General features: G+C 60.9%; 46 protein-coding genes and 1 tRNA gene (1 of these 47 running past the window's edge). 27 read left to right on the top strand and 20 right to left on the bottom strand.

What is annotated here, in order from left to right:
- The 4 genes in view from fmt to WMO46_RS12520 are tightly spaced (at most 3 nt apart) and all read right to left on the bottom strand, a layout consistent with a single transcriptional unit that may run on beyond the window.
- Positions 1 to 203 carry the start of a methionyl-tRNA formyltransferase gene (gene fmt / locus WMO46_RS12535; RefSeq protein WP_349094446.1) on the bottom strand. 769 nt of this gene lie to the left of the window's left edge, so 203 of the gene's 972 nt are visible here — the first part of the coding sequence; the start codon lies at positions 201 to 203; the stop codon falls past the left edge of the window.
- 3 nt (positions 204 to 206) lie between these two features.
- Positions 207 to 1,430: a bifunctional 3,4-dihydroxy-2-butanone-4-phosphate synthase/GTP cyclohydrolase II gene (locus WMO46_RS12530; RefSeq protein WP_019150158.1), complete on the bottom strand. Its 1,224-nt coding sequence runs from the start codon at positions 1,428 to 1,430 to the stop codon at positions 207 to 209.
- Entirely contained in the window at positions 1,405 to 2,907 is a 1,503-nt protein-coding gene (locus tag WMO46_RS12525; protein ID WP_349094445.1) for an LptF/LptG family permease, read from the bottom strand. Before WMO46_RS12525 ends, WMO46_RS12530 begins: the two co-directional genes overlap by 26 nt.
- Entirely contained in the window at positions 2,904 to 3,737 is an 834-nt protein-coding gene (locus tag WMO46_RS12520) for a metal ABC transporter permease (protein ID WP_019150160.1), read from the bottom strand. The genes WMO46_RS12525 and WMO46_RS12520 overlap by 4 nt, the downstream gene beginning before the upstream one ends.
- A gap of 99 nt (positions 3,738 to 3,836) precedes the next feature.
- Between WMO46_RS12520 and mtaB the strand changes: the two genes are divergently transcribed.
- The 7 genes from mtaB (at position 3,837) to WMO46_RS12485 (ending at position 11,385) form a co-directional block, all read left to right on the top strand.
- Positions 3,837 to 5,135 (top strand): tRNA (N(6)-L-threonylcarbamoyladenosine(37)-C(2))-methylthiotransferase MtaB, encoded by a 1,299-nt coding sequence (gene mtaB, locus WMO46_RS12515; protein WP_349094444.1) that lies wholly within the window; start codon positions 3,837 to 3,839, stop codon positions 5,133 to 5,135.
- 57 nt (positions 5,136 to 5,192) lie between these two features.
- Positions 5,193 to 5,996, top strand: coding sequence for a hypothetical protein (locus tag WMO46_RS12510; RefSeq protein ID WP_349094443.1), 804 nt, complete (start codon positions 5,193 to 5,195; stop codon positions 5,994 to 5,996).
- A 4-nt stretch (positions 5,997 to 6,000) separates the two neighbouring features.
- A complete protein-coding gene (locus tag WMO46_RS12505) occupies positions 6,001 to 7,446 on the top strand; it encodes a TrkH family potassium uptake protein (RefSeq protein WP_026076399.1) in 1,446 nt (481 codons plus the stop codon).
- Between the two features lie 8 nt (positions 7,447 to 7,454).
- Complete coding sequence (locus tag WMO46_RS12500; RefSeq protein WP_349094467.1) at positions 7,455 to 9,002, top strand: SPOR domain-containing protein; 1,548 nt, start codon at positions 7,455 to 7,457, stop codon at positions 9,000 to 9,002.
- 42 nt (positions 9,003 to 9,044) lie between these two features.
- A complete protein-coding gene (locus WMO46_RS12495; RefSeq protein WP_019150165.1) occupies positions 9,045 to 9,515 on the top strand; it encodes an NfeD family protein in 471 nt (156 codons plus the stop codon).
- A 12-nt stretch (positions 9,516 to 9,527) separates the two neighbouring features.
- Positions 9,528 to 10,499 carry a flotillin-like protein FloA gene (floA, locus tag WMO46_RS12490; protein WP_165357726.1) on the top strand — a complete coding sequence of 324 codons (972 nt, stop codon included), beginning with the start codon at positions 9,528 to 9,530 and terminating at the stop codon, positions 10,497 to 10,499.
- A gap of 67 nt (positions 10,500 to 10,566) precedes the next feature.
- Complete coding sequence (locus tag WMO46_RS12485; RefSeq protein ID WP_276759665.1) at positions 10,567 to 11,385, top strand: alpha/beta hydrolase; 819 nt, start codon at positions 10,567 to 10,569, stop codon at positions 11,383 to 11,385.
- 37 nt (positions 11,386 to 11,422) lie between these two features.
- Here the strand turns inward: WMO46_RS12485 and WMO46_RS12480 are convergent, their stop codons facing one another.
- Positions 11,423 to 12,190 carry a CDGSH iron-sulfur domain-containing protein gene (locus tag WMO46_RS12480; RefSeq protein WP_195497757.1) on the bottom strand — a complete coding sequence of 256 codons (768 nt, stop codon included), beginning with the start codon at positions 12,188 to 12,190 and terminating at the stop codon, positions 11,423 to 11,425.
- Positions 12,191 to 12,433: 243 nt separating this feature from the next.
- Between WMO46_RS12480 and WMO46_RS12475 the strand changes: the two genes are divergently transcribed.
- The 4 genes from WMO46_RS12475 (at position 12,434) to WMO46_RS12460 (ending at position 16,978) form a co-directional block, all read left to right on the top strand.
- The gene (locus WMO46_RS12475) at positions 12,434 to 13,864 is read left to right on the top strand and encodes a hypothetical protein (protein WP_349094442.1); all 1,431 of its coding nucleotides are present in this window, start codon (positions 12,434 to 12,436) and stop codon (positions 13,862 to 13,864) included.
- Between the two features lie 99 nt (positions 13,865 to 13,963).
- Positions 13,964 to 15,166 (top strand): MFS transporter, encoded by a 1,203-nt coding sequence (locus WMO46_RS12470; RefSeq protein WP_349094441.1) that lies wholly within the window; start codon positions 13,964 to 13,966, stop codon positions 15,164 to 15,166.
- Between the two features lie 175 nt (positions 15,167 to 15,341).
- Positions 15,342 to 15,415: transfer RNA gene (locus WMO46_RS12465), tRNA-Asp, on the top strand.
- Between the two features lie 246 nt (positions 15,416 to 15,661).
- Positions 15,662 to 16,978: a fimbrillin family protein gene (locus WMO46_RS12460; RefSeq protein WP_349094440.1), complete on the top strand. Its 1,317-nt coding sequence runs from the start codon at positions 15,662 to 15,664 to the stop codon at positions 16,976 to 16,978.
- Between the two features lie 40 nt (positions 16,979 to 17,018).
- Here the strand turns inward: WMO46_RS12460 and WMO46_RS12455 are convergent, their stop codons facing one another.
- The 7 genes from WMO46_RS12455 to WMO46_RS12425 form a co-directional block, all read right to left on the bottom strand.
- Positions 17,019 to 18,227 carry a homoserine dehydrogenase gene (locus WMO46_RS12455; RefSeq protein WP_349094439.1) on the bottom strand — a complete coding sequence of 403 codons (1,209 nt, stop codon included), beginning with the start codon at positions 18,225 to 18,227 and terminating at the stop codon, positions 17,019 to 17,021.
- A 166-nt stretch (positions 18,228 to 18,393) separates the two neighbouring features.
- Complete coding sequence (locus tag WMO46_RS12450; RefSeq protein WP_276759658.1) at positions 18,394 to 19,428, bottom strand: homoserine O-acetyltransferase family protein; 1,035 nt, start codon at positions 19,426 to 19,428, stop codon at positions 18,394 to 18,396.
- Positions 19,428 to 20,714 carry an O-acetylhomoserine aminocarboxypropyltransferase/cysteine synthase family protein gene (locus WMO46_RS12445; protein WP_129649966.1) on the bottom strand — a complete coding sequence of 429 codons (1,287 nt, stop codon included), beginning with the start codon at positions 20,712 to 20,714 and terminating at the stop codon, positions 19,428 to 19,430. The genes WMO46_RS12450 and WMO46_RS12445 overlap by 1 nt, the downstream gene beginning before the upstream one ends.
- Positions 20,715 to 21,070: 356 nt before the next feature.
- The gene (locus WMO46_RS12440; protein ID WP_019150175.1) at positions 21,071 to 21,649 is read right to left on the bottom strand and encodes a TetR/AcrR family transcriptional regulator; all 579 of its coding nucleotides are present in this window, start codon (positions 21,647 to 21,649) and stop codon (positions 21,071 to 21,073) included.
- Positions 21,649 to 23,019, bottom strand: a complete 1,371-nt coding sequence (locus WMO46_RS12435; protein ID WP_129649962.1) for an efflux transporter outer membrane subunit — start codon at positions 23,017 to 23,019, stop codon at positions 21,649 to 21,651. Before WMO46_RS12435 ends, WMO46_RS12440 begins: the two co-directional genes overlap by 1 nt.
- A gap of 3 nt (positions 23,020 to 23,022) precedes the next feature.
- Positions 23,023 to 26,208 (bottom strand): efflux RND transporter permease subunit, encoded by a 3,186-nt coding sequence (locus tag WMO46_RS12430; RefSeq protein ID WP_349094438.1) that lies wholly within the window; start codon positions 26,206 to 26,208, stop codon positions 23,023 to 23,025.
- Positions 26,209 to 26,211: 3 nt separating this feature from the next.
- The gene (locus WMO46_RS12425; protein WP_349094437.1) at positions 26,212 to 27,396 is read right to left on the bottom strand and encodes an efflux RND transporter periplasmic adaptor subunit; all 1,185 of its coding nucleotides are present in this window, start codon (positions 27,394 to 27,396) and stop codon (positions 26,212 to 26,214) included.
- 165 nt (positions 27,397 to 27,561) lie between these two features.
- On the opposite strand from WMO46_RS12425, the gene WMO46_RS12420 reads away from it, so the two are divergent.
- The 11 genes from WMO46_RS12420 (at position 27,562) to WMO46_RS12370 (ending at position 40,176) form a co-directional block, all read left to right on the top strand.
- On the top strand, positions 27,562 to 28,410 hold the full coding sequence (locus WMO46_RS12420) for a helix-turn-helix domain-containing protein (RefSeq protein ID WP_349094436.1): 849 nt from the start codon (positions 27,562 to 27,564) through the stop codon (positions 28,408 to 28,410).
- 77 nt (positions 28,411 to 28,487) lie between these two features.
- A complete protein-coding gene (locus tag WMO46_RS12415; RefSeq protein WP_019150180.1) occupies positions 28,488 to 29,540 on the top strand; it encodes a class I fructose-bisphosphate aldolase in 1,053 nt (350 codons plus the stop codon).
- Positions 29,541 to 29,588: 48 nt separating this feature from the next.
- Positions 29,589 to 30,608 (top strand): 2-hydroxyacid dehydrogenase, encoded by a 1,020-nt coding sequence (locus WMO46_RS12410; protein ID WP_129649952.1) that lies wholly within the window; start codon positions 29,589 to 29,591, stop codon positions 30,606 to 30,608.
- A gap of 2 nt (positions 30,609 to 30,610) precedes the next feature.
- A complete protein-coding gene (gene gpmA, locus WMO46_RS12405; RefSeq protein ID WP_129649950.1) occupies positions 30,611 to 31,354 on the top strand; it encodes a 2,3-diphosphoglycerate-dependent phosphoglycerate mutase in 744 nt (247 codons plus the stop codon).
- 248 nt (positions 31,355 to 31,602) lie between these two features.
- Positions 31,603 to 33,360 (top strand): 1-deoxy-D-xylulose-5-phosphate synthase, encoded by a 1,758-nt coding sequence (locus WMO46_RS12400; protein WP_349094435.1) that lies wholly within the window; start codon positions 31,603 to 31,605, stop codon positions 33,358 to 33,360.
- Positions 33,361 to 33,363: 3 nt separating this feature from the next.
- Positions 33,364 to 34,590 (top strand): cupin domain-containing carboxymuconolactone decarboxylase family protein, encoded by a 1,227-nt coding sequence (locus WMO46_RS12395; protein WP_349094434.1) that lies wholly within the window; start codon positions 33,364 to 33,366, stop codon positions 34,588 to 34,590.
- 30 nt (positions 34,591 to 34,620) lie between these two features.
- A complete protein-coding gene (locus tag WMO46_RS12390) occupies positions 34,621 to 35,160 on the top strand; it encodes a flavodoxin family protein (RefSeq protein WP_026076405.1) in 540 nt (179 codons plus the stop codon).
- 28 nt (positions 35,161 to 35,188) lie between these two features.
- Positions 35,189 to 36,670, top strand: coding sequence for a 4Fe-4S binding protein (locus WMO46_RS12385; RefSeq protein ID WP_349094433.1), 1,482 nt, complete (start codon positions 35,189 to 35,191; stop codon positions 36,668 to 36,670).
- Positions 36,671 to 36,681: 11 nt separating this feature from the next.
- Positions 36,682 to 38,061, top strand: a complete 1,380-nt coding sequence (locus tag WMO46_RS12380) for an aldo/keto reductase (protein ID WP_349094432.1) — start codon at positions 36,682 to 36,684, stop codon at positions 38,059 to 38,061.
- 102 nt (positions 38,062 to 38,163) lie between these two features.
- Positions 38,164 to 39,516, top strand: a complete 1,353-nt coding sequence (locus WMO46_RS12375) for an MATE family efflux transporter (RefSeq protein ID WP_129649940.1) — start codon at positions 38,164 to 38,166, stop codon at positions 39,514 to 39,516.
- Positions 39,517 to 39,597: 81 nt separating this feature from the next.
- Positions 39,598 to 40,176 carry a Crp/Fnr family transcriptional regulator gene (locus WMO46_RS12370; RefSeq protein ID WP_349094431.1) on the top strand — a complete coding sequence of 193 codons (579 nt, stop codon included), beginning with the start codon at positions 39,598 to 39,600 and terminating at the stop codon, positions 40,174 to 40,176.
- A 9-nt stretch (positions 40,177 to 40,185) separates the two neighbouring features.
- On the opposite strand, the gene WMO46_RS12365 is transcribed toward WMO46_RS12370, so the two are convergent.
- From WMO46_RS12365 to WMO46_RS12355, 3 genes are read right to left on the bottom strand one after another with little or no spacing between them, the layout of a single operon-like run.
- On the bottom strand, positions 40,186 to 41,583 hold the full coding sequence (locus WMO46_RS12365) for an efflux transporter outer membrane subunit (protein WP_129649938.1): 1,398 nt from the start codon (positions 41,581 to 41,583) through the stop codon (positions 40,186 to 40,188).
- Positions 41,580 to 44,678, bottom strand: coding sequence for an efflux RND transporter permease subunit (locus WMO46_RS12360; RefSeq protein ID WP_129649936.1), 3,099 nt, complete (start codon positions 44,676 to 44,678; stop codon positions 41,580 to 41,582). The genes WMO46_RS12365 and WMO46_RS12360 overlap by 4 nt, the downstream gene beginning before the upstream one ends.
- A 6-nt stretch (positions 44,679 to 44,684) precedes the next feature.
- A complete protein-coding gene (locus WMO46_RS12355; RefSeq protein ID WP_129649934.1) occupies positions 44,685 to 45,950 on the bottom strand; it encodes an efflux RND transporter periplasmic adaptor subunit in 1,266 nt (421 codons plus the stop codon).
- Between the two features lie 233 nt (positions 45,951 to 46,183).
- Between WMO46_RS12355 and WMO46_RS12350 the strand changes: the two genes are divergently transcribed.
- Positions 46,184 to 47,260 carry an MBL fold metallo-hydrolase gene (locus WMO46_RS12350; RefSeq protein ID WP_349094429.1) on the top strand — a complete coding sequence of 359 codons (1,077 nt, stop codon included), beginning with the start codon at positions 46,184 to 46,186 and terminating at the stop codon, positions 47,258 to 47,260.
- Positions 47,261 to 47,304: 44 nt separating this feature from the next.
- Here WMO46_RS12350 and WMO46_RS12345 read toward each other — a convergent pair whose 3' ends face one another.
- The 4 genes from WMO46_RS12345 to WMO46_RS12330 all read right to left on the bottom strand — a co-directional run bounded on the left by WMO46_RS12345 (position 47,305) and on the right by WMO46_RS12330 (position 52,522).
- The gene (locus WMO46_RS12345) at positions 47,305 to 47,661 is read right to left on the bottom strand and encodes a DUF2023 family protein (RefSeq protein ID WP_019150194.1); all 357 of its coding nucleotides are present in this window, start codon (positions 47,659 to 47,661) and stop codon (positions 47,305 to 47,307) included.
- Between the two features lie 2 nt (positions 47,662 to 47,663).
- Positions 47,664 to 48,155, bottom strand: coding sequence for a flavodoxin (locus WMO46_RS12340; protein WP_349094428.1), 492 nt, complete (start codon positions 48,153 to 48,155; stop codon positions 47,664 to 47,666).
- A gap of 131 nt (positions 48,156 to 48,286) precedes the next feature.
- Entirely contained in the window at positions 48,287 to 50,284 is a 1,998-nt protein-coding gene (locus WMO46_RS12335) for a glycoside hydrolase family 97 protein (RefSeq protein ID WP_349094427.1), read from the bottom strand.
- A 12-nt stretch (positions 50,285 to 50,296) separates the two neighbouring features.
- Entirely contained in the window at positions 50,297 to 52,522 is a 2,226-nt protein-coding gene (locus WMO46_RS12330) for a glycoside hydrolase family 3 N-terminal domain-containing protein (protein WP_129649928.1), read from the bottom strand.
- Between the two features lie 174 nt (positions 52,523 to 52,696).
- On the opposite strand from WMO46_RS12330, the gene WMO46_RS12325 reads away from it, so the two are divergent.
- A complete protein-coding gene (locus tag WMO46_RS12325) occupies positions 52,697 to 53,551 on the top strand; it encodes a phosphodiester glycosidase family protein (RefSeq protein WP_129649926.1) in 855 nt (284 codons plus the stop codon).
- Between the two features lie 93 nt (positions 53,552 to 53,644).
- Here WMO46_RS12325 and WMO46_RS12320 read toward each other — a convergent pair whose 3' ends face one another.
- Entirely contained in the window at positions 53,645 to 54,544 is a 900-nt protein-coding gene (locus WMO46_RS12320) for a helix-turn-helix domain-containing protein (RefSeq protein WP_019150199.1), read from the bottom strand.
- A gap of 286 nt (positions 54,545 to 54,830) precedes the next feature.
- Here WMO46_RS12320 and WMO46_RS12315 point away from each other — a divergent pair, with 286 nt between their 5' ends.
- Genes WMO46_RS12315 through WMO46_RS12305 form a run of 3 tightly spaced genes read left to right on the top strand, consistent with a single transcriptional unit; the run spans position 54,831 to position 57,668 of the window.
- A complete protein-coding gene (locus WMO46_RS12315) occupies positions 54,831 to 56,507 on the top strand; it encodes an alpha/beta fold hydrolase (protein ID WP_129649924.1) in 1,677 nt (558 codons plus the stop codon).
- A 9-nt stretch (positions 56,508 to 56,516) separates the two neighbouring features.
- On the top strand, positions 56,517 to 56,981 hold the full coding sequence (locus WMO46_RS12310; protein ID WP_207209323.1) for a cupin domain-containing protein: 465 nt from the start codon (positions 56,517 to 56,519) through the stop codon (positions 56,979 to 56,981).
- 42 nt (positions 56,982 to 57,023) lie between these two features.
- The gene (locus tag WMO46_RS12305) at positions 57,024 to 57,668 is read left to right on the top strand and encodes a flavodoxin (protein ID WP_129649922.1); all 645 of its coding nucleotides are present in this window, start codon (positions 57,024 to 57,026) and stop codon (positions 57,666 to 57,668) included.
- The last annotated feature ends 3 nt before the right edge of the window (positions 57,669 to 57,671 follow it).

Genomic DNA, 57,671 nt, shown 5'->3' with positions numbered 1-57,671 from the left:
TCGGGTTGCAGGACCGGAAGTCCCAGCTCCAGCGCGGCGGTCTTGACTTCGCTCTGACGGAGTTTCTGTCCCCGTCCGGCGGGTTTGTCGGGCGCGGTCACCACACCCACGACGTTGTAGCCGCCGGCGACGAGCGCCCGTAGCGAAGGCACGGCGAATTCGGGCGTGCCCATGAATACGATGCGTATTTCTTTCGGATTCATCATCTATTTTTTCTCCAGTCCCAGCGTGTGGTGCATACGCTCCTGCTTGGTCTCCAGATAGTGTTCGTTGTAGGGGTTCGGGGCGATCACGATGGGCACGATCTCGTCGATGCAGAGTCCGTAGCCCTCCAGTCCGGCCCGTTTGAGCGGGTTGTTGGTCATCAGGCGCATATGGCGGATGCCCAGCTCGCGGATGATGCTCGCACCCACGCCGTAGTCGCGTTCGTCGGCCTTGAAACCCAGCCGGAGGTTGGCGTCTACGGTGTCCAGACCCTCGTCCTGCAATTTGTAGGCGTGGATCTTGTTGCAGAGCCCGATGCCGCGCCCCTCCTGGTTGAGATAGATGACGGCGCCCTTGCCCTCCTTCTCGATCATCTGCATCGCGCGGTGCAGCTGCTCGCCGCAGTCGCAGCGGTACGAACCGAAGATGTCGCCTGTGACGCACGACGAGTGTACGCGCACCAGCACGGGTTCGTCCTCCGCCCACTCCCCTTTCGTCAGGGCCACGTGCTCCACGCCGTTCGACTTCTGACGGAACGGCGTAATGCGGAAATCGCCCCACTCCGTCGGCAGGGGCACGGTCACGCCCTTCTCGATGATCGACTCCTCTTTGAGGCGGTAGGCGATCAGCGAGGCGATCGAGATGATTTTCAGGTCGAATTTTTTGGCGATCTCCACCAGTTGCGGCAGGCGGGCCATCGTGCCGTCGTCGTTCATGATCTCGATCAGCGCGCCTGCGGGCTGCAATCCGGCCAGACGGGCCAGGTCTACGGCCGCCTCGGTGTGTCCCGGACGGCGCAGTACGCCTTTGTCGCGGGCGCGCAGGGGGTTGATGTGCCCCGGGCGGCCCAGGTCGGTGGGCTTCGTCGCAGGGTCGGCCAGCGCGCGGATCGTCGCGGCGCGGTCGTGGATCGAGACGCCCGTGGTGCAACCGTTGCCCAGCAGGTCCACCGTCACGGTGAAGGGCGTGCCCAGCAGCGAGGTGTTGTTCTCCTCCATCATGTTGAGGCCCAGCTCGGCGCAGCGTTTCTCCGACAGCGGAGCGCACAGTACGCCGCGGCCCTCTTTGAGCATGAAATTCACGATCTCGGGGGTGATCTTCTCCGCGGCGACGATGAAGTCGCCCTCGTTTTCGCGGTCCTCGTCATCGACGACGATCACCGGCTTGCCGTTGCGGAAGTCTTCGATAACCTCCTCTACACTATTCAGAATCGTGTTTTTTGCCATTTCGTTTGAATTTTATCGCGTTCATCGTTTTTTTGATTCCCGGGGTCAGTCTGTCCTTCAGCGCCTTGATCTTTCCGGCGTACCAGTCCGTGTCGAGCAGCGCCGAGTCGTTGGTGGCCTTGTATGTAAGGTATATGGCGATCGGCATGAGGATGAAGGTCGAGAGCCACATGCCGTAAACGGCGTCCCAGTTGCCCTCCTTGGCCAGTTTCTCGCCCGACAGGCTGATGATGTAGTAGATCACGAAGAAGATCACCGACACCACCACCGGCAGTCCCAGACCGCCGCGGCGGATGATGGCGCCCAGCGGCGCACCGATCAGGAAGAAGATCAGGATCGACACCGGAAGCGATATTTTCTTGTGCCACTCGACCTTCGAGCGGTAGAGCTGGTTGAGCGCCTCCTTGGCGGCCGATTCGTCGAACGCGAACATGTTGCGCGAATTCTTGGCCAGCGTCCGGGCCTGATCCCAGATGCGTTCCTTGTCGCGCATCGGCAGTCCGACGATCGAGTCCTGCGCCAGCATGTCGCGGAAATGGCGCTTGTCGATCTGCAAGCTGTCGGGCAGCGGCAGCACGGTGTTGTCGCGTGCGAAGATCTGCTCTTTGAGCAGCGGTTCGTAGGAGCTCGTCGTGGCGGCGTTGACCTTGATTTCCAGCGAGTCGATGTCGTGCTGCAACTCCCGGATGTTCTTGGTCTGGCTGTTCGAGAAAAGGTCGGCGTCGGTGCGTCCCTGGGCGAATCCCTCCATCGGGATCACCTGCTTTTGCAGGTCGAAGGTGTGGTGGCGCAGGGCGCTCTTGGTGAACCACTGGCTGTTGCGCGTCTGTTCGTAGGTCTCGCCGTGGAAAAGGTCCACCAGCAGGTATTTCTTGTCGTCCGAGAGGCGGATGTATCCCGAATCGGCGACGATGGTGTTCATGTTGCCGTTGGCGGCGCGGTTGTCGTAGATCAGCACGTCGTGGAGCAGGTGCGTGTCGGGCTCCTGCCGGCTGACGCGGATCGACATGTTCTCGATGCCGTTGAAGAAGAGCCCGTCCTGGAATTCGAGGGCCTGTTTCTGCTGGCGGATGTCGTAGAGCGTGCTGTACAGCTTCTTATTGGCGTTCGGGACGAGGTTGTTGCCGATGAAGAAGCTGCCGACGGAGACGAACGCCACCAGTATGATGAGCGGTTTGGTGATCTGGACCAGCGACATGCCGGCCGACTTCATGGCCAGCAGTTCGTAGTTCTCGCCCAGGTTGCCCATGGTCATGATCGCCGCCAGCAGCATCGACAGCGGCAGGCCCATCGGGATCATGTTGGCCATGAAATAGGTCATCAGCTCGATGATGATTCCGGCGCTGAGGCCCTTGCCCACCAGTTCGTCGATGTAGCGCCATACGATGTTCATCATCAGCACGAACATGACGATGAAAAACGTGAGGACCATCGGGCCCAGGTAGGATTTCAGAACGAGTTTATGGATGGTCTTCATGCGGCTGCTCGCTGTTTTTTGCTACGCAAAGATACAAGTTTTACCAGTATAAGCGTAAGGGTGAGTGTAAATATTATGGCGGCGCCGGGCGGAACCTCGAAATTGTAGCTGGCGACGAGCCCCGCGGCGTTGCCTGCGACGGCCACGAGGGGCGCTGCGAGGGCGATGGTGCGGTACGAGCGCGAAAGCGTGTTGACGATCACCACGGGCATCGTCACGAGCGAGATCAGCAGCACGATGCCCATGATGCGGATCGAGAGGACGATCGTCACGGCGACCAGCGCGGCCATCAGGTAGGAGATCACGCGCGTCGGGATGCCCCGGCTGCGGGCGAAGTCGCGGTCGAAGGCGACGTACATCACGGGCCGCAGCCACACGAGGGCTCCGATGACGATCACGGCCGTCAGCACGGCCAGCGACGCGACATCGCTGTCGGTCACGGTCACGATGCTGCCGAAGAGGTAGGCCGACAGGTCGCCCGAGGTGTAGCCCGGGCGCAGGCTCATGAAGAGCGCCCCGACGGCCATGCCGACGGACCAGATGATGCCGATGGCCGAGTCCTCGCGGATGCGCCCGCGACTGCCGGCCCATTCGATGCCCAGCGCCGAGAGTACGGCGAAGATCATCGCCCCGGCGATGGGGTTCGCTCCCAGGTAGAAGGCGATGCCCAGTCCGCCGAACGAGGCGTGGGTGATGCCTCCGGCGAGGAACACCATGCGGCGGCAGACGACGTAGGTTCCTATCACCCCGCACGTTATGCCCGAAAGCACGCAGGCCGTGAGTGCGTTCGAGAGATAGCCGTATTGAACCAGGTCGCTGAAAAATTCCATACATCTTCTTTAATTGCGCGCAAATTTACGCTTTTTTATCGGAAACGCCTCCTCCTTTCGCACAGTTTTCGTAATTTCGTGCCGGAAAAACACGAATCTATGCAACCTCGCAGAGTCAATTTTCATACTTTGGGCTGCAAGCTCAATTTTTCGGAGTCCTCCACCCTCGCCCGTGAGTTCGAGCGCGGCGGCTTCGTCCGCGTGGCCCCTACGGCCGAAGCGGACATCTGCGTCATCAACAGCTGCTCGGTGACCGAGCACGCCGACAAGAAATGCCGCAACCTGATCCGCAAGCTCCACCGCCGCAACCCCGGGGCGATCATCGCCGTGACGGGGTGTTACGCGCAGCTGAAACCGCAGGAGATAGCCGCGATAGACGGCGTCGATATTGTGCTGAGTAATAACGATAAGGGCGAGTTATTCAAACGGGTGGTTGAACTGTCGGGAAAGGGGCGTGCGCAGGTGTACAGCTGCGACACCGATTCGCTCACGTCGTTCTTCGCGGCCTTTTCGAGCGGCGACCGCACGCGCGCCTTCCTCAAGGTGCAGGACGGGTGCGACTACTGCTGTTCCTACTGCACGATCCACTACGCCCGCGGTTCGAGCCGCAACATGCCCGTCGCCGACCTCGTGGACGAGGCGCGTCAGATCGCGGCGGCGGGTCAGAAGGAGATCGTACTGACGGGTGTCAACACGGGGGATTTCGGCCGCACGACGGGTGAGAAATTCATCGACCTGCTGCGGGCGCTGAACGAGGTCGAGGGGATCGGGCGCTACCGCATTTCGTCGATCGAACCGAATCTGCTAACCGACGAAATCATAGCCTTTTGCGCCGCGTCACCTAAATTCATGCATCACTTCCATATTCCGCTTCAGAGCGGTTCGGACCGGATACTCGGGCTGATGCGCCGCCGCTACACCACGGCGCGCTTCGCCGAGCGTATCGCGGCTGTCCGGCGGCTGATGCCCGACGCCTTTATCGGGATCGACGTGATCGTCGGGTTCCCGGGCGAGACCGATGCCGATTTCCGCACGACCTATGATTTTCTGGCGGGGTTGGAGCCCGCTTTCCTGCATATCTTTCCCTTTTCGGAGCGTCCCGGAACTCCGGCCGTCGATCTGCCCGGCAAGGTGCAGCCGTCGGTGGCTACGGCCCGCGTGGCCGAGCTGGAGGGCCTCTGCGACCGTCTGCACGGCGATTTCTGCGCCCGGGCCGTCGGAACGGAGGATACGGTACTCTTCGAAAGCACGCGCCGCGGAGGCATGATGTTCGGATTTACGGGCAACTACCGGCGGGTGAAAGCCCCCTACGACGCTGCGAAAGTCAACACCCTCTGCCGCGTGAAACTCGGTGCGATGGACGATTCTCACGACCTGATGGGGGAAATCCGGGATTAATCACTATATTTGCAGAATATAGGATGCGGTTTTGCCGATAAGTTAATTTTGAATGCTATGACAGGTATGCGCAAACGGGTGACGGTCGGGTTTCTGAGCATCGTCTGCCTGCTGTTTTTTTCGGGGATGGTCTCGTTTCTCGAACTGAGCCGCCTGAGCCGCGATACGGGGGAGATCCTCAAGGCCAACAAACGCAACATCGAACTGGCCAAGGAGATGCTCGACGCGGCCCACGAGCAGAACATTGCGTTCATCAGACTCTCGGTCTTCGGCGACCGGTCGTGCGACAGCCTTTGCCGCACCAGTATGGAGCGGCTCGAAAACACGCTGCTGGTGGCTCAGAGCGAGGCCCTCGAAAAATCGTTCCTCGATTCGCTGGCCTTCGCCACGACCGAACTGCGTCTGCTGACGGACAATTTCCTCGCTTTCGGAGGGGTCGGAAGCGCCGCTGCCCGGACGGCGGCTCCAGTGGACGCGAACTGCGCCGATTCGCTCGGCAGCAGGTGGTACAGCGACGAGTACCAGGTGCTCTACGGCCGCCTGACCGCCGCCATCAAAAGCTACATGACCTCGACGCAGAGTTCGCTGGTGCCGCGCGCCGAGCAGATGAAGAAGAACGCCTACCGGGCCGTTACGCCGGTGCTGATTTCGGTGGCTGTAATGATTGCTATCGTGCTGATGCTCTTCTACTTCATGTCGCTCTACTGTGTGACGCCCATCGAACGGATGAACAAGGGGCTGGGCGACTGGCTCGCGTTCCGCGTGCCGTTCGCCGTCAAGGGCGACTTCAAGGACGAAGTGCTGGAACTCAAAGAGAAGATAGAGACGCTCATAAACCTTTCCAAACAGAATAAAGTCTGACGCCATGCGGGTAGATGTGGTCTTACGGTATGTGGGAGTCGTGATGCTCTTCATTGCGACGTTCATGCTGCTTTCGGCGGGAATTTCCTACCTCAGCGGCGTGGATTCGGCATTCTATCCCCTGCTTCTCTCCTCGTTGCTCACGGCCCTGCTGGGCGCTTTTCCGCTGATTTTCGTCGAGAAGCGCGAGCAGATCACCAACAAGGAGGGCTTCTGCATCGTCGTGGGGGCGTGGCTCGTGGCCTGCGTCGTGTCGATGTTCCCCTACCTGATCTGGGGCGGGGAGTTCTCGCTGGTCAATGCGTGGTTCGAGAGCGTTTCGGGCCTCACGACCACCGGATCGACGATCCTGAACGATGTCGAGGCCCTGCCGCGCGGATTGCAGTTCTGGCGCATGTCCTCGACCTGGATCGGCGGTATGGGTGTGGTGATGTTCGCGCTGGTGATCCTGCCGTCGATGGGCCGCAGCAAGATGATGCTCTCCAACGTGGAGCTCTCGACGATGGCCAAGGACAACTACCGCTACCGGTCGCAGATCATCGTGCAGATTCTGCTGGTGGTCTACGTGGGGCTGACGATCCTTTCGACCGTGATGCTCAAAATGGCGGGCATGAACTGGTTCGACTCGCTGTGCCACGCCATGTCGGCCTGCGCCACGAGCGGATTTTCGACCAAGAACGCCAGCGTGGCCTATTTCAACAGCCCGATGATCGACACGATCCTGATCTTCACGATGGCCACGGCCGGTATCCATTTCGGACTGATCTACTCTACGGTGACCGGCAAGCGCAACAACATTTTCCGCTCGGAGGTGACGCGCTGGTACCTGGGGATGTTGCTGACCGGGGGTGTGCTGATCGCCGTGAGCCTCTATGCCGCGGACCTCTACCCCACGCTGACGGCGTCGTTCCGCTATGCGATGTTCCAGTTCGTGTCGGTGGTGACCACCACGGGATTCGCCACGGCCGACTCCAATACGTGGACCTCGTTCGCCGTCATTCTGCTGATCTTCGGGTCGATCGTCTGCTCCTGTGCGGGCTCCACGGCGGGAGGCATCAAGATCAACCGGCTGGTGCTGGCCGGGAAGATGATGCGCACGCGCCTGCGCCAGCAGCAACACCCCAACGCCGTCATACGCATCAAGCTCGACGGCGTGATCCAGGAGAACGAGGCGTTGCATTCGGTGATGATTTTCATCGTCACTTACCTGATGTTCATTCTCGCCGGCACGGTTTTCGGTACGATGCTCGGCGTCGATCTGACGACCAGCTTCTCGGGGGCTGTGGCTTCGATGGGCAACGTCGGACCCGGATTCGGAGAGGTCGGTTCGATGGACAACTTCTCGGCGATGCCCGCGGCGTTCAAGGTTTCCAACTCGCTGCTGATGCTGCTGGGGCGTCTGGAGATTTTCGGACTGATACAGATTTTTTTCATTAAATGGTGGAGATGACCCAAGCTATGTTTCGCAAGGTTTTCATATATGCGCTGGGCGCGGCTTTTCTGACTGCCGGTGCGCTGCATGCCCAGCAGCCGAAGGTGGAGGCCCGTATCGCCGGGCTGGAAGGCAACGCGGAGTACATGTCGCTGCTGCGTGAGGACGCGCAGTTGCAGCTGCGCGAGGATTCGATCGTGAACGCCGTGGAGCGCATGCGCCAGCGGTTGCGCGAGAACCCTTCGCGGCGTCAGGAGCTTTCGCAGGAGATTTTGCAGCAGGAGAGCCGGATTTTCGAGATCCGCAACGCCAAAGGGCGTCTGATCGACCGCATCAACACCATCGAACAGGAGTGGGTCCTGGCCAACCTGAACGGTGCGGCCCAGCAGCCTGCGGGACCCGCTGCGGCCGATCCTGCGGCGACGGTTCCCGATTCGCTGAAGGTCCGCAATCTGGTGGACAATCTCTACTTCCGCGAGCATCTCCCGGCCGGGGATTATGAGGCCCTGCGCAATGCCCAGCGGTTGGAAATGCGGGCCGTGGACTATGTCAACCGCTATTTCGCCAACCACGGGACGCTTTCCGAACTGGCCGAATCCTACGCCGCGGTGCAGACCGAGGCCGAAGCCATCGAGATATACGAACGCTACAAGACTTTGCAGGGGATGAACGGCGTGCTGGCCGACTCGCTGGCCGCGACGTGGAACTACATCTTCGACAACAAGAACTACGCTTACGGCTACCTGCTCGACAAGATGGGCAAGGAGGATATTCTCGCCCGCGAGGAGGAGGAGCTCTCGGAGGCTGCGCGGCAGTTGTCGGCGTTGCAGGGCGAGACGGCTTCGGACGCCGTGGCGGACTACCTGCTGCGCAAGCGGGTGATCGTCGATTATGAGGCTTCGGTGGCCGGCGTTTTGGGGCTGGACGCCGCGCGCGATTCGCTGAAAGGCGTGGCGGCGCAGCTGAAGGCGATCGACTACCGCCTGCCGCGGGTCGATGTCGCCGAGCGCTATTTCCTCGACTACGACAGCGTGGCTTTCTCTTCGACGCCGAAATACTCCTACCAGCATCCGATCCCCGAATGCAAGGTCTACGCCAACGGCACGATTTACCGCATCCTGCTGGGGACCTACAACACCAAACGCGCCGCGGCGACGTTCCGGGGGGCCTACCCGCTCTTCTATCTGGTGAACGACGCCGGCAAGTGGTGCTACTATACGGGTGGCTTCGCCACGCTGGACGAGGCCGAGGCGGCGCAGGCGCTGCTGAAAAAACGCGGCTTCGTGCGGCCCGAAATCGTGGTGTGGACCGACGGTGCGTATCGCAACCTGTCGCTCGAACCCGATTCGCAAAAGCTCCTCTACCGGGTCGAGATCACCGGGACCGACGCCCTTTCGGACGAGGTGAAGCAGGTGATCGCCGCCGCGGCCGGGGGCTATGAACTCTCCCGCGTGGGACAGCAGCTCTTCATCGTCGGGTCGTTCGACGACAGGGCCGTCGCCGACCGGCTGGCCGACGCCATACGGCAAACGGACGCCGCATTGGAAATAAAAGTCGCCGAGATCGCCGAATAACCGAAAAATTTCCCTATCTTTATTGCAATATTATACAGCCTTATGGAGATATTCTATATCGTACTGCTCGTTTTCTTCGGCCTGTTGTTTCTGGTGGCCGAACTCGTCCTGCTGCCCGGCGTGTCGATCGGCGCTCTGCTGGCGCTGGTCTGCTACGGAAGTTCGGTCTACCTCGCTTTCCGCGACTTCGGGACCGGGGCGGGGATTCTGGTCATCGTCATCATTCTGGCGCTGTCGCTCGTCGTCACGGTCATCTCCCTGCGGGCGAAGACATGGCAGCGTTTTTCGCTCAAACAGGAGATCCGCTCGTCGAGTACGCCCCTCCTGCCCTCCGAGGAGTTGCAGGTCGGCGACCGCGGCGTGACTCTCTCGCGCCTCTCGCCCATGGGCAAGGTCGAGATCGGCGGACGCACCTACGAGGCCAAGTCGCTCGGAACCTATGTCGATCCGCAGCGCGATGTCGAGGTCGTGGGCTTCGAGAATTTCAGCGTTATCGTCAAAACTATCAAATAACAACACTACACTATGGATTTACAGGCAGGAATGATCGTATTGATCGTCTTCGTGAGCCTCTTTGCGATCTGGCTCATCTTCTATTTCATCCCGGTGGGACTGTGGTTCTCGGCGCTGGTGTCGGGCGTGCGCATCAGCCTGCTGCAACTCGTCCTGATGCGTTGGCGCAAGGTGCCGCCCTCGGTGATCGTCTCCTCGATGATCGAGAGCACGAAAGCCGGCCTTTCGCTCAATCCCAACGAACTGGAAGCCCACTATCTCGCCGGCGGCAACGTTACGAACGTGGTGCATGCCCTCGTTTCGGCGCAGAAAGCCAATATCCTGCTGGATTTCAAGATGGCGACGGCCATCGACCTGGCGGGCCGCGACGTGTTCGAGGCCGTGCAGATGTCCGTGAATCCGAAGGTCATCAACACGCCTCCCGTGGCCGCCGTGGCCAAGGACGGCATCCAGCTGATCGCCAAGGCCCGCGTCACGGTGCGCGCCAACATCAAGCAGCTGGTCGGCGGAGCCGGTGAGGAGACCGTGCTGGCGCGCGTCGGCGAAGGCATCGTTTCGTCGATCGGTTCGGCGGCGTCGCACAAGATCGTGCTCGAAAATCCCGATTCGATTTCGCGCGTGGTGCTCGAAAAGGGCCTCGATGCCGGAACGGCATTCGAAATCCTCTCGATCGACATCGCCGACATCGACGTGGGCAAGAACATCGGCGCCCAGTTGCAGATGGATCAGGCGCAGGCCGACAAGAACATCGCCCAGGCGAAGGCCGAGGAGCGCCGCGCAATGGCCGTGGCCCTCGAACAGGAGAACAAGGCCAAGGCGCAGGACGCCCGCGCCAAGGTGATTCTGGCCGAGGCCGAAGTGCCGCTGGCCATGGCCGAAGCTTTCCGCAACGGCAATCTGGGTGTCATGGACTACTACAAGATGAAGAATATCATGGCCGACACGCAGATGCGCGAGACCATTGCGAAACCGGAGAAGAAATAACTCCGAGGGATTTGTTATCGGGGGTGCGCGTCGTGCGTGCCCTTTTTTGTGAAATATTCCGAACGCTATGAGAAAATACACTCTGATCCTTTGCTTCCTCCTCGCCGCGGCGACCGCCTCTGCGGCAAGGATCGACACCGTGGCGGTTTTCAGCGCGAAGATGCAGCGCGACATTCCGGCGCTGGTCGTGGTTCCCGACGCCGGTGCGGTGCGGCGCATGCCCGTCCTCTACCTGCTGCACGGTTACAGCGGCTCGTACATGACCTGGCAGCGCGATGTCACGGACCTGCGTCCGCTGGCCGACGCCTACGGCATGATCATCGCCTGCCCCGACGGCGAGAACAGCTGGTATTGGGACAGCCCCCTCGATCCTGCGTCGCAGTTCGAGACCTTCGTCTCGCAGGAGTTTCCCGACTGGATCGACGCGCACTACCCGACGATCCCCTCGCGCGAAGGGCGCGCCGTCACGGGCCTCAGCATGGGCGGTCACGGGGCCTTGTGGACCGCTCTGCGCCATAAGGACCGCTTCGGGGCCGCAGGTTCGACCTCCGGAGGCGTGGACATACGCCCTTTCCCCGATTCGTGGGAGATGAAAAAGCAGCTGGGCGAACTGAAAGAGAATCCCGAACGCTGGGATGCGCATACGGTCATCAATCAGATCGACGGGCTCCGCGACGGCGAACTGGCCCTCGTGATCGACTGCGGTTATCAGGATTTCTTCTATCGGGTGAATATGAATCTGCATGAGAAGCTGATGCAGCGCGGCGTGGGACACGATTTTCTGACGCGCCCCGGAGAACACAACTCCGCTTATTGGTCCAACTCGCTCCCCTATCAGGTGCTCTTTTTCCACCGCTATTTCCAGCGGCAGACACCTCGGAACTGAAATGAAGGAGAGAGCCTTGCGGGCTCTCTCTTCCGTTTCAGTAGACCTCTTCGGGAAGCGTCTCGCCGACGGGTTCCCCTTCGAGGTTGTCGCGCCACTTGATCGCGGCGTGCGTGCCGTCGCAATAGGGTTTGTTCGCCGACTGTCCGCAGCGGCAGACGACCACGCGGTTGCGGATCTCGTAGGTCTTGCCCGTCTCGCGCCGCAGGGCGATGCCGCCGCGAATCCACAGTCCGCCGCTGCTGCCGATGGTGACATCCTCGATCAGCCCGAGACTGGGCTCGAAGCGGAATTCGAAAGGCTTTCCCGAACTTTTGTCCCATGCCGTGAGCCGGCCGCCGGGACACATCGACGCTTCGCGGATCGCCATCCGGCGCGCTTCGGGGTCGGACGACTGCTCGGTGAGCGCCCATGCGTCGCCCGCCGGGTGACAGAAGCGCGCGAAAACGCAGTATTCGGGATTGTCGGTCATGTCGAGCGTGCCCCCTTCGATCACTTCGGCCTTGTCGAGCAGCGGCTCGGATTGCGCCGTGAGGGTCGGGTCCCATTTGGCTCTTTCGTGGCTTCCGTCGCAGTAGGGGTTGCGCTGCGACGCCCCGCAGCGGCATAGCGCCGTGGGTTCGGCTTCGGTCGAGAAGTGGCGCCCTTCCTGAAAATACCAGCTTTCGTTGTTCTCGTTGGGCATGATGAACTGCTCGGCCAGCGGCGGACGCCCGTAGACCAGATAGGGCCCTTTTTCGGTCACGGTGATGCTGAAACGTTCCCCGGCGGGGGAACTTCCCGTCTCGATTTTCAATTTCGACATACTATAATGCGTTTCTGGTTCGTTAGAGAACCGGTGGCAATAATTGTTCCCAAATGCAATTATTCGGGAGGTGCTTATGGGAATTGTCCCGCTTTTCGCTATTTTTGGCGCCGGGGTCGCAACGACCCTTCTGTTTATTGGTGGGTTTTACGAGAATTGCCCGCGATTCGGTTTTGCACCCGGCTGACTTTTTATTACCTTTGTAACGGATTTTGAAACTGAAATAAAGTAACGATGAATTATATGAAAAGATTCGCAGGGCTGGTTTGCGCCGTCGCGGCCATCGCATTTTTCGCTTCGTGCAGCAAGGACAAGGAGTCGGGCACTCTTTCGTTCGACTCTCCGGCGGTGTTCCTGTCGGCGGGCCAGACCGTAAAGGTGGGCTTCAAGGCTGTCAACCTCCAAAATCTCTCGGTGACCAACAAACCTACGGGCTGGGTCGAGCCGGCGATCGACCTCGCGGCACAGACCCTGACGATCACGGCTCCCGTATCTTTCGAAGACGACGAGGCGAAGACCGGTTCGCTGGTGCTGGCCGGTTCGCCCAAGGGCGGCTCGTCGGTTTCGGCGACGCTTTTCGTGGGGGTGGTCAACTCCGAGGATCTGAGCGGCAAGCCTGCCAACAGTTACATCGTCAGCAAACCCGAGACCAACTATCTGATCAGTTCCATGTTCCGGGGCGACCTTATGGCGGTGCTTCCGGCGTCGGTGGATGTCGTGTGGCAGAGCAAGTCGGGGCTGATTCAGTACGCGGAACTCCGGGAGGACGGCATGGTATCGTTCTACGTGGGGGCCGACAGCGACGATGAGAAAAAGATCAAGGAGGGCAACGCCGTGATCGGAGCCTACGGCGCCGGCGGCACGCTGATGTGGAGCTGGCACATTTGGGCCGTGAATTACGACCCCGAAGCATCGGCGGTCGATTTCAACGGTTTGAAGATGATGGACCGCAACCTCGGAGCGCTGGCCAACGACAATTCGACGGTTGAAAATATCCTCGCCTCCTACGGGCTTTATTATCAATGGGGCCGCAAGGACCCGTTCATCGGCCCGGCTTCGTACAACGCCGCCAACGGCGCGTCGGCCAGCATGTACAACGGCAGCGGCAGCCGCGTCTACATGAAGACCGAGACATCGAGTGCCGAATCCGGAACGATGGACTACGCCGTGCGGAACCCGCTGACGTTTATCACGGGCGTTTCCGGCTCGGAGTACGACTGGCTGTGGAGCGCTCATTCCGATGATCTGTGGGGCGACACCAAGACCGTCAACGACCCCTGTCCCTACGGCTGGCGCGTGGCTCCTTCGGTGGCTTTCGACAATTTGTTCGTCAAAAATACTCCCGAGGCGGGCGATGCCGACAAATACGGCTGGACGCTGGGCTGGAACGACTCCGAGTCGCTGTTTATCGGTGCGGGCCGACGCCGTTACGACAACAGTTCGATTCAGAACCTGTATGCCCCTGCTCCTGCCCGGACGCTCGGCGTGCGGAGCACGGCGGACGAGGCGCAGCCCTGGGAGGGCCTTTACTGGTCGGCCGATGCAGGGACCGGCACGCAGTCGTCGGCGCTGCATTTTTGGTTCGAGAAGAAAAGCACTTCCAAAGGCATTGAGAACAGAGTGCCCTATGCCCGTGCCAACGGCATGCCGGTGCGCTGCGTGAAAGCGGAGTAACGCAAACTTACGAAGAAACCCAACCGTCGGGCCGGCCGCACAGCCGGCCCGTTTTGTTTGGTATAACTGTTGCGGGGCGGGATGCTAAAATCCCAGGCCATGAAAATCAATACAGGAAAAGGCTCCGTATCGCTCGTCGTCCTGCTGGCAATCTGGTCCGTGTCGGCCATTGCCTCGCTGCCCGGACTGGCCATATCCCCCATTCTGGGCGATTTGAACAAGGTGTTTCCCAAGGTCACGGACCTCGAAATCCAGATGCTCACGTCGCTGCCATCGCTGTTGATAATCCCCTTCGTGCTGCTCTCGGGAAAGCTCTCCGAAGGCCGCGACAAACTCAAGATTCTGGTCGTCGGACTCTCGATCTTCTTCCTGAGCGGCGTGGCGTGCCTGTTTGCCCGCAGTATGACGTGGCTGATCGTCATCAGCTGCATCCTCGGCATCGGGGCCGGTATGGTCATTCCTCTTTCGACGGGTCTGGTCGTCGATTATTTCACGGGCGACTACCGCGTCCGGCAGCTGGGTTACAGCTCGGCGATCAACAATCTGACGCTCGTGATAGCCACCGTGGTCACGGGTTATCTGGCCGACGTTAACTGGCACCTGCCCTTTTTGGTCTACACCCTGCCGGGCATCTCGCTGGCGCTCTCTTTCTTCCTCAAACGGCAGCGTTCGGACCCCGAGCCCGAGCAGAGTATCCAGCTGCGCCACAAGCGTATTGACCGCGGCAAACTGGCGGGGCTGATGCTGTTCTATTTCTTTGTCACTTATGCCGTACTTGCCGTGGCGTTCTACGCCTCGTTCCTGATCGACGATTACAAGATCGACAGTTCCTTCTCGGGGGTGCTGATCTCGCTGTTTTTCCTGGCCATCATGCTTCCGGGGCTCTTCATCGACAAGATTATCGTCCGGTTGAAACAGAATGTCAACCTCGTATCGCTGGGACTGGTCTGCGCGGGGTTATTGTGCGTCGGGATTTTTCGCGGCAAGGCGATGCTCGTCGTCGGGGCCCTGCTCGCGGGATTCGGCTACGGGGTGATGCAGCCCGTCGTTTACGACAAGGCCGCCACCATCGCTCCGCCCCGGTCGGCGACCCTCGCGCTGTCGTTCGTCATGGCGATGAACTACCTGGCTGTGATGGTCTGCCCCTTTATCGTTGACCTTTTCCGGCACCTGTTCCACACCCATAGCGACCGTTTCCCGTTTTTCTTCAATGCCGCGTCGGTACTCGTCATGGTTATCGTAACCTGGCGCTACCGCGGGAATTTCACGCTCGGGCTCGACGAATCGTATTATAAAAGTTGACGAAAAGTTTCTTTTTGGACAAATCCAATTTGAAAAAGGCTTGCCCGCGGGACGTTTGGGCGGGGCGCAAACCCGATGAAACAGGAACTCCGGTACAGTAAAAACAAAAAAATGTAGCGTAAATATTTGCGGATTTCAGAAAAAACGGTATCTTTGCACTCGCAATAACCGGAATGGTGCGTTAGTTCAGCTGGTTAGAATACGTGCCTGTCACGCACGGGGTCAGGGGTTCGAGTCCCCTACGCACCGCAAGAAAGGGTATAAATCAAGCATTTGCAAGATTTGTATCCCTTTTTTGTATTCTAAATGTGCTGCTGAATCTTACTGCCGGAATCGGCGGGAAATCGGATATGAATTGCACTTCATCATCCTTGATTTTCAGGCTTCAAATTTAGTTGGCGAAGAATCATTATCGACCCGATATTTCCGCTTCTCATTTTTTATCGTTAATTTTGTTCTGAAAGGTCGCAACAGAATGCAATTCTTTATATTATTATGAACAAAATTTTACTCGCAGCCGTTTTGGCTGCAAGTGCCGTCATGTCCGGCTGCACCGAAAAACAGGACGCACATCCTTCCGTGAAAATCGTGCCGACGATCAAAACCCGCGTTTCGGGCCTCCATTTCGACGACGGGGATCAGATCGGGCTGACCATCCTCAAAGGGGAGCAGCCCTATGCCGAGAATCATCCCATGACCTACGAGGGTTCGGCCTTCTCGGGGTCGGGACTGCTGTGGTACGACGACTTGAACGAAACCTCTACGCTTACGGCCTATCATCCCTACTCTTCGGCGGGCGTGCCGGCGGAATTTACCGTGGCGGCGGACCAGACCGGCGGTTGCGCTTCGTCGGACTTGCTGGGAGCCGTGAAGCGCGACGTGAAACCCGGAAGCGCTCCGGTGGGCATGGTTTTCTACCACCTGATGTCGCAGCTTACCATTTTTCTGACGAATAACTCCGGCGCGACGGTCACTTCCGTTTCCGTGGGCGGGCTCGTGCCGACGGCGACCGTGGATCTGACTGTCCCGACGGCTGCGGCGAAGGCGGACGCCGCTGTCGCGGAGATCAGGGCTTTCAAGGAGGAGTCCGGCACTTCCTATCGCGTGATCTTGGTTCCCCAGCAGGCGGCGCTGACCGTCACGGTCGGAACATCCGACGGCAAGAGCCACAGCAAGACCGTCGCGTCGGCGCAGCTCGTCAGCGGCAAACAGTACGATATGTCGGTCACGTTGACTAAGATCGACATGTCGGTTTCGCTGAGCGGCGACATCAACGACTGGGGCGAGGGCGGTTCGCTCGACGGTGACGATGGCGGCGACGATACCGGCGGTGATACCGGAGAATTGACCTACGGGGGTGACACCTACCCTACGGCGACGATCGGCGGACAGGTGTGGATGGTCGAGAACCTGCGCTATAAGCCTGCGGGTGCGTCGGAAGGAAGGGATATGTGGCCCTCCGAGGACGGATTGTCCGCAGGGATGCTCTACAACTATGCGACGGCGACGGGCAGCGCCGTGACTGCCGGGGATGCGCCCGTGCAAGGCATCTGTCCCGCCGGATGGCATATTCCCACCGCTGCGGAACTCGAATCGATGGGTAAGAGCGCCGAACTTCCGGACGGTTTCCTCAGTTACGCCGGGTTTCATAAGGGGACGGACTATGGCGATAAGACCAAAGGCTATCTGCTTAGTTGCAGTCTTTTCGACGAAGGTCGGGTCTGCTGTCTTTTCTACTCGGGCGATTCGGCGCCTGCCGTTAAGGATATGCCGATCGGATATTATTTTCCGCTCCGCTGCGTGAAGGATTAAAAACGGCAGGTCCCGCTCCGAGAGCGGGACCTGCTTGTTTTCAGTCGCGGTTCAGGAAGAAGATCGGGATGTTGGCCAGGAAGACATCCTTGCCCGAGAGCTGCGACCGTTTTTCGATCAGCTCGCTCAGCAGAATGTCGCCGATCACGTAGTTGCTCTCCTCGCTCGTGAACTGCTCGTGGATCTTCGAGAAATTCAGGATCTTCTGCACCTCCGTCTCCTTGTAGCGGGCGTAGATTTTCAGCGTGATGTCCGTCGTGTAGTCGGGTTTCTCGATGTAGTTCATCTTCTTGTATTCGTAGCGGTAGTTGTTCAGCCGCGCCATGATGTCGCTCAGGATCGACGAGGCCGTGGGCAGGCTTCCCGCTCCTTTGCCGAACATGAACTGGCGGTCGTAGCACTCGCCGCGGATCACCACGCCGTTGTATTCGTCGTCCACGCTGTAAATGTACTTGGAGGGCGTCACGAACTCCGGCATGACGAACATCGTGAAGTGCCGGTCGCTCACCTTCACCACCTGGGCCACGAGTTTGATCTTCACGTTCTTTTCGCGGGCGTACCGGATGTCCGAATCGTGGATCGTCGAGATGCCGTAGGTGAAGATGCGGTCCGGGGCGACGTAGGTTCCCAGGGCGTGCACCGTGATGATAACCAGCTTGAACAGCGAATCGTAGCCCTCGATGTCGAACGAGGGGTCGCTCTCGGCGAAACCCAGCGCCTGCGCCTGCGCCAGTGCGTTGGCGTAGGAGTCCTTGTGGTCGAAAACGCGTGAGAGAATGTAGTTCGACGAGCCGTTCAGAATGCCCTTCACCTCCAACAGCAGGTCGTTGTCGTAGTACTCTTCGAGGTTGCGGATCACCGGAATCGAACCGCACGACGAGGCGTCGTAGAGCAGCGCCACGTTGCGCGTTTTCTGAATGTCGATCAGCTCCGGAAGGTTCCGGGCCAGCATCGTCTTGTTTCCCGACACGACCGGAATGCCCCGCAGCAGGGCCCGTTTCACGATGTCGTAGGCCGCCCGGGCGTCGTCGATGACCTCGACGACCAGATTGATGTTGGGGTTGTCGAGGATTTCATCGACCGAGGTGGTGAAAAGCGACGGGTCCGCTTCGGTCTTCCGCGGCTTTTTGGGATCGCGGACGCAGATCTTCACGATCTCGGCGTGGGCGTTCTTCGATTTGCGCACCACTTCGTAGATGCCCTGTCCGACGACGCCGAATCCGAACAGTCCGATTTTAATCTTGGTCATAAGCGTATAGGTTTGTTATCAGTTTTTGTTCCATTTTCCTCTTCGGACGGCTGTTGTCGCAGCGTTCCGCTGCGTTTGCAAATCCGACCCACCCCCAAACCCCCGCCCCAGGCGGGGGCTTATATGCCGCTTCGCGGCAAAGTGAGCGTTCTCGATCCGTGTGAGTTTATTGTGTTACGTGAAAACTTTCACCTTGCATGAAAGGGAGAAGTATCTCGTTCAGCTGTTCGTACTCCACGAGGAAGCCGTCGTGGCCGAACGGCGAGTCGATCTCGTGGTACGTGCTGCCGGGGATCATCGCGTGCAGGCGCCGCATCTCGGCCGGGGTGAAGATGATGTCGGTGGTGATGCCGACGACCAGCGTGCGGGCTTCGATGCCCGCCAGCGCCCGTTCCACGCCGCCCCGTCCGCGCCCTGCGTCGTGGGTGTCGAACGCATTGAGGATCGCGTAGTAGGAATAGGCGTTGTAGCGGCGGCAGAGCTTTTCGCCCTGATACTGCTGGTAGGTGCAGGCCCGGTGCACCGCGGGAGCCTCTTCGCGGTCTTGCTGGGTGAGGTTGTAGCCCTCGGGACCGCGGTAGCTCAGCAGGCCGATGGCCCGGGCTGTTGCAAGCCCTTTCATTCCGGCGTCGTCGCGCGGCTCCCCGAAGGTCGTGTCGGCCTCGATGGCCATGCGCTGCGTTTCGTCGATGGCGATGGTCCAGGGCGAGGCTTTGGCGTCGGTGGCGATCAGCGCCAGCCGCTCGATCCGTTTAGGTTCCGTGACGGCCCATTCCACGGCCTGAAACCCTCCGACCGAACTGCCCACGAGCGTTGCGATGCGCCCGATGCCGAGGGCTTCGGCCAGCAGCCGGTGCGCCCGGACGATGTCGCGGATGGTGAAGGGCGGAAAATCCCGGTACCAGGGCTTTCCCGTGGCGGGATTGACGTGCAGCGGGCCCGTCGTGCCGTAATGCGAACCGATGATGTTGGCGCAAACGACGAAATACCGCGCGGGGTCGAGAAAACGCCCCGCCTCGACCGTGTGGGGCCACCAGTCGGCGACGTTCGAATTGGCCGTCAGCGCGTGGCATACCCACACCACGTTGTCCTTCGCGGCGTTCATCGTGCCGTAGGTGTGGTAGGCGATCCGCAGTTCCGGCAGCGTGTGGCCCGTTTCCAGTTCGAAAGGTCCGGGGGCTATGTATATCTGCGGTTCCATCAGTCTATTTTGGAAAAAGCCTGTTCGAAATCCTCGATGATGTCGTCGGCATTCTCCAACCCGAGCGAGATGCGCAGCAGCGTGGGCGTTACGCCCGCCGCTGCGAGGTCGGCGTCGCTGAGCTGTTTATGGGTCGTGGATGCCGGATGGGTCACTACCGTGATCGAGTCGCCGATCATGACCATGTTGGCCGCCAGCCGGAGCGACTCGACGAAGCGAACGGTGCTTTCGAGCGTGCCTTTCAGCTCGACGTTGAAGACCGCCGAAGAGCCGAAGCGATAGTATTTGCGGGCGTTCTCGTGGCTCGGATGGGTGTCGAATCCCACGAAGCTCACACGCTCCACCTTGGGGTGGCAGCGGCAGTATTCGGCCAGTTTCCGCGCCGACTCCACCTCGTGCTTCACGCGCAGCGAAAGGGTTTCGAGGCCGATCAGCATCAGATAGGAGTCGAACGGCGAGGGTGCGCAGCCCATGTCGCGCAGTCCGTCCACGCGGCATTTCACGATGAACGCCGCCGGGCCGAATGCCTCGTGGAAATTCAGCCCGTGATACCCTTCCGAAGGGCCGTCGATCTGCGGGAATTTGCCGTTCGCCCAGTTGTAGTTGCCGCCGTCCACGATGACGCCGCCCAGCCCCGTGCCGTGGCCGTTGATCCACTTGGTCGCGGAGTCCACGACGATGTTCGCACCCCATTCGAAGGGGTTGCAGAGGTAGCCGGCGGCGCCGAACGTGTTGTCGATGACCAGCGGCACGTCGCGCCGCCGGGCCAGTTCGCCCAGCGCTTCGAGGTCGGGTACGGCGCAGGTCGGGTTGCCCATGCTCTCGGCGTAGAGCGCCTTGGTGCGTTCGTCGATCAGCGCCTCGAAATCCTCGGGACGTTCGCTGGAAGCGATGCGGCAGTCGATGCCGAGTTTGCGCAGCGTGATGCGGAACTGGTTGTAGGTGCCTCCGTAAAGGAACGGCGAGGCGACGATGTTGTCGCCCTCGGAGGCCAGCGAGAGCACCGTGACCAGGATGGCCGACATGCCCGACGACACGGCCAGCGCCCCCACTGCGCCGTACAAGGCGGCTATGCGCTGTTCGTAAGCCGTCGTGGTGGGGTTTTGCAGGCGGGTGTAGATGTTGCCCGCCTCGCTCAGGTCGAAGAGCCGGGCCGCGCGGTCGCAGCTTTTGAACCGGTAGGCCGCCGTGGGATAGATCGCCACGCCCCGGGCTCCGGTCGCTTCGTCGGGTTGCAGGCCCGCGTGGATTTGGAGGGTTTCGAATCGGTAGTTTTTCGCTTCCATAATTTGTTCATAAAAAAATCCGACCTCAGAGAAGCCGGATTGTATCTGTTCAGTGCATGATCGAGCTACACCCGGCGAGAACGGCTGCACATCATCATGTCCATCATCATACCGCGAAGCATTTCGCGGTCGTGGGATGCGTATGTTTTCCGTGCGTTCATTTCGCTTGCATAACTCTTATGGCGCAAATATATAAAAAATTTTCGAAACGGCCATTTTTCGGCGGAAATTTTATCGTCCGGACGAATGCGGGATTTTGCGGCCTCGGATGGGGGCTGTTGGGAACTTTGCATAATGCGATAAAAAACGATCCGCAGGTTTTGTCCTGCGGATCGTTCGTTCGCTGGCGTCCGGCTTTACCGGCGGTCGATCAGCTCGATGCCTTTCCGGGTGGCCGCTCCGCGGAGAATGGTGCGGCAGAAGAGGTAGAGCTCTTCCCGGACCGTGCCCGTCAGGCGCAGTTCGTAGAGCGTGTTCATCAGCCGGTCTGCGAATGCCGGAGCGTCGATCTCCGGAAGCAGCAGCTCTTCGTCGCGGCTGGCTTCGAGCCAGCGCGTGATCTCCCGGTGCCAGAATTCCCGGTGTTCGTCGTAATGTTCGGCGAAGATGATCTTGTGGCGGATGTCCGACAGGAAACGAGGGTCCACCGTGTACAGGTTGTCCATATACTCGTTGGCCAGCTTGAGCACCTTTTGCAGCGAATTGCCGCCGCGCCGTTTGCTGCAAGCGACGATGCGTTCCCGCTGCTGGTGGCTCATGTAGTCGAGACAGGCGCCTACCAGATCGTTCTTGTCGGCGAACATTTCGTAGAGGGTGCGCTTCGAGATACCCAGCGTCTGCGCGATCTCATCGACCCGGACGGCACGGATGCCGTTCCGGGCGATGAGTTCCCGCGTGATGCGGATGATCTCCTCTTTGGTCGCTCCCCGTTTCATTATTTTTCCTCCGTGATGTCACGGCCTCCGCCGAGAGCCTGGTAAAGGTTCACGATGCCCTGGATCTCGTCGAACCGGTCGGAAATCTGCGACAAACGGGCCGACAGCAGCGACTGCTGTGCGGTCAGCACTTCGAGGTAGGTGGTCGAACCGTGCTGCATCAGCAGTTCGGTCGATTCCACGGCGCGCTCCATCGCGGCGATCTGGCGGGCCCGGAGGTCCGTCTTCGCGCGGGCCGACTGGCTCTGCACGAGAGCGTTGTTGACCTCGGCGCCGGCGTTGAGCAACGCCTGCTGGAACGCCAGCAGCGATTCCTCCTGCTGTGCCTTGGCGATCTTCACGCGGGCGCGGTTGGCGTTGGCGTTGAAGATCGGTTGCAGGAGCGATCCTGCGGCACTCCAGAGCAGTTTGCCGGGATTGACGATCCCTGCGCCGCTGCTGTTGGTCCAGCCCAGCGAGCCGCTCAGCGTGATCGACGGATAGAGAGCCGAACGGGCACTCGCCGTGGCGTAGTAGGACTGCATCAGCGAGTATTCGGCCGAACGGATGTCGGGGCGGTTCGAAAGCATTTGCAGGGGCACGCCGACCGTCAGGTCATCGGGCAGCTGCTGATTGTCGAGACTGCCGCGGCCGATGGTGTGCGGGGCCTCGCCCAGCAGCGAGCAGAGCGAATTCTCGATCTGCGTGCGCTGGTATGCGATGTCGTGCAACGACGCCTCGATCGAAAGCGTGTTGCCTTCGTACTGGGCCACGCCGGCTTCGTTGGTCATGCCGGCATCCTTCATAGCGCGCATCGTCTCGACGCTCTGACGCCATTTGGCGGCCGTCTCCTCTGTCACGGCATACTGGCTGTCGAGCATCAGCAGCGTGTAGTAGAGATTCGCCACGCTCGAAATGAGCTGGGTCTTCACCGCCTGCTCGTACTCCTTGCTTTGGAGATAGAGCGCCTTGGCTTTGCGCTTGGCGTTCGTCAGGCCGTTGAAGATGTCGATCTGCCAACTGGCCGTCACGGGAATGCTGTACGTCTTCGTCGGCGTTGCACCGTCGAAGCTGCTCAGACTGCCCTGCGGAGCGAAGTTGAACGACGGCAGGTAAGCCAGGCGTGCCGATTTGAGTGTCGCTTCGGCCTCCTTCACGCGCCAGCCTGCCGATTGCAGGTCGGTGTTGTTTTCCAGCGCCAGCGCGATCAGCGCCTGCAACTGGGGATCGGTGAACATCTCCTGCCAGCGGATGTCGCCCAGGGTCGTCGTGTCGGCGGTCTCCGCCGTGCCGTAGAGCCCTGCGGTGTTCACCTCGGGGCGGGTGTAGGGTTTATAGATGCCGCAGCCGGTCAGCGCCGCCGCAGCGCATATTATCAGGATCTTTTTCATGGGTTACTCCTCCTCTTTCTCGTTTTTACACTCTTCCAGCTCTGCGCGTACGGCCCATTGGGGATCGGGGTCGAATTCCAGGGGTTTGACCTTCTCCTGCAACGTCTGGAAGACGATGAACAGCGTCGGTACGAGGAACAGCAGCGCCAGCGTTCCGACGATCATACCGCCGATGACACCCGCACCGAGGGTCGAGTTACCGTTGGCACCTACGCCGTGCGAGAGTACCAGCGGGATCATACCGAACACACAGGTGAGGACGGTCATCAGAATAGGACGCAGACGTGCCTTGGCAGCCGATACGGCGGCCTGCGTGAGGCTCATGCCTGCGGCGCGGCGGTCGGCGGCGTACTCGGTGATCAGAATGGCCGTCTTCGACAGCAGACCGATCAGCATGATGATACCCGTTTGGAGGTAGATGTTGTTTTCCAGACCCATCATCTTGGCCAGCAGGAACGAACCCATCAGACCGCACGGTACCGACAGAATGACGGCGAACGGAATGAGGAAGCTCTCGTACAGGGCGCTCAGGATGAGGTAGATCAGCAGGATGCAGATACCGAAGATGATAACGGTGTTGCTGCCCGTCTGCGCCTCCTCGCGCGTGATGCCGTCGAACTCGTAGCCGTAGCCCTTGGGCAGAACCTGTGCGGCGACCTCCTCAATGGCTTTGATGGCGTCGCCTGACGAATAGCCGTCGGCGGCCGTACCGTTCACGGCGATCGAACTGTACATGTTGAAGCGGTTCAGCACTTCGGAGCTGTATACGCGCTTCAGGGTCACGAACTGGCTCAGGGGAGCCATCTCGCCGCTGTTCGAGCGCACGAAGACGTTGTTCAGCGACTCGGTGTCGAGACGGTATTTCGGGTCGGCCTGCATCGTCACGTAGTACATCTTTGAGAAGCGGTTGATGTTCGAAACGTACTGGCCGCCGTAGTAGCCCGCCAGCGTCGAGAGGATCGAAGTCGGCGATATGCCGGCACGCTTGGCCTTCGCAGCGTCGATGTCCACCATGTACTGCGGGAAGTTGATGTTGAAGGTCGAGTATGCGCGGGCGATCTCCGGACGCTGGTTCAGCGCGCCGATGAATTGCAGATAGACGTTATAGAAGTCGCTCAGCTCGCCGCCGGCCTTGTCCTGAAGGTTCATGGAGAAACCGGTCGAGGTACCGTAACCCGAGATCATCGGCGGTGCCACGGCGAAGATCTGTGCGTCCTTGATGTCGGCGGTGCGTCCGTAGATCTGACCGATCACGGCGTTCACGTCGTCCTCCTTGTTCGGACGCTCGTCCCAGTCTTTGAGCTTGATGATGGCCATACCGTACGACGATCCCTGTCCGGCGATCATACCGTAACCGGCCACCTGCATGTAGTCGCGGATCTGCGGAATGCCGTTGATACGTGCCGAAACCTGCTCCATGACCTTGTGGGTCTCGGCGAGCGAGGAACCGGGGGCCGTGGTGACGTTGACCATGATCGTACCCTGGTCCTCGTCGGGAACCAGACCCGTCTTGGTGGAGTTCATCAGCAGCACCAGCGCTGCGAAAGCCAGGCCGAGCGTTGACCACATCAGCCACTTGTGCTTGATGAAGAGCAGTACGCCGTGCTTGTATTTGCCGATCAGTACGCTGAACGCCGTGTTGAAAGCCTTGCGGAAGCGTGCCGCGAAGTTGTCGCGCATCTCGCCGTTTTCGTCGAGATAGGGTTTCAGGATCATGGCGCAGAGGGCCGGCGAGAGCGTAAGTGCGTTGATGGCCGAGATACCTACGGCCACGGCCATCGTGATACCGAACTGCGTGTAGAACACACCCGACGTTCCGCCCATCATGGCGACGGGGATAAACACGGCCATGAAGACCAGCGTTGAGGTTACGATAGCCGACGTGATGCCCGACATGGCATCGACGGTGGCCATGAAAGAGGACTTATATCCCACGTCGAAACGTGCCTGGACAGCCTCCACCACGATAATGGCGTCATCGACGACCGTACCGATCGCAAGAACCAGCGCGAAGAGGGTCAGCAGGTTGATCGAGAATCCGGCGAATGCGAGGAAGCCGAACGTACCGATCAGCGACACGAGGATCGAGGCGGTCGGGATGAGCGTCGAGCGGATGTCCTGCAAGAAGACGTATACTACCAGAATCACGAGGAGAATAGCCTCGAAGAGGGTCTTGACCACCTCTTTCATCGAGGCGTAGAGGAAGTCGTTCACACTTTGCAGGTGTGCGATGGCGACGCCTTTCGGCAGTTCGGCCTGCACTTCGTCCAGCAGCGCGTTGACATCGTTCACGACCTGCGTGGCATTCGAACCGGCCGTCTGGAAGATCATCGTGCTGACGCCCGGATGGCCGTTGGTGTAGCCTTTGTAGGCATAGGATTCGCTGCCCAGCTCGATGTCGGCGATGTCTTTCAGGCGCAGGATCGTGCCGTCGGATTTCGCCAGGATCACGATCTCACCGAACTCTTCGGGCGTCTGGTGACGCCCGCGGTATTTCATCGTGTATTGGAACGTGTTCTGCGAGTTCTCGCCCAGCGTACCGGTCGCCGACTCGATGTTCTGCTCGGCAAGCGCGGCCGTCACGTCCGACGGAATGAGCTTGTACTGGGCCATGATGTCGGGTTTCAGCCAGACGCGCATCGAGTAGTCGGCGCCGAGGGTGAATACCTCGCCGACGCCGTGGATACGCTGGATACGCGGCTCGATGTTGATCTTCGAGTAGTTCGCCAGGAAGAATTCGTCGTAGGAGTCGTCGGGGCTGTACAGCGAGAAGATCTTCACCATGGAGGTCTGGCGCTTCATGGTCATGATACCGATCTGCGTGACCTCGGAGGGCAGCTGGCCGGTGGCGCGCGACACCTTGTTCTGTACGTTGACGGCCGCCATGTCGGCGTTGATGCCCTGACGGAAATAGACCGTTACGGAGGCGCTGCCGACGGCTGCGCTCGAAGTCATGTAGGTCATGTCCTCCACGCCGTTGATGGCCTGTTCGAGCGGTACGATGACCGACTTCTGGATCGTCTCGGCGCTGGCGCCCGGATACGAGGCGCGCACCATGACCGTCGGGGGAGCGATGTCCGGATACTGCTCGACGGGCAGCGTCGCAAGGCCGATGATACCGGCGATTACGATTACGATTGATATGACCGACGCCAGTACGGGTCGTTCGATAAAATGTTTGAGTGTCATAGATTATTCCTCCTTTGCGGTTTCAGTTTCCTCGGCAGCTTCGGTTGCGGGAGCCTGCTCGGCCGGAGCAGCCTGTACGGCACCACTTTGTCCCTTCGGTACGATGGGCGTGCCTTCGCGCAGCAGGCCGACGCCTTCGGCTACGATCACGTCGCCCGGCGTGAGTCCCGAACGCACGATGTACTCGCGGCCGTTCGAGAGTTTCTCAACGTCGATGATCGACGAAGATGCCTTGCCGTCCACTACCTTATATACATACACTTTGTCTTGCAGTTCGAACGTCGCGGCCTGCGGAACGGCGATGCAATCCTTGTAGATGCTCGGCAGGATGATGTTGCCTGCGCCGCCGCTGTGCAGCAGTCCGTTCGGGTTGGGGAACGCCGCGCGCAGCGACACGCTGCCCGTCGAGGTGTCGATGACGCCGCTGATCGACTCCACGCGGCCCGGCAGGTCGTAGATCGAACCGTCGCTGAGCTGCAACTGCACGGCCGACATGTTTTTGAGCGTTTCGGCGACCGAGCCGTAGCGGCGCGTGAGGTTCAGCAGCTGGTTTTCGTTCATCGAGAAGTAAACGTACATCTCCGAGTTGTCCGACACGGTGGTCAGCGGCTGCGGGATCGAAGCGCTCACCAGTGCGCCGACACGGTACGGCAGCGTGCCGACCACGCCGTTGGCCGGGGCCTTCACGACCGTATAGGAGAGGTTGTTGGCGGCGTTCACGCGCTGTGCCTCGGCCTGTGCGAGCTGGGCCTTGGCCGTCAGCAGGTTGTTGTTGGCCGTTGACAGGTCGTACTGCGAAACGACGTTCTTGGCGAAAAGTTCTTTCTTGCTGTCATAAGTGAGCTGAGCCGTAGCTACGCCGGCCTTGGCAGCCGCGACGTTGGCTTCGGCGGTTTGCAGGGCGGCTTTGTAGGGCACCTGGTCGATGATGAAAAGGGTCTGGCCTTTCGATACCTGCTGGCCTTCCGTGACGCAGAGTTCCGAGATCGTGCCCGCCACCTGCGGATAGATTGCGATGTCCTGACGGCCGCGGATGCTCGCCGAGTAGTTGCTCTGGATCTCGCGGTCGGTGGTGGCTACGGTCATCACGGCGTATTCGCCGGGACCCATTGCCGTAGGCGCCTGCCCACAGGCGACGGCTGCCATGCAGTATGCCGCTAAGGCAGCCTTCACAAATGTTTGCTTCATAACTTTTCCTTTAACTTTTTGAACTAAAAAACTTTTTCAGGTGCAAAAGTATTCTAAAAACGGTGCCGATATGCCTTTTATTGCGAACAGAATTGGCACTTTTCGGAACAAATTCGGGGGATTTATCGAATAATTCATTATTTTTGTTCGAAAAAAGAAATGATTATGTCTCAGGTGAATCCGATAACTACCACCCCGGAAGAGCAGTTCGTCGTCGGAGAGTCCGATTTCGCCTTCTTCGACAACTACGCATGCCGTATCGAAGGCGGGGCGTTTCTGTTCTGCCGCAGCGGCAGCGCGCAGGCATCCGTCAACCAGTATCAGGGCGAGGTGCGGCGCAATACGATGGTGCTGCTGCTGCCCGGTTCGATTCTGCTGCTCACCGACCGCACGGAGGATTTCAGGGTGACATTCTGCGCTTTTTCGCGCGATCTTTTCGCCGAGGCGGCGTTCCGTCTGGACCCTTCGTTCTTCCGTACCCTGGGCGAGCGGCCGATCTCCTACCCTCCGGCGCGGGTCGTCGAAGGGGCTGCGATCTGGTTCCAGATGGCGGCCTACACCTACCGCGACCGGAACAACGTGTTCCGCAATACGATCATCAAAAACCGTCTGCAAAACGTGCTGCTGGAGAGTTACGACAAGATGCAGCGCTTCGCCGCACGGCAGCCGCGGACGCCCGAGGTCACCACGCGGCAGACCGATCTTTTCCAGCGTTTCGTGGCCCTCGTGCACGAATACTGTTCGCAGGAACGCGAGGTCGCGTTCTATGCCGACAAACTCTGCATATCGACCCGTTACCTCTCGACCATCGTGCGGAGCGTGGCGAGGAGTTCGGCCAAGGAGTTCATCGACCGGGCGGTGATCCTCGAAATCAAGATGATGCTTCAATCGACCGACCTTTCGGTGCAGGAGATCGCCTACCGGCTTCGGTTCTCCGACCAGTCGTATCTGGGGCGCTTTTTCAAGAAGCACACCGGGGAGTCGCCCACCGAGTACCGGAATATGCGGAAATAACGCCCGGGAGGGGTGGAACGTGCTGCGCTTTTGGAATCGGAATTGCAGTGAAATATCAATCCTAAAAAAGTGATGATATGAGCAAGACTGTTGAAATTCTCGGGGAGCAGGCCGGTTATTACCTCTCCCACGTATGCCGCACGATCGACAAGAAGTCGTTGTACCTGCCGGGACCCGACACTGTGGAGCGCATCTGGACGGATTCCGACCGCAACATCCGCACGCTGGGCAGCCTCCGGTGGATTCTCTCGAACGGCCGCCTGGGCGGCACGGGCTATGTCTCGATCCTGCCCGTGGATCAGGGCATCGAGCACTCCGCGGGGGCCTCGTTCGCCCCGAATCCCGCCTATTTCGATCCGGAGAACATCGTGAAGCTGGCTCTCGAGGGCGGCTGCAATGCCGTGGCTTCGACCTTCGGCGTGCTCGGGGCCGTGGCCCGGAAATATGCGCACAGGATACCGTTCATCGTCAAGCTCAACCACAACGAGCTGCTTTCCTATCCCAACTCCTACGACCAGGTCCTGTTCGGCTCGGTGCGCGATGCGTGGAACATGGGCGCCGCGGCCGTCGGGGCTACGATCTATTTCGGTTCGGAGCAGAGCCGCCGGCAGCTGGTCGAGATCGCCCGCGCCTTCGACGAGGCGCATGAACTGGGCATGGCGACGATCCTGTGGTGTTACCTGCGCAACGAGGGATTCAAAAAGGAGGGCGTCGATTACCATGCCTCGGCCGACCTCACGGGGCAGGCCGACCATCTGGGCGTGACGATCAAGGCCGACATCGTGAAGCAGAAACTCCCGTCGAACAACGGCGGCTTCCGGGCCGTCGGCTTCGGCAAGACCGGCGACAAGGTCTACACGGAACTGACCTCCGACCACCCTATCGACCTTTGCCGTTATCAGGTGGCCAACGGCTACATGGGCCGCGTGGGGCTTATCAACTCGGGCGGCGAGTCGCACGGGGAGTCCGATCTGAAAGAGGCGGTCACGACGGCCGTCGTCAACAAGCGCGCCGGCGGCATGGGGCTCATCAGCGGCCGCAAAGCCTTTCAGCGTCCGATGAAGGAGGGCATCGCGCTGCTGCACGCCGTTCAGGACGTTTATCTCGACGACGAGGTGACGATCGCATAATATTGCGGCCGTGGAAAACGTTCTTATACAGTAACCAAACGTGCAATTATGAAAATAACGCTTTTCGGAACACAGCCTTACGACAAGGAGTCTTTCGAGCGCATCCGCGACGCTTACGGATTCGATATATGCTACCACCGCAGCCATCTGAACGCCAATAACGTAGCTCTTGCCAGGGGCTCCGATGCGGTCTGCATCTTCGTCAACGACACGGCCGACGCCGAAACCATCCGCCAGCTGGCCGATCTGAACGTGAAGCTGATCGCGCTGCGCTGTGCGGGCTTCAACAACGTGGACCTGAATGCCGCGGCCCGCTACGGGATTCCCGTGGTGCGGGTTCCGGCCTATTCGCCGCATGCCGTGGCCGAACACGCCGTGGCGCTGATGCTGGCGCTCAACCGCAAGGTCCACCGCGCCTACTGGCGCACGCGCGACGGCAATTTCTCGCTCCACGGCCTGCTGGGATTCGACATGTACGGCAAGACCGCCGGCATCGTCGGCACGGGCAAGATCGCCCGCGAGCTGATCCGCATCCTCAAGGGCTTCGGCATGACGGTCGTGGCTTACGATCCCTACCCCGACCGGCGCTATGCCGCCGAGGCGGGTATTACCTACGTGTCGCTCGACGAGTTGTACAGCCGTGCGGACATCATCTCGCTGCACTGCCCCCTGACCGACCGGACGCGCTACATGATCGGCGACGTGGCCATCTCGCACATGAAGCCGGGCGTGATCCTCATCAACACGGGCCGCGGCCAGCTGATCCACACCGAGGCGCTGATCGACGGGCTGAAGGAGAAGAAGATCGGGGCCGCGGGGCTGGATGTCTACGAGGAGGAGGCCGACTACTTCTACGAGGACACCTCGGACCGGATCATGGACGACGACGTGCTGGCGCGCCTGCTGTCGTTCAACAACGTGATCGTCACCTCGCATCAGGGATTTTTCACACGTGAAGCATTGGATAATATAGCGCATACTACGTTGCAGAATATCAGTGATTTTTCGGAACGCCGGGAGCTGGTGAACGAGGTGCGCGCCGAACCCGAAAACGCAGTCGTAAAATAGCCATGAAAAAGATCGTTTTGCTCCGCCACGGCGAGAGCGTATGGAACAGGGAGAACCGGTTCACGGGGTGGACCGATGTGGATTTGAGCGAAAAGGGCGTCGCCGAGGCGGTGAAAGCCGGGGAGACGCTCCGCAAGGAGGGGTTTCATTTCGGATGCGCCTATACCTCTTATTTGAAACGGGCCGTGAAGACCCTCGATGTCGTGCTCGATCGGATGGATCTGGACTGGATTCCGGTGACGAAGACGTGGCGGCTCAACGAGAAGCACTACGGCATGTTGCAGGGGCTGAACAAGCGCGAGACGGCCGAGAAGTACGGCGACGAGCAGGTGCATGTCTGGCGCCGCAGCTACGACGTGGCTCCCGCGCCCTTGGCCGAGGACGATTCGCGCAATCCGCGCCTCGATCCCCGTTACGCAGGGATTCCCGATGCCGAACTGCCCCGCACCGAGTCGCTCCGCGACACCGTGGCCCGCACGATGCCCTATTGGGAGTGCGAGATACTCCCGGCGCTGGCCCGTTACGATCAGGTGCTGGTCGTGGCCCACGGCAACAGCCTGCGCGGCATCATCAAGAACCTGAAAGGCATTTCGGACGAGGCCATCTCGGAGTTCAACCTCCCGACGGCCGTGCCCTACGTCTTCGAGTTCGACGAGGGGCTGGGCTATGTGAAGGACTATTTCCTGGGCGATCCCGCCGAGATCGCCAAACTGATGGAGGCCGTCGCCAATCAGGGCAAGGCGTAAGACGCCCCTTTTAGGGACACTTGTCGGTTCGGTCGCTTTCGAGCCGGTTTCCTGCTCCCGCCCGCTCTCTGAGCGGGCTTTTTTGTGCCGCTCTTCGAATCGGCGTCTTACGCCGACGGCCCGAAATGTGTAAAATTGGTATGCCGAACCGTAATCCGGGTACGTATTTATTGCGCGAACCACCCTATTTTTGCATCGTGAACCCGCCGACGGGCGGACGGAACGAACCTGATAAAAACAGAAACGATATGTATTTGGAGAAAATCGACTCCCCGGCAGATGTGAAACGGCTTTCCGTCGGGGAACTCACCCTGCTGAGCGGTGAGATCCGTGAAGCGCTGCTGCACAAGGTCAGCGCGCACGGCGGGCACTTCGGGCCCAATCTGGGCATGGTAGAGGCGACCGTGGCCCTGCACTATGTTTTCGATTCGCCGAAAGACAAGCTCGTCTTCGACGTTTCGCACCAGAGTTACGTGCACAAGATGCTGACCGGACGCCGCCGGGCGTTCCTCGATCCTGCGGAATACGACGGGGTTTCGGGTTATTCCGAACCGTCGGAGAGCGAACACGACCACTTCGTCATCGGCCACACCTCCACGTCGGTCAGTCTGGCGGGCGGACTGGCCAAGGCCCGCGACTTGCAGGGCGGCGAAGGGAATGTCGTGGCCGTCATCGGCGACGGATCGCTGAGCGGAGGCGAGGCGTTCGAGGGGCTGGACTACGCTGCCGAACTGGGCACGAATTTCATCGTCGTCGTGAACGACAACCAGATGTCCATTGCCGAGAATCACGGCGGGCTTTACGGCAATCTGCAAGAGCTGCGCGAAAGCGGCGGAAACTGCGCCTGCAACTTCTTCCGGGCGATGGGCTTCGATTATCGCTATGTCGCCGACGGCAACGACGTGGAGGCTCTGATCGGGGCGTTCTCCGCCGTGAAGGATACGGCTCATCCCGTCGTCGTGCATATCAATACGCTGAAAGGCAAGGGATACGCCCGTGCCGAGCAGGACCGGGAGACCTACCATTGGCGGGCGCCGTTCGACCTGGCGACGGGCGAACCGACGGCTCCGGCCGGAGCGGAGGGGTACGACGCGCTGACGGCGCGCTATCTGCTCGAACGGATGAAGCAGGACCCGCGCGTGGTGGCCATTACGTCGGGAACCCCTTCGGTGATGGGCTTCACGCCGGAGCGCCGCCGGGAGGCCGGGGCGCAGTTCGTGGATGTCGGCATCGCCGAGGAGCATGCCGTGGCACTGGCCTCCGGAATTGCCAAGGGCGGCGGCAAACCCGTCTACGGGGTTTACAGCACGTTCATTCAGCGGGCGTACGACCAGCTTTCGCAGGACCTTTGCATCAACGGCAATCCGGCCGTGCTGCTGGTTTTCTGGGGCTCGCTGACGGCGATGAACGACGTTACGCACCTCTGTTTCTTCGACATTCCGCTGCTGGGGAACATTCCGAATCTGGTCTATCTGGCTCCGACCTGCCGGGAGGAGTATTTCGCCATGTTGGATTGGAGCATGCGCCAGACGGAGCACCCCGTGGCCATCCGCGTTCCGGCCGCGGAGGTTTCCTCGCGCGAGGGGTTCGTCGCGGCGGATTACGGCGAGCTGAACCGCTACGAGGTCGTCCGTCGGGGAAGCGGCGTGGCCGTCGTGGCGCTGGGTTCCTTCTTCGGGCTCGGCGAGGAGGTTGCGGAGCTGCTGAAAGAGCGGACGGGAATCGAAGCCACGCTGATCAATCCGCGCTACATTACCGGCATCGACGAAGCGCTGCTGTCGGAACTGAAAGCCGATCACCGGCTGGTGGTGACGCTGGAAGACGGCGTGCTGGACGGCGGTTTCGGCGAGAAGATCGCACGCTTCTACGGCACGTCGGAGATGAAGGTGCTCAACTGCGGGGCCCGGAAGGAGTTCGCAGACCGCTTCGATCCCGAAGAGTTCCTGCGCGAAAACCGGCTCACGCCCGGACAGATCGTAGAGGATGTCGTCACAGTCATGAATTGAGCTATGAAACGGAAATTATGGATTTTAACCGTGTTCGGTGTCGTGTCCGTCCTGGCGGCGGGCACGCTGCCGGCACAAGAGAGACGTATGGAAAACGAAAAGACTTTTCAACAGATGTTTCCGCAGGGCGAACCGCTTCCGGAACAGTTTTCGAAGTATTTTACCGGGCAGGCCTGGCTGGCCCGCCTGACGACGGACGTGGCGCTGAACGTCCCCGTGTCGAACGTCACCTTCTCGCCCGGATGCCGCAACAACTGGCACAGCCATACGGGCGGTCAGCTTCTGATCGCCGTCGGCGGACGGGGCTACTATCAGGAAAAGGGCCGGCCGGCCCGGGAGCTGCTGCCGGGCGACGTGGTGGAGATCGCTCCCGACGTGGTGCACTGGCACGGGGCGGCTCCCGACAGCTGGTTCTCCCATCTGGCCGTCGAGTGCAACCCTGCGACCAATGTGAACACGTGGCTGGAACCCGTCGATGATGCGCAGTATGATGCGGCGACGGCTTCGCGTCCGGTTTTTTCCGAAGGAATTCCGGTGGACGGGGCGAAAGATCCCGAATTATTCGAAATTTTTGATAACTTTGCGCTCGGCGAGGTGCTCGGACACGGCGGCCTCGACGCCCGGACGCGGCTGATGTGCATTCTGGCGTCGAACGTCGCTTCGCAGGGCCGCGCCGCATTCCGGGCGACGCTCGATGCGGCGCTCGGGGCGGGCGTTACGCCCGTTGAGGTGAAAGAGGTTCTTTATCAGGCGGTTCCTTATGTCGGCATGGCGAAGGTCGCCGATTTCATCGGGGCGGCCAACGACGTGTTGGAGGCCCGCGGCGTCGGCCTGCCTCTCGAAGGGCAGTCAACGACGACCCCTGCGGACCGTTTCGAAAAGGGACTGGCCGTGCAGCGGTCGATCTTCGGCGCCGGGCATATCGACGCGATGCGGGAGGCGGCTCCCGAGAATCAGAAGCATATCCAGCAATATTTGTCGGACAACTGCTTCGGGGATTTCCTGACCCGCGGGGGACTGGACGTGAAGACGCGCGAGCTGGTGACCTTCTCGCTGCTCGTGTCGCTCGGCGGCTGCGAACCGCAGGTGAAGGGGCACATCGCCGGCAACGTGAACCTCGGCAACGACAAGGCTGTCCTGCTGGCCGTCGTGACGCAGCTTCTGCCCTACATAGGCTATCCGCGGACGCTGAACGCCATCGGATGCCTGAACGAAGTGCTGCCTGAATGACGAATGACGTGAATAACCTGCATTGACGATATGGCCAGGAAAGTTTTGATAATCTCATCCAGTCCGCGGCGCGGCGGAAATTCCGACCTGCTGTGCGACCGTTTCATGGAGGGAGCCCGCGAGGCGGGTCTCGAAGTCGAGAAGGTGTTTCTCAAAGACCTGAAGATCAATTATTGTACGGGGTGCAACCGCTGCTACAACGGCGAGCATCCCTGCCCCCAGCGGGACGATGCCGCCGGGGTGTTGGAGAAGATGGTCGCCGCGGATGTGATCGTGATGGCCACGCCGGTCTATTTCTACACGGTGTGCGGCCAGATGAAGACGCTGATCGACCGCTGCTGCGCCCGCTATACCGAGATGACCGACAAGGAGTTCTACTTTATCCTGACGGCCGCCGAGGAGAGCATTCCGATGATGGAGCGCACGGTGGAGTGTTTCCGCGGATTCCTCGACTGTCTCGAAGGGCCCGTGGAGCGCGGCGTGGTCTACGGCGTCGGGGCCTGGCACGTCGGGGAGATCGAATCCTCGCCCGCGATGCAGGAGGCGTACGAACTGGGCCTGCGGGCGTGAAAATGCCGTATAACAAACTTAAATAGAGATGCTGCGAAAAATCCGGATCGTTGCGGCGGTCCTCTTCTTTCTGCTGATTACCCTGCTGTTCCTCGACTTTACGGGGACGCTCCATGCGTGGTTCGGGTGGATGGCGAAAATCCAGTTCCTGCCCGCCCTGCTGGCCGTGAACGTCGGCGTGGTGCTGGCGCTCGTGGCGCTGACCCTGCTTTTCGGACGGGTCTATTGTTCGGTCATCTGCCCGCTGGGGGTGATGCAGGACATCGTGTCGTGGTTCGCGGGGCGGCGTAAAAAGCACCGCTACCGCTTCGGCTACTCCCCCGCGCTCACGTGGCTGCGCTGGACGATGCTGGCGGTGTTCGTCGCGGCGATGCTGGCGGGCGTCGGCTGGCTGATCGCCCCGTACAGCGCCTACGGCCGGATCGCATCGAATCTTTTCGCACCGATCTATGCGTGGGGCAACAACGGACTGGCCTGGATCGCCGAGCGGATGGACAGCTACGCTTTCTATTCGGTGGAGGTGTGGATGAAGAGCCTCGGGATGTTCCTCATCGCCGTCGTGACGTTCGCAGGACTCTCCTTCCTCGCCTGGCGCAGCGGACGCACGTGGTGCAACACGGTCTGCCCGGTGGGAACGCTGCTGGGCGTGTTGTCCCGCCGCTCGCTGTTCCGGCCGCGTTTCGACGTGTCGAAATGCAACGGCTGCAAACTCTGCGCCCGCAGCTGCAAGGCGTCGTGCATCGACCCGGCGAACCATACGATCGATTACAGCCGTTGCGTGGCTTGCATGGATTGTCTCGAATCCTGTCATCAGGGGGCTATCACCTATACCCTGCGGCGGCCGGAACGGCCGTCGGCTTCCCCTGCCGGGGAGCCTCGGACCGACGCTTCGCGGCGCCGGTTCTTCGGTGTGCTGGGGCTCTTCGCCTACACCGTCCTGCGTGCGCAGGAGAAGAAGGTCGATGGCGGACTGGCCGTGATCGAGGAGAAGAAGATCCCGGACCGTGCCGTGCCGATCCTGCCTCCGGGAGCGCAGAATCTGCGCCGCTTCACGACGCATTGCACCTCGTGCCAGTTGTGCGTGTCGGCCTGCCCGAATCAGGTGCTGCGTCCTTCGGGGCGGCTGTCGATGCTGATGAAGCCCGAGATGTCGTATGAGCGCGGCTATTGCCGTCCGGAGTGCGCCCGCTGTGCCGAGGTGTGTCCTACGGACGCCATCCGCCTCGCGGACCTCGCGGAGAAGTCGGCGACGCAGATAGGCCATGCGGTGTGGATCGCCGAAAACTGCGTGGTCAACACCGACGGCGTGCACTGCAACAACTGTTCCCGCCATTGTCCCGCGGGGGCGATCAAGATGGTGCCCCGCGATCCCAGCGATCCGCAGTCGCCGCGCATTCCGGCCGTGCTCGAAGAGCGTTGCATCGGCTGCGGAGCCTGCGAGAACCTCTGCCCGGCGCGTCCGTTCAGCGCAATCTATGTCGAAGGCCACCAACGTCAGCGAATCATCTAAAAAGCGAAGAGATGGAGAAGAAAAAGATAGACCGCCGCGAGTTTCTGAAACTCTTCGGTGCCGGGGCCGCCGCCGCGACCGCGGGGATTTACGGCTGCGGAAAGCGGGCCCCGGGGGCTGCCGCCGCTGTCGGTGAAGTCCCGACCGACCGGATGACCTTCCGGACGACGCCGGCGACCGGCGACCGGGTGTCGCTGCTGGGATACGGCTGCATGCGCTGGCCGCTGCTGGAGACGCCTGCGGCCGATGGGAATCCGATCGACCAGGAGGCCGTCAACGAACTGGTCGATTATGCCGTTGCCCACGGGGTCAACTATTTCGACACGGCGCCCGTCTACGTGCAGGGATTTTCCGAAAAATCCACGGGCATCGCCCTCAAACGCCATCCGCGCGAGAAGGTGTTCGTCGCCACGAAGATGTCCAATTTCTCGAATTTCACACGCGAAAATTCGTTGGCCATGTACCGCCGGTCGATGGCCGAATTGCAGGTCGATTATCTGGACTACTACCTGCTACACTCGGTGGGCGGCGGCAAAGGCGTGGAGACCTTCAACGAGCGGTTCATCGACAACGGCGTGCTCGACTTTCTCCTGCGCGAACGCGAGGCGGGGCGCATCCGCAACCTCGGGTGGTCGTTCCACGGCGACCGGAAGGTCTTCGACCACCTGCTGGCGATGCATGACCGGGGCGAGGCCGTGTGGGACTTCGTGCAGATACAGATGAACTACGTCGATTGGAAGCATGCCGGGGGCCGCAACGTCAATGCCGACTACCTGTACGGCGAGTTGGAGAAGCGCGGCATTCCGGCCGTGATCATGGAGCCGCTGCTGGGCGGCCGTCTCTCGCGGCTGAACGACCATCTGAGCGAACGGCTCAAAGAACGCCGTCCGACGCAGAGCACCGCTTCGTGGGCGTTCCGCTTTGCGGGTTCCTACCCCGGGGTGCTGACCGTGCTGAGCGGCATGACCTACATGGAGCATTTGCAGGACAATATCCGCACCTATTCGCCGCTCGAACCCTGCACCGACGACGAACTGGCGCTGCTGGAGGACACGGCGCAGGTGATGCTGAAATACCCCACCGTGCCCTGCACCGAGTGTCAGTACTGCATGCCCTGTCCCTACGGACTGGACATTCCGGGGATTTTCGCCCACTACAACCGCTGTGTGAACGAGGGCAATGTCCCGAAAGACCGGCAGGACCCCGCTTACCGGAAGGCCCGCCGGGCCTTCCTCGTCGGCTACGACCGCTCGGTGCCGAAGCTCCGGCAGGCGAGCCATTGCATCGGCTGCGACCAATGCGTGTCGCACTGCCCGCAGTCGATCAAAATCCCGCAGCAGCTGCGCCGCATCGACCGTTTCGTCGAGCAGCTCAAACGGGGAACTCTCTGACGCCCCGCATACGGCCCCTCCCCTCGGAGGGGCTTTTTTTACCAAATGTTAATTTTTGCCCGGCCGCAAGCGCGTATCTTTGCACTCCGAAAAACGAGCCTTATGAAAGACAGTATTGATTTCGGCAGCATGGACATTCCGAAATTGTTCCGCAAACTGCTGATTCCTACCGTGCTGGGGATGATTTTCTCGGCCGTATTCGTCATCACGGACGGGATTTTCGTGGGCCGCGGCATCGGCAGCGACGCCCTGGCCGCGGTCAACATCACCGCCCCGCTGTTCCTCATCAGCACAGGCGTCGGACTGATGTTCGGCGTCGGGGCCTCGGTCGTGGCCTCGATCCACCTCTCGCAGGGGAAAGTCAAGGTCGCGCGTATCAACGTGACGCAGGCCGTGGTGGTTTCGTCGCTGCTGCTGGCGACATACAGCTTCCTCATTACCTGGTACGCTCCCGCAGTTGCCCGGCTGCTGGGCAGCTCGGACCGCCTGCTGCCGCTGGCCGTGGAGTACATGCACTGGTTCGCGCCTTTCCTGCCTTTCAGCGCCCTGCTCAGCTCGGGGATGTTTTTCATCCGTCTCGACGGGTCGCCCAATTACGCCATGCTTTGCAACGCCGTTCCGGCGGTCATCAATATCGCGCTGGACTACGTGTTCATCTTCATCTTCGGCTGGGGGATGACGGGCGCCGCGCTGGCTACGAGCCTGGGCTATATCGTGGGTGCGGGGATGATCCTCGTCTATCTGAGCGGCCGCCGGCGGGTCGTGCGTTTCTGCCGTGTGAAACTGAGCCGCAAAAGCATGCGCCTGACCTTGCGCAATGTGGAGTACATGTGCCGGCTGGGGCTCTCGACCTTCCTGTGCGAAGGAGCCATTGCGACGATGATGTTCGCCGGGAACTACGTCTTTATCCGCTATCTGGGCGAGGACGGCGTGGCGGCGTTCAGCATCGCCTGTTACTTCTTTCCGATTATCTTCATGGTCTACAATGCCATCGGCCAGTCGGCACAGCCGATCCTGAGCTACAATTTCGGCGCGGGCAACGACGCGCGTGTGCGCAAGGCGTTCCGGCTGGCGCTGATGACGGCCCTGACGGCCGGACTGGGTTTCTTCGGCGTGACGGCGCTTTTCAGCCGCGAAATCGTGGCCATGTTCATCGACAGCGCCTGCCCCGCTTACGACATCGCCGTCCGGGGGCTTCCGCTGTTCGCGTCGGGATTCGTCTTTTTTGCCGTGAACATCGTGGCGATCAGTTATTTCCAGAGCGTCGAGCGGGCGCGTCCGGCCATGTTGGTCACCCTCCTGCGCGGATTCGTCTTCATGGTGCTCTGCTTCTTCGGACTGCCCCTGCTGCTGGATGTCGAGGGCATCTGGCTGGCCGTGCCGCTGGCCGAGGTGCTTACCTTCGGGGTCGTCATGGCGATCTACTATCGGACCCGCTTGAAAAGCAGGTTTTAGAGGGGTGCAGGATGGCTTGCGGCTGAAAAGGGGCCGGTTGTTCGATTTTGTGCTATCTTTGTCTTCTCAAATCTGTAAGGCATGGAGGCTTTTATCGAAAAATTCAGCCGGAAATACAACCTTCCCACTGAGGAGTGCCGGCGGCTCGTGGAACGGATGGAGCGACGGACCTTCCGGAAGGGCGAATGTGTGGTCCGCGAGGGCGAACGCAATTCCGATTTCTACGTCGTGAGCCGCGGCATCTGGCTGGGCCGCTACTGCAACGACGGCGCAGATGTTTCGGTGTGGTTCGCCGGCGAGGGCGAGGCGCTTTTTTCGACGTGGGGATATGTCGGCAATGCCCCTTCGCAGATCACCATCGAGGCGATGTGCGACGCCGAGCTGTACGGCATCGCCAAAGCCGATCTGGAGGAGTTTTTCGCCTCGTCGGTCGGGGCGGCCAATTTCGGACGGCGGCTCTTCGAGGAGCAGTTTATGGCGCTTGAAAACTGGATTCTTTCGGGTGGGGCCCCGCGGGCCGAGGAGCGTTACCGGACGCTGATGGCCGAGAGCCCCGAACTGTTGCAGGTCGTGCCGCTGAAACACATCGCCTCCTACCTCTGGATCACGCCGCAGTCGCTGAGCCGCATCCGGGCCAAACTGGGGAAGAAAAAAGGCTGACCGTCGGGGTCAGCCTTTCTTTTCGCGCTCCGGGGTATCCCATCCGCCGCCGAGGGCCTTGTAGAGCCCGACCAGCGCCAGATGTTCGTTGCGCACGGCCTTGCTCTCCTCGACCTGCGCGTCGAAGAATTTCCGCTGGGCGTCGAGTACGTCGATGTAGCGGATCACCCCGTTTATGTACTGCAACTTGGCCAGCACGACATACTGCCGGGCCGCCTCTTTGAGGTTGAATTTCAGTTCGGCGGTCCTGCGCATGTTGCGATAGGCGACCACGGCGTCGTTGACCTCCCGGAAGACCTCCAGCACCTTTTGTTCGTAAGCCAGCCGCGCCTGGTCGTAGGCCGCCAGTGCCGCGCGGTATTTCGCCCGTTTCGATCCGAAGGCGAACAGCGGCGCCGTGAGGTTGCCGACGGCATAGGAGAACGGGGATTCGATGAGCCCTTTGAGGGCGTCGTTTTCGAGTCCTCCCGTCAGCGAGATCGTCAGCCGCGGGAACCGGTCGGCATAGGCCATGCCGGCCGCCGCCATTGCGGCTTTCAGATTCTGCTCGGCCTGCCGCACGTCGGGACGGCGCTGCAACAGCGTCGAGGGCACTCCTATGGCCAGCGAGTCGGGCATCGTGACATTCAGGTTCATCTTGCTGCGCGACACGCGGGCGGGATAGCCTCCCGCGAGCACCGAGATCTGGTTCTCTTTTTGGGCGATTTTCAGTTCGAGGTCGGGAATCAGCGCCGAGGCGCTCGCCAGCTCGACTTTCGCTTGCTGGTAGGCCGTCTCGGAGGTCAGGCCGCCTTCGAAACGCAGCCGGGCCTGCCGCATGCTCTCCTCGCGGGTCTCCACCGTGCGGCGCACCACGTCCAGTTCGTGATCCAGCGCCGTCAGCTCGAAATAGGCCGTGGCCACCTCGGCGACGAGCGTCATTTGCATGGCCCGGGCCGCCTCGACCGAGGCGAGATATTCCGCCGCGCCCTTGCGTTTGGCCCACCGCAGGTTGCCCCACAGGTCGGCTTCCCAGCTCAGGGTCGCCTTGACGCTGAATTCAGCGTCGCTCTTGTGGGCCTCGCCGTAATAGTCGTTGGTCTCGTTGTCGGCGAGCACCAACCCTCCGAGCGACGGCAGCCGGGCCGCCTTGCTTACCCGGTAGAGCTCCTCCAGCTGGCGGATGCGCGCTTCGGCGGACTGCATGTTGCGGTTGCGGTCGAGCGTGCGGCCGATCAGCCGGCAGAGCGTCGTGTCGGTGTAGACCTCCCACCAGGCCATGTCGCCGATGGTCAGCGAATCGGTGCGTCCGGCGACGATCTCGGCGGGGAGGTTCAGTTCCGGGGCCGGGCATTTCTTCTGCACGGAGCAACCTCCCGCCAGAGTCAGCAGCAGGGCTCCGAAGATATATAAAGTGCTTCGTTTCATCGCGTACTCCATTTTTCCTTCAGTTTATACACCCAGACGAAGAACAGCGGCACGAAGACGATGCCGACGGTGATGGCCACCAGCATGCCGAAGAAGACGCCCGTGCCGATGCCCTGCCGGCTGGCCGATCCGGGACCGCTGGCGAAGACCAGCGGCAGCATGCCGAGGATGAAGGCCAGCGAAGTCATGACGATGGGCCGGAAGCGCAGGCGTGCGGCCAGAATGACGGCCGTGAGGATGTCGCGGCCCTTTTCGACCTCGTCCTTGGCGAACTCGACGATCAGGATGGCGTTCTTGGCCACCAGCCCCACCAGCATCACCAGTCCGATCTGGAAGTAGATGTTGTTCTCCAGTCCGCAGGCCCAGTTGCCCAGATAGGCGCCGATGCCTGCGATCGGCAGCGAGAGGATCACCGCCACGGGGATCAGCCAGCTTTCGTACTGCGCCGCGAGGAACAGGAAGACGAAGAGGAAAGCCAGCGCCAGCACGTACCCCGTCTGGCCGCTGACGTGCTTTTCCTGATAGGAAAGGCCGCTCCACTCGACGCCGATCGACTGCGGCAGGTGGCGGCGGGCGATCTGTTCGAGGATGGCCATAGCCTGCCCCGAGCTGTATCCCTGCGCCGCCTCGCCCGAGACGGTCGCCGCGTTGAACATGTTGAAACGCCGGATGGTGCCCGGTCCTGTGGTGTAGGAGGTCGTACCGAGGGCCGTGATGGGGATCATCGCCTTGTCGGCGCCCCGCACGAAGAAGAGACCCAGATTCTCCCGCTGGGCCCGGTACGGGGCTTCGGCCTGGATGTAGACGCGGTAGATGCGGTTGAACATGTTGAAGTCATTGACGTAGACCGATCCGGTGAAGGTCTTCATCGTCGAGAAGATGTCGGCCATCGGAACGCCGAGCATCTGGGCCTTGTCGCGGTCCACGTCGAAATAGAGCTGCGGGATGTCGCTCTGCATCGACGACGAGAGGCCCGTCAGCTCCTTGCGCTTCGATGCGTAGTGCAGTAGCGTGTCCACGGCCCGCTGGAGGTCGCCGTACGAGGCGTTGCCGCGGGCTTCGAGCACCATTTCGAAACCGCCCGAGGCGCCCAGTCCCGGAATGACGGGCGGCGTCGAGAGGTAGACCTTGCTTTCGGGATAACGGCGCATCTCCTCGCGGATGTCGTTCATCAGCCGGCGGATGTCCGAATTTTTGCGCTCCTCCCACGGTTTGAGGATCACCGTCAGCTGGCTGCGCGACTGGTTGGTGCCCACGCGGGGGCTCGATCCGGTGACGTTGAGCACGTATTCCACCTCTTCGAGCGACATCAGGTACTCCATAGCGCGGTCCGTCACGCGGCGCGTACGTTCGAGCGTGGCCCCTTCCGGAAGTTCCAGTTCGACGGTGAAATAGCCCTGGTCCTCCTGCGGCATGAAGCTCTGGGGAACGATCCGGTTGAGCACCCACAGCGCCGCGAGCGTCAGCCCGAAGAGCGCCAGCATGCGTTTCGAATGGTGCACGCCGCCGCGGATCATCCGTTCGTAGAACTTCGTTCCGTTGGCCAGCCAGATGTTGATGCGGCGGAAAAGGCGGTTTTTCTTCTTGCCCGGATCGGGGCGCAGGATCAGGGCGCAGAGGGCCGGCGAAAGCGTCAGGGCCACGAACGTCGAGATCAGCACCGAAACGGCGATGGTGATGGTGAACTGGCGGTAGAGCTGGCCGGTGATGCCCGAGAGGAAGCTCACGGGAACGAACACGGCGCACAGCACCAGCGACGTGGCGACGATGGCGCTGCCCAGTCCGCTCATGGCTTTCTTCGTGGCTTCGTACGGGGAGAGCCCCTCTTCGTCCATCGTGCGTTCCACGGCTTCGACGACCACGATGGCGTCGTCCACGACGATGCCGATGGCGAGGATAAGTCCCAGCAAAGTCATCATGTTGAGCGAGAATCCGAAAGCCAGCATCACGCCGAACGTACCGATCAGCGAGATCGGCACGGCGATCGTCGGGATGAGCGTCGCGCGCCAGTTTTGCAGCGAGAGGAAGACCACGAGGATCACCAGCAGCAAGGCTTCGAACAATGTGTGGTAGACCTCCTTGATCGACTGCGAGATGTAGGAGGTCATGTCGAACGGAATCTTGTAGGAGATGCCCTCGGGGAAGCTGCGGCTGATCTCCTCCATCGTCTCGCGCACCGAGTGCGCCACCTCCATGGCGTTGGCGCCCGGCAGCATGTTGATATTCATCACGGCCGCATTGCCGCCGTTGATGCCGCTCTCGGTGCTGTACGACGAGGCTTCGAGCGAGATGCGGGCCACGTCCCTGAGGCGGATGAGCGATCCGTCGGGGTTGGCGCGGATGACGATCTCCTCGAACTCGCGGACCGACGAAAGGCGTCCGCGGGCGGTGATCGGGATCGTGACATCGAGGTCCGTGATGGGCTGCTGGCCCAGTACGCCCGCCGCCGATTCGCGGTTCTGGTCTTTGAGTGCCTTTTGCAGGTCCTGGACCGTCAGTCCGAGGTTGGCCAGCCGGTCGGGCTGCACCCAGATCTGCATGGCGTAGTAGCGGCTGCCGACGTTCGAGACGCTGCCGACCCCCTTCACGCGGCGCAGCATGTCCAGCACGTTGAGCGTGGCGTAGTTCGAAAGGTATATCTCGTCGAACTTGGGGTCGTTCGACAGCAGCGTGATGGTCATCAGGCGGCTCGAAGCCTGCTTCTCGACCGAAATGCCGTTCTGGATGACTTCGGCCGGAAGACGCGCCTCGGCCTGCTTCACGCGGTTCTGAATCTCGACGGCCGCCAGGTCGGCGTCCGTGTCGATGTCGAACGTGACGGTGGCGGAGAAACCGCCCGAGTTGCTGCTCGTCGATTCCATGTAGAGCATGCCGGGCGTTCCGTTGAGTTCCTGTTCGATGGGCGTGGCGACGGCCTGCGTCACGGTCTGGGCGCTGGCGCCGGGATACGATGCCGAAACCTTCACCACCGGGGGCACGATGCGCGGATACTGGTCCACGGGCAGCAATACCAGTCCCAGCAGGCCGACGATGACGATGACGATGGAGAGAACGGTCGAGAATACGGGCCGGTCGATAAAGAAATCCGATTTCATGGCTCGCTATTTTTCAGACGCCTCCGTCTCGGTTACGCGACTCTTTGCAGGGGCCGGCACGGGGTCCACCTTGTCGCCGTGGGTGAGCTTGTGGAAGCCCTCCACGACGATCTTCTCGCCGGGAACGACGCCCCGTTCGACGATCACCCGGTTATCGACCTCGGGGCCGAGTTCGATCATGCGGCGCTCGGCGATGCTGTCGGGCCGTATGACGAAGACATAGGCGCCGCCCTTCTCGATGACGACGGATTTGGTCGGAACGACCGTGGCGTCTTCGCGTACGTCCAGCAGCAGGCGCACCTTGGTGATCTGCCCCGGAAGCAGGATGCGGTCGGGGTTGGCCATCTCGGCCCGCACGGAGAAGGTTCCCGTTTCGGGATCTACCTGCGGATCGGCGAAGTCCACGAGCCCGCGCAGCGGATACTGCGTGTTGTCGGCCAGCGTGATGGTGATGTAGGGGTCCCACTTGCGCGTGGAGTCCTTCTGGCCCAGGTTGACGTTGCGGGCCCTGCTTTTGAGGTAGTCGAGACCCGTCATGCTGAAATCCACGCGCACGGTGTCGCTCTTGACCACCGTCGCCAGCAGCGATTTGCCGTTGGGACCCACGAGCGTCCCGATGTCCACGCTGCGCTCGGAGATGTAGCCCGAGATCGGCGAACTGACGGTGGTGTAGCTCAGGGCCGTTTCGGTCTGCGTGAGGTCGGCCTCGCTCATCGCCACGGCCGCCGTGGCGCTTTCGTAGGAAGCGATGGCGTTGTCGAGGTCCAGTTGGCTCGCGGCGTTCTGTTCGTAGAGCGGACGGATGCGCTGCAAGTCGCGCTCGGCTTTGAGGGCCATGGCCTTGTCCTTGTTCAGCTGGGCGCGGGCCTTGTTGGCGTGCGCCCGATAGAGTTTGGGGTCGATGATGAACAGAGGCTGTCCCTTGCGGACATAGGTGCCCTCTTCGAACATCATCTTTTCGAGGAAGCCCTCGACGCGGGCGCGGATTTCGACGAACTGCTGGGCGCGGATGCGTCCGACGTATTCGCCGTAAAGTTCTATATCGTCGGTCTGGACGGGTTCGACCTCGACCACCGGCCAGACGGGTTTTGCGGGCTCGGGACGCAGCCACCACCACAGCCCTCCGGCCGCCACGACGGCGGCTCCGCCGAGGATGATCCAGGTGCGTCTGGAAAAGCGGCGGACCCTGCCGCCTGCCTCTTTGCCCAGTTCCAGCGTGCGGCGTCCTGTCAGGAGTGCCTGCTGTCTGATTTTATCACGGGATATTTTCATTGCTTGACATCGTGTGTATTGATTGCCTGGTTCGGATGTCCGGTATTTGGATTGCAAAATTAGGATTTTTTGTCAATCTGCCTCTCCTCCCGGTGCAAATCGGGCGAATATGATGCCGAAATGCCTGTTTTTGTTAAGAAAAGGTGTAATTACGGTAATAAAATCCGGAATCCGTATACCGAAAGACCGGAAAAACGGGTTTATATTTGTACATTGTCAAAACGCTATTACGAATGTTCCGCCGAAAAACAAAACGTGTCATGCTTCTGCTTCTCGGAATCGTCTGTCTGCTGGCCGCTGCGGTCGCGCTCTTCATCCATCGACCTTTGTTCGGACGGCTGCCCCGCGGGGAGCGGCTGGCCCGGATCGAACGCTCGCCCAACTACCGCGACGGGCAGTTCCGCAACCGGGAGCGCACACCGCAGATCACCGCGGACCGGGGACGTGTGCGGACCATGCTGGGATTCCTGTTCCGTTCGACGGAGAACCTGCGTCCGGCGGTGCCCGTGGCTGCCGTCAGGACCGATTTGCGGGAGCTCGACCCCGCGCGGGAGCAGCTGGTCTGGTTCGGACACTCCTCCTACCTGATCTTTTCAGGCGGGCGGCGGATTCTCGTGGACCCGGTTTTCCGGAGCGCCGCTCCGCTGGGGTTTCTGAACAGGGCCTTTCCGGGCAGCGACCTCTACCGCCCGGAGGATATGCCTGCGATAGATCTGCTCGTCATCACCCACGACCATTGGGACCACCTCGATTACCGTACGGTCCGCGAACTGAAAGACCGCATCGGAAAGGTCGTCTGTCCGCTGGGTGTCGGCGAACATTTCGAACGCTGGGGATTCGCTCCGGAGCGGATCGTCGAACTGGACTGGGACGAGGACGCCAGTCCCGTGGAGGGAGTCCGGGTCTTCTGCCTGACATCGCGTCACTTCTCGGGCCGGGGACTGAATCCCAATAAGTCGCTGTGGGCCTCTTTCCTGCTGGAGACCTCTGCGCGGAAGATTTATATCGGCGGCGACGGCGGTTACGGAAGCCATTTCGCGCAGATCGGAGAGCGCTTCCCGGAGATCGACCTCGCCGTTCTCGAAAACGGGCAGTACGATGCCGACTGGCGCTATATACATACGCTGCCCGATCAGCTGCCGCAGGCCGCGGCCGACCTGGGAGCCCGGAAGGTGCTGACGGTCCACCATTCGAAATACGCTCTGGCGCGGCATCCGTGGGACGAGCCGCTGAGGACCGCTGCGGCGATGGCCGGGCACGAGCCGCCCGCGGTTCTGCAACCCGTCATCGGGGAGGTCGTCGGACTCTGACGAGAAAAAGAGAAGCCGCCGGAATTTCCGGCGGCTTCTCCGTCTCATGCCAGCAGGCGTTTGCGCTTGCAGAAGCGTTCGCACTGCCGGGCGATGTCGTATCCCAGCATGGCGCCGAGCATGAAATCCTCCTCGGGCGTCAGTTCGTTGAGCGGCTTGTGGACGAAAGTCCGCACCGCATTCAGACACAGCCGGTTGCCGAAATATAGGTTGACCTTGCTGTCTGTGACGGGCTGGGTGAGGTGTTCGATCCCCAGCCGGTCGAGCCGTTCGCAGACCAGCACGGCGCACGTGCGGCACATCGTACACAGCACCAGACTGCGCACACCCTTCTGAAACTCGTAGATGTGGTGCATGAAGAGTTTCATCGAACCGTGGCGGCTGAAATCCTCGGCACTCATCGTCAGACGTTTCTGAGGTTCTCACACCAGGCGGCGAGGCGGGCGTCGGTCTTGCCCGGGTCGCTCTCGTCGATGGCCAGTCCGACGAACCGGCCGTCGCTGCACACCAGCGAGTCGGTGACGTCGTAGCCTTCGGGCGTATAGGAGCCGACGAACGTGCAGCCCGTGTCCTGCAATCCTTCGTAGATCAGCCCGATAGCGTCGCAGAAGGTGTCGGGATAGGAGCCGCTGTCGCCGCAGCCGAACAGGGCGACTTTCTTGCCGGCGAGGTCCTTGGCTTTCAGGGCGTCGAGGAAAGGATACCAGTCGTCTTGCAGTTCGCCGCTGCCCCATGTCGAGGAACCCAGCACCAGTAGGTCGTATTTGTTCGCCTCGTCGGCCGAGGCGTCCGCCACGTTGTGAACATCGGCGGACGCTACGCCGAGCTGTTTGGCAATGTCCTGTGCGACGGCCTCCGTCGTGCCAGTCGTACTTCCGTAAAAAATTCCAGTCATCTCTTTCGTTTTTTTGGTTTTTCGCAAAGTAACGACATTCTCCGGCGCGGGGCAATACCTATTTTTCGGGGTTTTCGGAGTGTCCGGATACCGTTATTAAGCGATGCGACGGACGGCGGAAGCGGCGGCGGCTATCGGACGGGAGCGAGTACGGCGACGAATCCGCCTCCGGGTGCGAGGTGGATCTTCAGGGGTTCGGCGGCGTCGATACGGATCGTTTCGCGCTTGTAGTCCGAGGCTTTCCGGTCGGCGTTCACGCCGTCGCGGAAGATCGTCGCCTCGACCGTGCCGCCGATGCCCAGCGGCGCGAGATCGACCTCCACGTCGCGCGGCGTCCAGTCCGTGATGGCGCCGACGTACCACGTATCTCCGCTGCGGCGCGCCGTGACGATGTACTCGCCCATGCGTCCGCCGAGAATGCGCGTTTCGTCCCACACGGTCGGAATCGCGGCGATGAACTCCGTGCATTCCGCCTCGCGCAGGTAGTTCGTCGGCGAGTCGCACAGCATGTTCAGCGGCGAGTCGAGCACGACGTACAACGCCAGCTGGTGGCAGCGCGTGCCCTGGCTCATCGGCTCCGAGTTGACGGGACGGTAGTTCTTCCGTGTGGCGTTGCGCATGGCCCCCTGGGTGTAGTCCATCGGGCCTGCGGCCTGACGGATGAATGGGATCGTCGCGTCGTACTTCATCTGATCCACCGATTCGGGGCTCCACTTCATCTGCTCCAGACCGTGCACGCCCTCGAAGTTCAGCACATTGGGCCACGTGCGGTTCAGACCCGCGGGTTTGTGCGTGCCGTGCAGGTCGAGAATCAGTCCGTATCGGGCCGCCGTCTCCGCCGCGCGGTGGTTGAAGGCGGTCATCTGCTGGTCGTCGCGGTCCATGAAATCGACCTTGAAGCCCTTGACGCCCATCTCCGAATAGTGTTTGCAGACATTCTCCATGTCGCGGTCGAAGGCCCAGTAGCCGGCCCAGAGGATGATGCCCACGCCTTTCTGCCGTCCGTACTCCACGATCGCCGGCAGGTCGATCGCCGGGACTATCTGCATCAGGTCGGCCTTTTTGTTTACGGCCCACCCTTCGTCGAGAATCACGTATTCGATACCCTTCGCGGCCGCGAAGTCGATGTAATATTTATAGGTCTCGGTGTTGATTCCCGCCCGGAAGTCCACGCCCGAGATGTTCCAGGCGTTCCACCAGTCCCAGGCCACCTTGCCGGGCTTGATCCACGACGTGTCGTCGATTTTCGAAGGTGCGGCCAGCAGGAAGCTCAGGTCGCTGGCGGCGAGGTCGGGGTCCGTGCCGACGATGGCCACGCGCCACGGGAACGTGCGCGGAGCCTCGACCTTGGCGATGAACGCCTCGCGCTCTTTGACCACCATTTGCAGATTGTTGTATCCGCCTTGCTCCGTGCGTTTGGGATAGGGCGCGAAACGTGCCGTGAGGTGCTGCCCGCCGTCGCCGTTCCACAGATACATGCCCGGATAGTCGTTCAGACCGGTTTCGGTGATGCAGACCTTCACCCCGTCGCCGGCGTCCACGACCAGCGGCAGGAAGATCAGCCGTCCGGCGTCGAGCTTCGAAAGGGTCGTCTCGGTGTAGGTATTCTCGAACGAATTGCGCCATTGGGCGTCGATGTTGCCGGCATGGTCGCGTACATAGGGTACCGTCACGGCGCAGTCGGCGGGGAAACGGTATTCCGCCTGTTCGCTCACGATGTTGAAAGGCTTTTCAGCACGGCTCACGAAGCGGTAGGCAACGCCGTCGTCGTAGGCCCGGAATTCCACCGACCAGTTGCCCCGCATCTTCAGCGTAAGGCCGTTGTAGCGGTCGCGGACCTCCGCCGAGCGGTAGAACGGCGACGGAATCGCGGTATCGACGCTTGTGCGCGAGACGCCTGCCACACGCGGGACTATGCCCCACGTCGTGCCGTTGTCCAGTGTCAGCGAGAGCGGCGAAGCGTCCAGTATCGGTCGTCCGTCGAGTGTGACGGCATAGGTCAGTGCATCGCCCGCCGCGACGGTCGTCCGGAGACGCCCGTCGGGAGAGGTGAGCGTGTAGGTTTTCTGCGCCAGAGCGGGAAAGGCGCAGGCGACGGAGGCTGCAAGCAGCAGAAGCGTTTTTTTCATCGTTATCATTGCTTATTGAAGTACTGTGAATCGGACGGGACGGAGGTCTGCGGAGCTGCCGCCGATGAAGAGTTCGAACTCGCCGGGATCGGAAACGACGGAGCCGTCGGCCAGCACGTATTCCAGTTCGGAGCGCGTGATGTCGAAGGTCACATCGGCGGATTCGCCCTTTTTGAGGAAGATTTTCCGGAAGCCTTTCAGCTCTTTCACCGGACGGGTGATCTGCGCCTTGATGTCGCGGATGTAGAGCTGTACGACCTCTTCGCCGTCATAGTCGCCGGTGTTGGCGACTTTCACCGTCGCCGTGATGCGGCCGTCGTCGGCCATCCGGTCGCTGCTGAGCGTCGGGACGCCGTATTCGAACGTCGTATAGCTCAGTCCGTAGCCGAACGGATAGAGTGCATCAACCGGAGCGTCGATATAGTGCATCACATAGCGCTGGTTCGGCTCGAACGGGCGCCCCGTGTGCTTGTGGTTGTAGTAGACCGGGATTTGGCCGACGTTGTAGGGAAACGACATGACCAGTTTGCCCGAGGGGTTGTATTTGCCGAACAGCACGTCGGCGACGGCGTTTCCGGCCTCGGTGCCCAGGAACCACGTTTCGACGATCGTTTCGATGTTCTTCTTCTCCCACGCCAGCGTCAGCGGACGGCCGTTGCTCAGCAGCAGGACGACGGGTTTTCCGGTCTTTTTAAGCTCTTTCAGCAACTCTTGCTGGACACCCGGAAGTCCCAGTTCCGAGCGGCAGTAGCCTTCGCCGCTCATGTCGGCGCTCTCGCCCAGGCAGGCGATCACCACGTCGGCGCCGCGTGCCGCGCGGACGGCTTCCGCGAAGCCGCTCCGGTCGCTGCCCGTGACGTTGCAGCCTTTGGCATGGACGATGCGCGTGCCGGCCCCGGCGGCCTTTTCGATGCCCCGGAGGATCGTCACGACCTCCTTCGGGTCGCCTTTGGCCCTCCATTCGCCCAGCATGTCCACCGGACTGTCGGCCAGCGGCCCGACGACGGCGATGGAACGGGGCTTGACGAGGGGCAGCACGGACTTGCGGTTTTCGAGCAGCACGATCGACTTGCGGGCCATGTCGCGCGCCGCTTCGCGGTGAGCTGCCGAGAGGGTCACCTCTTTTTCACGCTGCTCGTCACAGTAGCGGTAGGGATCGTCGAAGAGTCCCAGCTCGTATTTCAGCCGGAGGATACGGCGGACGGAGCGGTCGATCTCCTTTTCGGAGACCTTGCCCTCTTTCACCAGCTCTTCGAGGGAACTCGGATAGCAGCCGCCCTCCATGTCGATGTCGCATTCGTTCTTTACGGCCAGCAGCGCGGCCTGTTTCTTGTCCTCGGCGACGCCGTGGGGAATCATTTCGGCCACGGACCCCCAATCGGAGATGATGACGCCGTCCCAGCCCCACTCGCCGCGCAGGATCTGCTTCACGAGGAAGCGGTTGCCGGTGGCAGGAACGCCCGAGAGTTCGTTGAACGAGTTCATGAAAGTCGCGGCGCCTGCATCTGCGGCGGCTTTGAACGGCGGCAGGTAGAGTTCGCGCAGCCGCTGGTCGGAGATGTCCACCGTGTTGTAGTCGCGGCCTCCTTCGGAGGCTCCGTAGCCCGCGAAATGCTTCGCGCAGGCGAGGATGGTGTTCGATGCCGAGAGATCGCCGCCCTGGAATCCCCGGACGCGGGCCCGGGCGATGCACGATCCGAGGTAGGGGTCCTCCCCCGCTCCCTCCATGACGCGGCCCCAGCGCGGGTCGCGGGCGATGTCAACCATCGGGGCGAAAGTCCATTGCAGACCCGCTGCCGAGGCTTCGACGGCGGCCATCCGGGCCGAGGCTTCGATCGTTTCCATGTCCCACGAACAACTTTCAGCAAGGGGTACGGGCGAAATGGTCTTGTAGCCGTGGATCACGTCCAGCGCGAAGATCAGGGGGATTCCCAAACGGGTCTCCTCGACGGCGATCCGCTGGAGTTCCCGCGTCGTGACGGCTCCCGTGACATTGAGCACGGTACCGATCTTGCCTTCGCGGACACGTCCTTCGAGCGACGAGTACTGTTTCAGGACGCCGGTGGGATTGCTCTTGCCCGATACCTGGTTCATCTGGCCGATCTTCTCGGCGAGCGTCATGCGGCTCATGAGCCGGTCAATTTCCTTGTCGTAATTACGGCCGGGGGACTTGTCGCCGCCGCAGCCTGCGACCGCCAGACAGCAGCCGAGCCATAGGATTCTGTGAGTTTTCATCATTCGGTGTGTATTGTGTTTCGTGTTCCGGGGCGCGCCCGGCGGATAAAGATACGAATTTTTGACGGAATTTGCCGTCCGGACCGTTTTTTCGGGGGCTGCGTGCCGGCCGTCATCGTACCGATTTGGTAAATTGATTTTTAATGGTTAGTTTTAACCTCGCTTTTAATGACCGTTATGATCAGATTTACACTCGGCGCACTGCTCTCCCTGTATGCCTTTGCAGCGGCGGCCCAGACCTCCCCTGCCGATTCGATTGCTTTCGTGACTGCCGAATGGCGTGTCTCCGACCTCGGCGGAGGGGCCCGATGCCGCTATGCTCAGGTCGATATGTTCGGCTCCCGGCAGAGCATCTCCGTCGTCAGTTATCCCCGGCGGGGATTTGAAACGCGGATCGTTCATCTCGACCGTCGGGCCGAGGCTGTGAGCGAACTGGGCAGGGCCGCCGGGGCGGACATGGCCGTCAACGGCAGTTATTTCGATGTCAGGACGTTCGAGCCGGTGACGTTCGTGTCGGTCGATAGAAAGATCGTGGGACGCACTACCCCCAGGGAGCTGGTTCGCACCAACGGCGTTGTCGCTTTCAAGGATAAAAAAGGCCGCAAGATGGATATTTTCTTCTGCGATACGTCGGAATACCGGCAGGTGGCACGCCGTTACCGTTCGGTGCTGGCCGCGGGCCCCGTGCTGATCGACGGCGGCCGGATCGTCGAATACGATTCCGACAAGACTTTCTACACCGGCCGTCATCCCCGCACGCTGATCGGCAAGCGGGCCGACGGCGAGGTGGTGATGGCCGTCATCGACGGTCGTTTCCGGGGCGAGGGCGAAGGCGCCACCATCGCCGAAACGGCCTATATCGCCCGTCTGCTGGGGCTCGTCGAAGCCCTGAACCTCGACGGAGGAGGCTCCTCGACGCTCTGGACCGCCCGGAAAGGCGTGCTCAACCATCCCTACGACAACCACCGCTTCGACCATGCCGGCGAACGGGCCGTGCCCAACTGCATCGTAGTGCGCAGTAAAAAACGGTGAAAGGAAGACGGGAATCCGGCCCCGTTTTCATGGCAGGCAGAAGGACTGGGCGAGGTTCACGGCGAGTGTCCGCCCGGAAAAAATGAAACCCTCTCAGGCCGAGAGGGTTTTGTATTCGTTGGGCGTATAGCCGACTACCTTTTTGAACAGCCGGCTCAGATGGTGCGGGTATTTGAATCCCAGTTCGTAGGCGATTTCGCTGACCGACCTGCCGCCTTCGGTCAGCAGCTCTTTGGCGCGGTCGATGGTGGTCAGCTGGATGTACTCCTGCGCCGATTTTCCGGTCTCCTTCTTGATCAGATCGCCGAAATAGTTGGCCGACAGGTGCAGCCGGTCGGCGCACCACGCCACCGAAGGCAGACCCAGCGACTGAGGCTTGTCCGACGTGAAATAGTCCCGCAGCAACTCTTCGAAACGGGTCAGCAGGTCCTTATTCACGTTTTCGCGCGTAACGAACTGTCGGTCGTAAAAACGGACGCAATGGTTGAGCAGCACCTCGATATTGGCCGCGATGATCTGTTTCGAGTGCTTGTCGATGGCGTGCTGCAACTCTTCCCGGATTTCGCGGAAGCAGTTGATGATGATCTGCTGCTCGCGTTCGGACATGTGCAGCGCTTCGTTCGACGAATAGGAAAAGAACGAGTAGTCGGCCATGCGCCGGGCGAGCGATGTTCCGCGCAACAGATCGGGATGGAACATCAGACACCATCCCTTGTATCCGTACAGGATTTTGCCGTCGTCGATGCCGAAGACCTGTCCCGGAGCGATGAAGACCAGCGTTCCTTCCCGGTAGTCGTACCGGTTGCGCCCGTAGAGCAACGGCCCGCAGTCGAGGTGCTTGAGGAAAATGCAGTAGAACCCGAAATTTTTGAGACAGTGGCGCACGGATTCCAGTTCCGAAAAATCGACGACGCTTACCAGCGGATGCAGCGTCTCCACGCCCAGCAGTTCGTTGTAGTCCTGCACCGAATCCAATTTTACGATCGTTCCCATATGTATTCATTCGTTTTTCCGGGACAAAGGTAACCGATTTTCAGATACGCACAACCCTGTTCCGGCGGAATCCGTAATATCGGTTCTTGAATCCGTAATACGGGTTGGTCCGTCGTGGACACTCTTTGCACGAACCGTAAAATTGGTGCTTGAATCCGTAATCCGTCTATGGATGCGCCTTCATCCGCTTCCTACTTTTGCATTGTCGGAAAAGACGAACCGGGGTTGCGGTCCGCGGCCACAGTGCGGGCGGAACGCTGAAATCCCGGAAATAATGAAAAAAGCCATGAAAAAGTACATGTTGGGAATGGGGATGCTCTGCGCCGCTTCGCTCGCCGCAGCACAGACCCCGAAAGCGGAACAAGCTATGGACACGAAACGACAGCACATCGCGGCGGTCGCCGCCCTGACGGGACGGGGCGACCTCGCCGGACTGGAATCCGCCCTCGCTGCGGGGCTGGACGACGGCATGACCGTCAACGAACTGAAAGAGGTGATGGTGCACGCCTACGCCTACTGCGGATTTCCGCGGGCTCTGTGCGGATTGCAAACTCTGGTCGGCGTGCTCGACGGGCGCAAGGCCGCCGGTGTCGAAGTGAATTGGGGCCGCGAGGCGTCGCCGATCACCGACGCCCGCCCGAAATACGAACGGGGACGCGACATTCTCGCGGAGATCTCCGGTATCCCTGCGGATGCGCCGAAAGCCGATTATGCCGTGCTGGCTCCCGAAATCGAAGTGTTTCTCAAAGAGCACCTCTTCGCCGACCTTTTCGAGCGCGACGTGCTGACCCATGCCGAGCGGGAGATCGCCACGGTGGCGATACTGGCCGCTGTCGGAGGCGTGGAGCCGATGATGAAGGGACACATGGGCATTGCCCTGAACACGGGAGTCGCACCCGATGAACTGCGCCACCTGCTGGCAATCGTCGAACGGCGGATCGGCCGCTGCGAAGCCGATGCCGGACGTGTGGCGCTGGACGAAGTGTTGCAGAGCAAAGGACTGCTCGCCGACTCCGCAACGCCGGCCGTGTCGGCGGAGAACGGAGTGCAGGTGCGGAAGGTCTCGTTCCGAAACCGCTTTCGCATCGACGTGGTCGGCGATCTTTATCTCCCGGCGGATTACGATCCGGCCCAAAAATATGCCGCCATCATCGTCGGCCATCCGTTCGGAGGCGTGAAGGAGCAGACCTCGGGGCTCTATGCCCGCAGCCTGGCGGAGCGGGGCTATGTTACCTTGGCTTTCGATGCCTCTTATTACGGCGAAAGCGGCGGCTATCCGCGCCGGATCGAATCGCCCGAAGTGCGTGTCGAGGATTTCAGCGCGGCGGTCGATTTCCTGTCGAACCACCCGGCGGTCGATGCGGACAGGATCGGAGTCGTCGGCATCTGCGGCGGCGGGTGCTACTCGGTGAGCGCCGCGCAAATCGACCACCGGATCAAAGCCGTGGCGACGGTCAGCATGTACGACATGGGCCGTGCCCGCCGTCAGGGCGTGGGCGACTCGATGACCTATGAACAGCGCATGGCGACGCTCGATGCCGTCGGTGCACAGCGCACAGCGGAATACGGCGGAGCCGCCCGCAAGGACATTCGCGCCCTGCCGGAAAAGGTCGATGCCTCGACGCCGCAGTACGCCCGCGAGTTTTTGGACTATTACGACAATCCGGAGCGCGGCAAGCATCCCAATTCGACGGGTTACTATTCCTATACGAGCCTCGCGCCGATGATGAATTTCTTTCCGTTCGTGCAGATCGGGACCATCTCTCCGCGTCCGCTGCTCTTCATCGTGGGCGAGCATGCCGTGTCGGCCTACTTTTCGGAAGACGCCTATGCGAAGGCTGCCGAGCCCAAGGAGCTGTTCGTCGTCGAAGGGGCCACGCACGTCGATCTCTACGACCGTCCGGAATATCTGGCAATCACGCTGCCCAAATTGGACAGCTATTTCAGACAATACCTCAAATAACGAACCGATATGAAATGGATACTTATCGTTGCAGCCGCAGTCCTGTCGGGTGCCTGCTGCAACCGAGCGGCCGAAACAGCGCAAACGCAGCTGGCGGAGGATGTTTTTGCCAAAGGTTCGCTGCTGGAGAACAACCCGAATTTCACGGGCGATGCCTGGCTCGAAATGTTCGTCACGGCGGCCGATTCGATGGACTGCACGGTCGGCAACGTGACTTTCGCTCCCGGCGTGCGCAACGGCTGGCATGCGCATCCGGGCGGTCAGATTCTGCTCTGCACTTCCGGCAGGGGACTGTATCAGGAAAAGGGCGGAGCGGTCCGCGAGCTGCGCTCCGGCGACGTGGTGAAAATCGCCCCCGGCGTGGTGCACTGGCACGGTGCGGCCCCCGACAGCGAGTTCACGCATATCGCCATCGGCACGCAGGTGTCGAAAGGCCCGGCCGAATGGTTCGGTCCGGCGGCCGGCAACGAATAGAAAACCATCCGTTCGATGAATCGGATAAATAATGTACGAAGTATGAAAAAGATTCTTTTGATTCCGTTTTTGTTTTTTTCGCTGGCGGCGATGGGCGCCTGCTCGGCGGACGAAAAGACTTCCGACCCGGAAACACCCGATCAGCCGGCCGGGAACAGCAATATCTTGGTCGCCTATTTCTCTGCGACGGGCAATACGCAGCGCGTGGCCGAACGCATTGCAGCGCTGACCGGAGCCGATGTGTACCGTATCGAGGCGGCCGATCCGTATGCTGCGGATCCCTACGATGACAGCGACCGTGTTCAACGCGAGGCGTACGGCGACCTGCGGCCCGGTGTGGCGAATCTGCCCGTTGCGGAGACAATCGCACGGTACGACACGATTTTCGTCGGTTCGCCTTGCTGGTGGCACCAGCCTGCGATGGTCGTCTGCACCTTTCTCGAAGCCTACGATCTGAGCGGCAAGACCATCGTTCCGTTCTTCACCTATGGAGCGACGACCTATCTGAACGAGTCGATGCAGAAGATCTACCGCCTTACTCCGGAGTCGAAGCACATTCCGGCAACTCTTCCGGAGGACCTCGATCCGGACGACATTACCACGCCCGGGCGTCCGGACGATGCTGGGATCGACATGCCGGGGAGTGCCGGCGGAGTGGAATCGTGGCTGAAAAGAATCGGAATTTGAGCC

This window comes from Alistipes intestinihominis (assembly GCF_040095975.1).
Taxonomy (GTDB): Bacteria; Bacteroidota; Bacteroidia; order Bacteroidales; family Rikenellaceae; genus Alistipes; species Alistipes senegalensis.
This window is presented reverse-complemented; position numbering and strand designations above follow the sequence as displayed.

Coding starts and splice junctions, on each gene's coding strand:
- WMO46_RS12460 (WP_349094440.1), top strand. CDS start 15,662: ATGAACAAAATTTTACTCGCAGCCGTTTTGGCTGCAAGTGCCGTCATG.
- WMO46_RS12495 (WP_019150165.1), top strand. CDS start 9,045: ATGGAGATATTCTATATCGTACTGCTCGTTTTCTTCGGCCTGTTGTTT.
- WMO46_RS12415 (WP_019150180.1), top strand. CDS start 28,488: ATGAGCAAGACTGTTGAAATTCTCGGGGAGCAGGCCGGTTATTACCTC.
- WMO46_RS12485 (WP_276759665.1), top strand. CDS start 10,567: ATGAGAAAATACACTCTGATCCTTTGCTTCCTCCTCGCCGCGGCGACC.
- WMO46_RS12440 (WP_019150175.1), bottom strand. CDS start 21,649: ATGAAACGGGGAGCGACCAAAGAGGAGATCATCCGCATCACGCGGGAA.
- WMO46_RS12435 (WP_129649962.1), bottom strand. CDS start 23,019: ATGAAAAAGATCCTGATAATATGCGCTGCGGCGGCGCTGACCGGCTGC.
- WMO46_RS12455 (WP_349094439.1), bottom strand. CDS start 18,227: ATGACCAAGATTAAAATCGGACTGTTCGGATTCGGCGTCGTCGGACAG.
- WMO46_RS12345 (WP_019150194.1), bottom strand. CDS start 47,661: ATGAGTGCCGAGGATTTCAGCCGCCACGGTTCGATGAAACTCTTCATG.
- gpmA (WP_129649950.1), top strand. CDS start 30,611: ATGAAAAAGATCGTTTTGCTCCGCCACGGCGAGAGCGTATGGAACAGG.
- WMO46_RS12520 (WP_019150160.1), bottom strand. CDS start 3,737: ATGGAATTTTTCAGCGACCTGGTTCAATACGGCTATCTCTCGAACGCA.
- WMO46_RS12450 (WP_276759658.1), bottom strand. CDS start 19,428: ATGGAACCGCAGATATACATAGCCCCCGGACCTTTCGAACTGGAAACG.
- WMO46_RS12375 (WP_129649940.1), top strand. CDS start 38,164: ATGAAAGACAGTATTGATTTCGGCAGCATGGACATTCCGAAATTGTTC.
- mtaB (WP_349094444.1), top strand. CDS start 3,837: ATGCAACCTCGCAGAGTCAATTTTCATACTTTGGGCTGCAAGCTCAAT.
- WMO46_RS12325 (WP_129649926.1), top strand. CDS start 52,697: ATGATCAGATTTACACTCGGCGCACTGCTCTCCCTGTATGCCTTTGCA.
- WMO46_RS12500 (WP_349094467.1), top strand. CDS start 7,455: ATGTTTCGCAAGGTTTTCATATATGCGCTGGGCGCGGCTTTTCTGACT.
- WMO46_RS12425 (WP_349094437.1), bottom strand. CDS start 27,396: ATGAAGCAAACATTTGTGAAGGCTGCCTTAGCGGCATACTGCATGGCA.
- WMO46_RS12380 (WP_349094432.1), top strand. CDS start 36,682: ATGGAGAAGAAAAAGATAGACCGCCGCGAGTTTCTGAAACTCTTCGGT.
- WMO46_RS12430 (WP_349094438.1), bottom strand. CDS start 26,208: ATGACACTCAAACATTTTATCGAACGACCCGTACTGGCGTCGGTCATA.
- WMO46_RS12530 (WP_019150158.1), bottom strand. CDS start 1,430: ATGGCAAAAAACACGATTCTGAATAGTGTAGAGGAGGTTATCGAAGAC.
- WMO46_RS12525 (WP_349094445.1), bottom strand. CDS start 2,907: ATGAAGACCATCCATAAACTCGTTCTGAAATCCTACCTGGGCCCGATG.
- WMO46_RS12395 (WP_349094434.1), top strand. CDS start 33,364: ATGAAACGGAAATTATGGATTTTAACCGTGTTCGGTGTCGTGTCCGTC.
- WMO46_RS12310 (WP_207209323.1), top strand. CDS start 56,517: ATGAAATGGATACTTATCGTTGCAGCCGCAGTCCTGTCGGGTGCCTGC.
- WMO46_RS12360 (WP_129649936.1), bottom strand. CDS start 44,678: ATGAAATCGGATTTCTTTATCGACCGGCCCGTATTCTCGACCGTTCTC.
- WMO46_RS12410 (WP_129649952.1), top strand. CDS start 29,589: ATGAAAATAACGCTTTTCGGAACACAGCCTTACGACAAGGAGTCTTTC.
- WMO46_RS12355 (WP_129649934.1), bottom strand. CDS start 45,950: ATGAAAATATCCCGTGATAAAATCAGACAGCAGGCACTCCTGACAGGA.
- WMO46_RS12385 (WP_349094433.1), top strand. CDS start 35,189: ATGCTGCGAAAAATCCGGATCGTTGCGGCGGTCCTCTTCTTTCTGCTG.
- WMO46_RS12505 (WP_026076399.1), top strand. CDS start 6,001: ATGCGGGTAGATGTGGTCTTACGGTATGTGGGAGTCGTGATGCTCTTC.
- WMO46_RS12340 (WP_349094428.1), bottom strand. CDS start 48,155: ATGACTGGAATTTTTTACGGAAGTACGACTGGCACGACGGAGGCCGTC.
- WMO46_RS12330 (WP_129649928.1), bottom strand. CDS start 52,522: ATGATGAAAACTCACAGAATCCTATGGCTCGGCTGCTGTCTGGCGGTC.
- WMO46_RS12475 (WP_349094442.1), top strand. CDS start 12,434: ATGAAAAGATTCGCAGGGCTGGTTTGCGCCGTCGCGGCCATCGCATTT.
- WMO46_RS12420 (WP_349094436.1), top strand. CDS start 27,562: ATGTCTCAGGTGAATCCGATAACTACCACCCCGGAAGAGCAGTTCGTC.
- WMO46_RS12445 (WP_129649966.1), bottom strand. CDS start 20,714: ATGGAAGCGAAAAACTACCGATTCGAAACCCTCCAAATCCACGCGGGC.
- floA (WP_165357726.1), top strand. CDS start 9,528: ATGGATTTACAGGCAGGAATGATCGTATTGATCGTCTTCGTGAGCCTC.
- WMO46_RS12480 (WP_195497757.1), bottom strand. CDS start 12,190: ATGTCGAAATTGAAAATCGAGACGGGAAGTTCCCCCGCCGGGGAACGT.
- WMO46_RS12350 (WP_349094429.1), top strand. CDS start 46,184: ATGTTCCGCCGAAAAACAAAACGTGTCATGCTTCTGCTTCTCGGAATC.
- WMO46_RS12510 (WP_349094443.1), top strand. CDS start 5,193: ATGACAGGTATGCGCAAACGGGTGACGGTCGGGTTTCTGAGCATCGTC.
- WMO46_RS12320 (WP_019150199.1), bottom strand. CDS start 54,544: ATGGGAACGATCGTAAAATTGGATTCGGTGCAGGACTACAACGAACTG.
- WMO46_RS12315 (WP_129649924.1), top strand. CDS start 54,831: ATGAAAAAGTACATGTTGGGAATGGGGATGCTCTGCGCCGCTTCGCTC.
- WMO46_RS12400 (WP_349094435.1), top strand. CDS start 31,603: ATGTATTTGGAGAAAATCGACTCCCCGGCAGATGTGAAACGGCTTTCC.
- WMO46_RS12470 (WP_349094441.1), top strand. CDS start 13,964: ATGAAAATCAATACAGGAAAAGGCTCCGTATCGCTCGTCGTCCTGCTG.
- WMO46_RS12335 (WP_349094427.1), bottom strand. CDS start 50,284: ATGAAAAAAACGCTTCTGCTGCTTGCAGCCTCCGTCGCCTGCGCCTTT.
- WMO46_RS12370 (WP_349094431.1), top strand. CDS start 39,598: ATGGAGGCTTTTATCGAAAAATTCAGCCGGAAATACAACCTTCCCACT.
- WMO46_RS12305 (WP_129649922.1), top strand. CDS start 57,024: ATGAAAAAGATTCTTTTGATTCCGTTTTTGTTTTTTTCGCTGGCGGCG.
- WMO46_RS12365 (WP_129649938.1), bottom strand. CDS start 41,583: ATGAAACGAAGCACTTTATATATCTTCGGAGCCCTGCTGCTGACTCTG.
- WMO46_RS12390 (WP_026076405.1), top strand. CDS start 34,621: ATGGCCAGGAAAGTTTTGATAATCTCATCCAGTCCGCGGCGCGGCGGA.